This is a genomic window from Enterococcus gallinarum NBRC 100675, from assembly GCF_001544275.1.
GTDB lineage: Bacteria > Bacillota > Bacilli > Lactobacillales > Enterococcaceae > Enterococcus_D > Enterococcus_D gallinarum.
Map to the genome: position 1 here is coordinate 1 of NZ_BCQE01000011.1, position 57,671 is coordinate 57,671.

Genomic DNA, 57,671 nt, shown 5'->3' on the forward strand with positions numbered 1-57,671 from the left:
CCTTTTTTTGCTATACTATCTCTTAGAATACAAGAAAGGAATTTTACTCTATGTTATTTACTAATAAAAGCTTTCACGTCTTCCGAGCTTCGAGCTTGGAAGAACGAATGCAGGAAATTCGTAAAGAGATCCAACCGATTTTTCAGCAAATTGGTGAAAAAGTCTGCCCTTTTTTCACAGAAAAGCTAGACACTCCTTTTTATCTGCATATCGCACAGCACCGACGGCGAAGTGTCTATCCTCCAGAAGAAACTTGGGCAGCTTTTGGACCAAACAAGCGAGGTTATAAGATGGATGCCCACTTCCAGATCGGTATTACTCGTGAGTATGCTTTTGTCTGGTTAAGTGTGATTGATCAGCCGAAAAACCAACAGCAAATCGCTCGCTGCTGGTCAGAGAAACCGGCACTGTTTGAAACTCTACCTCAAGATTTTGTCCTCTCTCTGGATCATACGCAATATGGCTATCAGCCGATCCGAGAATGGCCCGCTGCTCTAGAGCGGCTGACTACTGTAAAAAAAAGCGAATTACAGATTGGCAAAGTCTATCTCAAAGATCAGATTTCTACGCTCACTATGGAGCAACTGTTAGCAGATTATTGCTTGCTGCTGCCGCTTTATCGGAATCGCGAAGAGTTACCGATACTTAACCAAGAAGGGAATTAAGAAAAATGGAACGACAAAATCGCCGCTCTCAAAATCAACCACCAAAAAAACGGAAGACTTTACTGATTGTTCTTCCTCTGCTCTTATTGCTTGTAGTAGGTGGCTTTTTCGGCTATCGCTATTATGACAAACAGCAACGACAAAATCAGGCAGAGAAAGTCGTCCACTCATTCATTGAGAACCTTTCAAAAAACAAATTCGACAAATTACCATCCTTGATTCTTTCTGATAGCGCAGAAAGAAATGGTTATACCAATGATCAAGTAGCAGAAAAATATCAAACAATTTTCAGCGGAATTGATGCTGCCAACATCAAGGGTTCCAAAATCACTTTAAGCGATGATGTCAAAGATGCAGATTATCAGTTTACGTATCAGTTATCTCTCACTACTAGCTTGGGGGAAATCAAAGATCTGAATTATTCCGGAACCATCAAATTTGAAAAAGATCAGCCAAAAATCGATTGGGCTCCAAACCTGATTTTCCCTGACATGGCTGGACAAGATAAAGTAAGTATTTCTGTTGATGAGGCTGTTCGAGGTGAAATAGTGGATCGCAACAAAACACCACTGGCTGCTAATGGCACCTTGTACCAGCTTGGGGTGATTCCCGGACAATTAGGAGATGGAGAGGATAAAGAGTCAAGAATCAAAGCGATCGCTAAGCAGTTTGACCTGACTGAGAAAGCGATCCAGCAAGCATTGGATCAATCTTGGGTGCAAGACGATTACTTTGTTCCTTTGAAAATCGTGGAACCCACAGCTGATCTCCCAACCGGTGCAAGCATTCAAGAAACCGCGGGCAGAACCTATCCATTAGGTGAAGCCGCTGCACAATTGATTGGTTATGTAGGAGACATTACGGCTGAAGATGTTGAAAAAGATGATACATTAGCCAGCAATGGAAAAATTGGCCGCTCTGGTCTCGAGGCAGCTTTTGACAAAGAACTTCGAGGAAAAAACGGTGGTAAGATAGCGATCACCGATGAAAAAGGCACAGAGCGAAAAGCATTGATCGAAACGAAAAAAACTGACGGCAAAACGATTCAACTCACGATCGATGCCAAAGCACAGAAAATCGCTTTTGATTCCCTTAAGAATCAGGCTGGTTCTACCGTGGTCACTGAACCAACCACAGGGGATCTGCTCGTTCTAGCTAGTTCTCCAAGTTTTGATCCCAATAAAATGACCAACGGAATTTCACAAGAGGACTATGATGCTTACCAAAACAATAAAGATCTACCATTTATCAGCCGCTTTGCAACTGGTTATGCTCCCGGTTCAACCTTTAAAACAATCACAGCAGCCATCGGTTTAGACAATGGAACGATCAATCCAGAAACCGTCCTTTCAATCAACGGATTGAAATGGCAAAAAGATAGCTCTTGGGGAGATTACTTCGTGACTCGGGTCAGCGATGTCGCATCCGTTAACTTGCGTAACGCTCTCGTCTATTCGGATAATATCTATATGGCTCAACAAACATTGGCGATGGGTGAAGACAAATTCCGTGCTGGTTTGGAGAAATTTATTTTCGGTGAAGAATTGGACTTGCCGATTGCCATGACCCCTGCACAAATCAGCAATGACAAATCCTTCAATTCTGAGATTTTGCTGGCAGACACTGGCTATGGCCAGGGAGAATTGTTGATCAATCCAATTCAACAAGCAGCGATGTACTCTGTTTTCGCCAATCAAGGATCTCTGGTTTATCCACGATTAGTGATGGGTGCAGAAACAAAGACGAAAAAAGAGTTGATTTCACCAGAGACGATTTCACTGATCAATGAGGATTTGAAAGCTGTCGTTACCGATGAGAATGGGACAGCCCATTCCCTAGCAGCTCTCGGTTTGCCTCTTGCTGCCAAAACTGGAACAGCTGAGATCAAGGAGAAACAAGATGAGAAAGGACAGGAAAATAGCTTCTTATTTGCTTTCGATGCCCAGAATCAAAAGTATTTGATGGTGTCCATGCTAGAAGATCGGCAAGAAAACTCTTCTGCTACAGCATTAGCCCCAGATCTTTTGTCTTATCTTTCCGAAAACTATAACTAAATAATAAAACTACCTCAAAAGGCAGGCTGCTTACTGAAGCAGCCTGCCTTTTGTTTTTTTCGGGGTTTATTCCCTATTCACCTAAACCTACGCGCGCAAAAATCGTATCCACTTGCTTTAAATGATGATGATAATCAAATGCATCATCCAAGTCTTTTTCACTTAACGTAGACATAATGGTTTGGTCAGCTTCTAACAATGGTCGAAAATCCCGCTGTTCGTCCCAAGCTTGTGCCGTCTTCGGCTGAACAAGATCATATGCCTGTTCTCGAGTCATGCCATGATCGATCAATTTCAACATAACACGTTGACTATAGATCAAGCCAAAAGTCGCATTCATATTACGTTTCATATTTTCTGGGAAAACAGTCAGATTTTTGACGATCGTTCCAAAACGATTGAGCATATAATCAATCAAAATCGTTGTATCCGGGATAATAATCCGTTCAGCAGAAGAGTGAGAGATATCTCGTTCATGCCAAAGAGAAACATTTTCATACGCCGTCACCATATGGCCGCGGATCACTCGTGCTAATCCCGCCATATTTTCTGAACCAATAGGATTGCGTTTGTGCGGCATTGCGGAAGACCCTTTTTGCCCTTTAGCAAAAAACTCTTCAACTTCTCTTGTTTCTGATTTTTGCAATCCACGGATTTCTGTCGCAAATTTTTCAATGCTTGTTGCAATCAGTGCCATGGAAGCAAAATATTCTGCATGGAGATCTCGCGGCAACACTTGCGTAGAGATTTCTTGAGGACGAATCCCCAACTTGTTACATACATATTCTTCAACAAATGGCGGAATGTTGGCAAATGTTCCTACTGCACCGCTGATTTTCCCAGCTTCAACTCCAGCCGCCGCTCGTTCGAAACGTTCAATATTGCGTTTCATTTCAGAATACCACAAGGCAAGCTTCAACCCAAATGTCGTCGGTTCGGCATGCACCCCATGGGTCCGGCCCATCATGACAGTATATTTGTGTTCTTTTGCTTTTTCACCAATGATAGCTGTGAATGTTTCTAGATCTTTACGGATTAAGTCATTCGCTTGCTTCATCAAGTAACCATAAGCCGTATCTACCACATCAGTAGAAGTCAGCCCATAGTGGACCCACTTACTTTCGTCACCAAGCGATTCAGAGACAGCCCGGGTGAATGCGACCACATCATGACGCGTCTGTGCTTCGATCTCTAAGATACGGTCGATATCGAAAGTTGCCTTCTCTCTAATTTTTTCCACATCTTCTTTGGGAATCTCACCAAGCTCGGCCCACGCCTCATCAGCTAAGATTTCGACTTCTAGCCATGCTTGGTATCGATTTTGATCTGTCCAAATTTTGCCCATCTCAGGTCTTGTATAACGTTCTAACATGCGTTACTCTCCTTTAATCCCAAATATTCGTTTGATAGATTTCTTCCAATGAAGCAGTAATGTCTTCGGTCAACAACGTAATGTGTCCCATTTTCCGACCGCTCTTTGCTTCTTCTTTGCCATAATAATGGAATTGCCAATCTGGCTTATGAGCAATCAGGTCATATGTTTCAATGAGTTCATCACCTAAGATGTTCACCATGACCGCATCACTCAACAGTTTAACCTCTGCAAGCGGCCAACCGCAGATCCCACGTACATGGGCATCAAACTGGCTCATAGAACAAGCTTCAATCGAGTAATGACCTGAATTATGTGGGCGTGGTGCCAACTCATTCACATATAGTCCGCCGCTTTTCGTTAAGAACAGCTCGATCGCTAAAACACCGCGTAAATCAAGGGCTTGCGCAATCACACGCGCGATCCGTTCTGCTTCCTCCGCTACCTCAGCATCGATTCGAGCAGGTGCAATCGTTTGATGCAAGATATTGTTGCGGTGGATATTTTCAACCACTGGGAAAGTGGTGATTTCACGACCATTCCCTGCCACCATGATCGAGAGTTCTTTTTCGTAAGGGATCCATGCTTCTAATTCACAAGTTCCTTCTCGCAAAAGATTCATCGAAGGCGCTAAATCAGCTGTGCTGTATAAAACATATTGCCCTTTGCCATCATAGCCTCCTCGAGTCGTTTTCAATACACAAGGATAGCCGATACTCTCGATGGCATCTTGAATATCGGTAGGACTGATGATTGTCGCATAAGGTGCAATAACAATATTATTGGCTTCTAAGAAAGATTTTTCTAACAAGCGATCTTGGGTGATTGCCAATAGATCAGTTCCCTGAGGAATATTTGCATAGGGCAAAATCGAATTCAAAGCCTCTACGCTGACATTCTCAAATTCATAAGTAATCACATCAGAACGCCGCGCCATTTCTTCCAGTGCAAAGACATCGTCATAAGCAGCAACAATATGCCAGTCAGCTACTTGTGCTGTCGGACAATTGGCTGTTGGATCCAGCACGCCGACACGGAAACCCATTTTTTTGGCACTCATTGCCATCATACGCCCCAATTGTCCGCCGCCAACGATTCCGATCGTCGCATTGGGCATCAAAGGTTTAATCAAGTTGATCACTACTTTCCACTACTTTTTCTTTCAACGTCTTTCTTCGTTGATCCAACTTTTCCGCTATTCCTAAATCATACATGGAAAGCATCTGAGCTGCAAGTAGTCCCGCGTTGATTGCACCAGCTTTTCCAATCGCTGTCGTTGCCACAGGAACGCCTCCCGGCATCTGTACAATGGAAAGTAACGAATCCAATCCATTTAATGTTCGTGATTGGACGGGTACGCCAATCACGGGTAACGTTGTTTTTGCAGCGACCATACCTGGCAGATGAGCGGCACCGCCAGCACCAGCAATGATTACTTTCAGCCCTTTTTCTCTTGCATTTTCGGCAAAGGAAAACATCAAGTCCGGTGTCCGATGAGCCGAAACAACCTTTTTGATATAGGGAATCCCAAGCTCCTCTAAAATCTCACAACTGTGTTTCATCGTCTCCCAATCCGACGTACTGCCCATAATGACTGCTACTTGTTCCATAAGACAACTCCCTTCGATTATTCACTTAAATACTAGCAAGTGACATCCATAAAGTCAAAAGAAAATCGAACTATAGAAAAAATACGAGATATATTGTTCGTCTTTTAACAAAAGATTATTTCTTCTCTCTAAAACAAAAAAGCATCCTGTTGACCAGAATGCTTTCGTAAATCAAACTTCGTTAAATTCTCCTGATTCGACCGCTTCTTTTTTTGGTAAGCCATTGAATAAAAGATTCAAGATAATCGCAGTCATGCTGCTCATAACAATTCCGTTACCAGTAAACATTTGCAAGGTTTCAGGTAAGCGGCTAAATAAAGTTGGCATAATGTTGAACCCTAAGCCGAATCCCAGTGAAACAGCGATAATCAGCAAATTTTTGTCATTTGAATAGTCGACTTTCGACAACATTCTCATCCCTTGGACAGCCACCATGCCGAACATGACTAACATCCCGCCACCCAATACAGCTTCAGGAATGATTTGCGCCAAAGCACCAACTTTCGGAAACAAACCTAATATAATCAAAAAGACCGCAGAGAAATAAATCGGTTTACGGGTTTTGATACCAGATAACTGTACGAGCCCTACATTTTGTGAGAAGCCCGTATAAGGGAATGTGTTGAAGATTCCGCCCAGAATCACTGCTAACCCTTCAGCCCGATAACCTTTTTTCAATGATTCTGATGAAACAGGTTGTCCTGTAATATCTCCCAGTGCAAAATAGACCCCCGTAGACTCCACCATACTAACGATTGAAATAATGATCATCAATAAAATCGACCAAATATCAAAGGTTGGTAACCCAAAGTAAAACGGCTGCGGCAAATGAAAGACAGGCGCGTGAGAAATCGCGGATAAATCAACTAACCCTAAGACAGCTGCTAGCAAAGTTCCGCCGATCAAACCGATCAAAACAGCAATCGAACGAAGAAATCCTTTGGCAAAAATCTGAATACCAATAATTAATGCAATCGTGACAAAACCTAAGAGTAAATTGTCTGGTGCGCCAAAGGAAGCTGCGGCAGCATCCCCACCACCGATTTTGGTAATGGCAACGGGGATCAACGTCAAACCAATCACTGTAATGACAGTTCCCGTAACCAATGGCGGAAACAAGACTTTGATTTTTGAGAAGACACCGGAGATCAAAACAACAAAAATACCAGAAGCAATAATGGCTCCATAAATGGCACCGATCCCTGACTTAGTTCCGATCAAAATCAATGGTGAAACAGCTTGGATGGCACAGCCCAAGACAACCGGCAATCCGATCCCGAAGAAACGGGTGACGGTCAATTGCAGCAATGTTGCTACCCCGCACATAAAAATATCAATGGAAATCAAATAAGTCATTTGGGCTTCATTAAATCCTAACCCGGTTCCAATCAATAGTGGTACTGCGACAGCACCCGCATACATCGCGAGCAAGTGCTGCAACCCTAAGACAGCAGAGCGTCCATTTTGTTCGTTCATTAAGCGTCACCCTCCAAGAAAGTTGCTTTACCCTCGGATAAGGAAGCGATCCGCGCGAGAGAAACAACAGGAATCGACATTTCTTCAAGCAATGCTCGTCCAGATTGGAAGGATTTTTCAATGACGATTCCGATACCAGCAACCGTTGCACCGGCTTGCTGGCACAATTCGATCAATCCTTTTGCTGCTTGGCCATTTGCTAAAAAGTCATCGATGATCAATACATTGTCTTCCGCAGACAAAAATTTCCGAGAAATCGATACTTGACTCGTGACTTGCTTGGTAAAGGAATAAACCGAGGCTGTCAATAATTCTTCGTCCATTGTCAGACTTTTGGCTTTACGGGCAAAAATCATTGGCACACCTAATGTTTGTGCCGTAAATAAAGCTGGTGCAATCCCTGAAGCTTCGATAGTCACTACTTTAGTAATCTGCTCTGCTTGAAATCGTTTGGCAAATGTCGTGCCGATTTCCTGCATTAATTCCGGATCCACTTGGTGCGTTAAAAAACTATCAACTTTCAGAACGCCATCACCTAAAACATTTCCGTCTTTTTCGATCCGTTCGATCAACTTTTTCATCCTATACCTCTTTCCTTTCCATTTAGGCCTATCAACAAAAAAACACCTTTTTTGCTTTAGCAAAAAAGGTGCATCAATGGCACTTTTTTTACTTATAGTCCGATATTTACGGTATCGGGTAGAGACTGTCGACCTTATTACGACGATATACAAGTTAAATTTTATGAATGATAGGTTCGATTATGCCGAAGATTGATTAAAAAGGCAAGTTTAGAAAACTCTTCCAAAATAAGAATGTTCTCATTTTATTTCTCAACGCTCACTAATCAGGTTTTTCCATTTCCCGATAGTGCTGCATTTTTTTGCTGAATAACTCTCCATTGGAAGGTGGTGTATAGGTGATTGCATTGGCGCCTGCTTCGATCGTTTCTAAAATACTTTCATCTGTAGGGCCTCCAGTAGCGATGATTGGCAATTCAGGATACCGCTCGCGAAAATAACGAACAGTCTCAGCGGTTTTTTTCCCAGCACTGATATTGATCACTTTGACACCTAACTTCAATTTTTCATCAATTTTGGTATATTTACTAGTTACGGTACTGATCACAGGAATATCAATGACCTTACAGACCTGCTCCACAGTTTTCAGTGGTGTCGGACCATTTAGCACCACACCAATGGAACCTTGCGCTTCTGCAAACATGCTCATATAAGAAGAACGAAATCCTTGAGTCAAACCTCCTCCGACCCCCGAAAATACGGGAATATCAGCTGCCTCGATAATCGCTTTGGTAATCGCAGGGTGCGGGGTAAAGGGATAGACGGCAATCACCGCATCTGCATTGGTATTGCGGATGATTGCAATATCTGTAGTAAAAATGATCGAGCGGATCTGTTTGCCAAAAATTTGAATCCCGCTTGCTTGTCTGATAACTTTAGGAACTTTCACGATATCTTTTCGCAGTTCCGTTGTGATCTTTGGCATGTATTTTTCTTCCATGGGCACCCACTTCTTTCCGTCTATTGGTCGTATTGATTTAAATGATAGGTTTCAATTACACGAATGATTTTCTCTGCATAATCCGGATCTGTGGCATAACCAGCTTCTTGCAATGCTTTGGCAGCTGTTTTGTAGTCTGTTGCCGACAAAACATTTACATAGAGCGCTGGATTCCAGTCTACGCCATTGACAAAGAGCATCGTGTGGTCATCCATGGACTCTTCCCACGAATCATAGACTCGAAAATCGCCTTGGATCGTTACCCACTGCTCATTATAAAACTCTTGGGTATCTAATGTCACTTTTTTACTATGTCCAAATGCTTTGATTCCAAAAAGATTATTGTATTCACTAGCTAGTGTACTTTTGCCCCAATCAGACTCCAAGATGGCTTGCCCTAAAATAATGCTCGGTAAAATACCGTACCCCTTTTGCAATTCCTGTGCATGAGGTGCAATGCGATCAATAAATTCTTGCTGAGTCATTTCTTCACTATCCTCTTGTTTCGGCAAGGGATCGGCTAAACTGTTCATTGAAAAAATAAAAGCAAGCCCAATCAGGAGGATACCTAAAAAGACAAACGGCAGTCGAGTCTTCGTTGTTTTGCGTCGTTTACTCATTTTCTTCCTCCTGTTCTTTTACTTGCTCTAGAAATTCTTCCAGAGTCAGTTGATGTTTTTCAATATATGTAGCAGTTTCTACACCAACATAGCGTAAATGCCAAGGTTCATAATCGATCTGAGTAATGGCCTGCTTTCCTTCTGGGTAACGAATGATAAAGCCGTATTCCCGGGCATGCTCTTGCAGCCACTTGCCGCCATCTGTCTCACCAAATCGGTGGTCCAATACGGTTTCTGGATAAGAATCATACCATTGTCGATCAACTACGTCTACGGCTAAACCCGTATGGTGTTCACTGTAACCTGGTTCTGTCATCGTTCGTTTGGTTGTTTCGATTGCCTTCTCTTTGCTTTGTCCTTGACTCATCAGCATCGTGACATTCTGATCAAAAACAGCCTTTTGCGAGGCGATGGAGCGAAAGGCGGAGATCATCACTAAAGGATGACCAGCTTTTTCTGCGGCAGCTTTTAATTTTTCATAGTCAGAAACGATTCGTTTGTCCACGAGATAGCCATTGGTTAATTTTGCTAATCCCCCCGTATCGATTTCAGTTCCTTTATTCAGGGGGCCCACTAAAACAAGCGCCCAATCATCTAAAGATACTTTAGGAAAATCTTTACTCTTCTGAGAGACTCTTGTTTGTTCTTTTTCACTGCTAGACGCCACTGTCTGACTACTTGCGATTGTTTCGCTGCTCGCTGAATGTTCCTGCTGCAGACTAGCTACCAAACTAATTAATAGAAAGCCAGCAGCAGCTAAGATACCTAAATATTTTTTCAAAAAAACCCTACCTTTAATTATATGTCTCTTCTAAATTCTCTTTGACCCATGCCAACAACTCAATTTTCTCATTCTTGATTTGTTGTTGGACAAAAGCAGGCAGACGGAAGTTCAAAATGTCGTCATAGCCCCATTCATCATACGTAATACTGACTCTTAAATCAAGGTATTGGGTACTTTCTTCAGATTGTGTTAATAATTCCACTTTTGCCAAATCATTTGAAAGCCACGTGCGTGCAATCTGTGTCTTCATTTTCTTGAATTCAGCTACCGCACTTGTTCTCTTTTCGGGATAGATCACCGTTTGACGAACAATTTTTTGAATCAGCATCCATTCATAATCAGAGAACAGCAATTTGATTTTCTGATTTTCAGCAGGTGTCAAACTCGCTGTCCCATTTTTCCAAGCCTCCCATTGTTCTCGATCGATTCCAAGCTGCGTTTCATAGAAACGAGCTTCCGTAGAATATTGTTCAATAACTGTACTTAAAATAATTGCAATAGACACGTTATGCATCATACATCCCTCCTGTATCTATTTTACTGAAAGCTGGACATAAATGGAACTTTTAACTTTGGCTTTGCAATATTTTTAAGATTCACTAAGTTTTGTTATACTAAAAACGAAGGAGCTGATAGAAAATGAAAAAATATCGTTGGGGCATAATTGGCCTTGGAGACATCGCCACACAATTTGCCGCTGGATTTGCAAGCGATGCTAGCGAATTGTACGGTGTCTGTGCCCGCCGTTACTCAAAAGTCCAAGCATTTGCGGAACGTTTCTCGATTCCTCAGGCTTATGAATCTGCTGAAGCAATGTTGGCTGATCCATCGATCGATATCGTCTATATTGCGGTACCAAATGATATCCACCATCACTACATCATGGCAGCACTGGCAGCAGGGAAACACGTTCTTTGCGAAAAAGCGATCACTACAAGTGGCGATGAACTTGCTGAAGAACTGGCCTTAGCCAAAGAAAAAGGATTGGTTTTAGAAGAGGCGATGACCATCTACAACATGCCGCTTTATCATCGTCTAAAAGAAATCGTAGCCTCTGGCAAACTAGGAAAATTAAAAATGATTCAATCACCTTTTGGCAGTTACAAGGATCCTGATCCTCAAAATCGTTTTTTCAATCCTGATTTAGGCGGCGGTGCACTGCTTGACATTGGTACTTATGCCGTCTCTTTTGCCCGCTTTTTCATGAGTGAGTCACCAAAGGTAGAATTCAGCAGCATGAAGCCTTTTGAAACCGGCGTTGACGAACAATCCGTGACGATTTTGCGTAACCCAGCTGATGAAATGGCCAGTGTGACCCTAACTTTCCAAGCTAAAATGCCAAAAACAGGAATCGTTGCTTTTGAAGAAGGCTATATCACAGTCGAAGAATATCCGCGGGCTGATAAAGCAACCATCCACTATCGTGATGGCTCCAATGAGTTTATTGAAACAGGCGATACGACCCAAGCACTAAATTACGAAATCGCCAATATGATTAAAACTATTGAAGGGACTTCTAAAGGATCGATCCATCTAACAAGTGACGTCATTGCCGTCTTAGACCAGATGCAACAATTTTGGAAGCAAACAAAATAAAACAATTGACTGCCCAGCGATTTGATTCGCTGGGCAGTCGTATTCTTTCCTTTTCTTAATGATCCCGTTCAGCAAATTCGGCTTTGATTTCAATAAAACGTTTAAACGACTGCAAAAATTGAAACAATTGCGCGCGATTTTCAAACTCCTCGCGATTTCTAGGCAGCGGTTTTTGTCGATAATCTTGATACAACTCTTCGATCCTTAGCAAAAGGTCTTCGCCGTCGTTAGCTTCATCAAATGTTTCTGCGGTATACAGCAGCAAGGCACGAAATTTCTCTGTATAAACTTCTTCTACCCAAATGGATCGCAAGAGACCAATCATTTCTGTCAACAAACGAACTTGCGCACGCCGCATCGCAAAATACGCTTCATAGTAACTATTCTTTTGGCTCCATTGGTTTTCTTGATGGACCTGTGCTTTTTCTTGTCCTTGTCGAATCTTTGCCAATAATGATTGACATTGCCCTTGCAAGGTCAATCGAGAAGGTTGATTTAAGTGTTCAGACATATCTTTTAAAAGTCTTTTAAACGTCTTTTCTGTTTCTTGCTGCAATTCTTTCAGTTCTTTTTCTCCATCTGGCATATAAAGATTAAATACTAATGCAAAGCCAACTCCGAGAATCATGAGCAAGAATTCATTGACGATCAAGCGCCAAGCAAAGGATTCTTCCAGTAAATAGTGCGTTACTAAGACTGAATTGACCACGATGCCATCTGTCAATGAAAAACGGACAGCCATTGGGATGAACAAAAACAAAAAGAGCACAAACCCTAAAGGATTATATCCCAGAAGCGAAAAACTGCAAAATGCCAGAATTGTCGCCAGTGCCAGTGAGATCAAGCGTCCAATGCCCGTATAAAGCGATGTTTTCTTTGTGTTGCCTACGCTCAAAATCGCAATGATCCCTGCGGCTGGCGCATATAATAACCCAATCGCTTGAGCCACTGCCATCGATAAACCCGAAGCAATCGCTGTCTTGACTGTTCTCATTCCAATTTTCATTCTGCACCTCCTTTCAAAGTATACTAAACAAAAAAGGATTTCACTAGAATTTATCGGTTATTTTGGTTATGATTAAAGAAAAGGAGGAAATCGATCATGCAATTTGGCCGCTTTCGTTTAGGGATGCGAACGATAAAAACCGCAATTGCTGTCATGTTGTGTATCTTGCTGTTTCGATTTTTGAATCGCGGACAGCCTTTGATCGCTGCCCTTTCCGCTGTCTTCTCACTACGTCAAGATTTAACAACGACCCTTTCTTTTGGGAAATCACGAGTTTTAGGAAATTCGATCGGTGGGGCTACTGCCATCATCTACTTCTTCATGAAACAGTATTTCCACAATGATTTTTTGATCGAGTTATTGGTACTCCCCGCTTTAGTGGCCTTCATTATCGTTCTTTCGGATGGGATCAATAATAATTCCGGTATTATTTCTGGGATTGCTACGATGTTATTGATCACTCTTAGTGTTCCACAAGGAGAGTCTTTTATTTTTGCATTAGATCGCGTGTTAGACACTTTTATTGGTACGCTGATTGCGATCTTCATCAATTTTGTCTTGAGGCCTCCCGAAAAAGAAAAACAAGCAGAAATCAAAGAAGACTTGGTTGTATTGAAGGAAAGAGAAACGGAATTGAAAACTATGCTGGAAGATGTTCAAGAAGAAATCTCCAAGCAGCAAGAACAAAAATAAACGCCCTCTCACTACTTAGCTTTTTACGTATCAAGACAGCTTGTGAGGAAGGCGTTTTTGCTGTTTTCTTTTGTTGGGCAAGAAAAATTTGATCTACCTTCCAGCTATTGATGAAAATCGATAAAACAATTAAACGTTTTTACAAAAAAAGCACAGATCACCAATTGGCGATCTGTGTCTTTTTTCTGCTTAAGCTTCGTACCGGCAAACACCATCTAAAAATGTCGCTTGCAGATTCATTTGAGGGTCCAACACGATAAAGTCAGCTGCCCGACCTTTCTTGATCATGCCGCATTTGTCGTCGATTTTACAACTGATTGCTGGCACTAGACTTGCCATCATGATTGCTTCTTGCGGGGTAGCAATCTCCCACTCAACAACATTTTTGATGGCTTCTTTTAATTTCAAAATACTTCCGGCCAAGTTTCCTTCTTTTAGACGAGCTGTTCCATCTTTTACGACAACAGGGAATTCTCCAAGAATATAATCTCCATCCGGCATACCTCCTGCCATCATACAGTCGGTGATCAAAGCAACATGGTCATGCCCGGCTTTTTCCATCAAGATCTCAGCCGCTTGCGGATGAACATGATGTCCATCACAGATCAATTCAGAGAATACTTCTTTTAATGATAGCAATGCTCCTACCATCCCTGGTTCACGGTGATTTAGTCCTCTCATTCCGTTATAGGCATGAACAAAAACACTGGCTCCTGCTTCAACAGCAGCTTCAGCTTCCTGTAAAGTCCCATTACTATGACCTAAGGCAACCACAACACCTTCTTCTGTCACTTGAGACACAAAATCGGTAACGCCTTTACGTTCAGGAGCTAAGGCAATTTTTTTGATAATCCCACCAGAAGCTTCCTGCCATTCGTGGAATGTATCGATGTCTGGATCACCAAAATAGATTGGATTTTGAGCGCCTTTGTGTTCTTCAGTAAAGAAAGGTCCTTCAAAATAAATCCCTTGGATTTTCGCACCGGTAACAGAATCTTTCACTTGTCCGACAGTTTCTGCTACATCTCTTAGACGTTCTTTGCTGGAAGTCAATGTCGTCGGCAAGAAAGAAGTTACACCACAAGACAATAAGCCTTCTGACATAGCTTTGATCCCTTCTGCATCGTTGTCCATGACATCGTGGTTCATGAACCCATGGATATGGGTATCTACGAGTCCTGGAGCTATCCATTGCCCAGAATAATCTTTTACTTCCGCATCTTCCGGTACTTCATTGACGATATCGCCAAATTTGCCGTCAATGATCTCCAGATAACCTGCCCCATGAACAGCTGACTTCAAAAAGAATTTGTCCGCATAAATATATGTTTTCATCTTGATCGCTCCTTATTTCTTTTCTTCCTTAAAATTACTCTTATTTGAGTAAGAAGTCAAGAAAGGTCTACACCATTTCTCGATGAATTTCGAATATCGACGACCGCTTGATAAAGAGCAAAACTTTCATCGGCTGCTTGCTGATTGTCAAGAGCGACAAAGACATGGCCTTTCAGTTCAAACAATTCTTCTAAAAAATAGAAACTGTTCTTTTCTCTGGCAAGATCGATACCTTCTTCTAGAATTTGTAAAGCAGTGGTGAATTCTTCTTGTTTCGCTAAAAAAACTGCATAGTTGTAGAATACTTTGGTCAAGGTTGTGGTCATCCGTTCTGCCGGCAGCACTTGCACCCCATGGTAACTTTTTTCTAGATGAAAACGTGCTTCTTCTAATTGCTGCATATCATTATACACTCGCCCCATACAACTTAAGAGTCGAATCTCCATCACAGAGATATTGATTTTATCTTGCTGATAAGAGTAGGATAAGCCTTTTTTAAGGCTTTCAATCGCTGCTTCATAATCTTGGAACAAGAAATATTCGCAACTCCCTAAAAAGTAATAGTACATTTGCATGTCTGCGTCCAAATATAGATAGTCCATGATCGTTTTATCCTGCAGTTTGGTCAATAACTCTTGGTACTCTTTATGAACAAAATGGCTTTCCATTTGAGCGAACACTTGATTCGTTCGATTGATCTCTTCAGCATGGAGCATCATTACTTGATCTAAGGTAACGCCTAATCGTTGACAGATTTGATGCATGACCAATACATTCGGTAATTCTTCATTATTTTCGATCCGGCTCAAAACACTTTGTGAACAGATATCTTCTGCCAACATCTTTTGTGTCATCTTGCGCTTTTTGCGGAACGTGCGAATGATTTGGCCAAAGGATTCTTGTGAATTTGCCATGACTCTCCTCCAACTTTTTCAACATTAAAAAAAATGCGAATTCGCATTTTTAATTTTCTTCATTTTAGCACATAATAGCAAAAAGGAAAGCAATTCCAACAATATCTTGGTATTTTTTAACAATTTAAAACGAGGTGTTTCTATGACGATTAACAGCACCATTACCTTCACTTGGGAAGGCAAGGTCTATGCAGGAAAAGTCGAAAGAGAATATGAAAATTCGGTTCTTGTGCAAGTGACAGACCCTAGCGAAGAAATGCTGGAAAAATTCAATGATCGAATGATCATCAGTAAAAAAAAATGTCAGCAGACTGCTGACTAAGCATATGCAATAAGCGCTATGATTTTAAGATATTCGATCAATCAAAAAAACGAGCAGTTGGATCTGGTCCGATGCCTTGCTACAAGGTACAGGATAAGGAGCCAACTGTTCGTTATTTTTACTATTGTTTATTCCTACTATTGCTTACTTATTTTTGCTGATAAGTGGCTAAAAACTCCCGCATCTTTTCGGTCGTTGCTTTCAAATCATCCATATTCGGTAAATAAACGATTCGGAAATGATCTGGTTCTTGCCAATTAAATCCGCCCCCGTGCACTAATAGCACATGGTGCTCATGCAGAAAATCCAACACAAACTGTTCATCATTCTTAATATTGAAGCGTTTGACATCGATCTTAGGGAAAATATAAAATGCCGCTTTAGGTTTAACAGCTGATAAACCAGGAATGTCATTCAATGCTTGATAAATATACTCTCTTTGCTCATAGATCCTTCCTCCTGGAAGCAGCAGTTCATCCGAACTTTGATAGCCACCTAACGCCGTCTGAATGATCTGCTGAGAAAGAACATTTGAACAAAGCCTCATAGAGGAAAGCATATTCAAGCCCTCAATATAATCTTTAACGTTTCTCTTATCCCCGCTAAGGACCATCCAGCCAACCCGGAATCCGGCTACGCGATGTGATTTAGACAATCCACCAAGAGTCACAACAAAGCGATCCGGAGCTAATGTAGCGATTGGGACGTGAACATAATCATCCATTACTAACCGATCATAGATTTCGTCAGAAAAAATAATCAAGTCATGGTCGCGAGCCACATCAACAATTTGCTGCAATACTTCTTTTGGATAGACAGCACCTGTAGGATTATTAGGATTGATGATCACGATGGCTTTCGTTTTACTTGTGATTTTTGAACGAATATCTTCAATATCTGGGTTCCAGTCAGATTGTTCATCGCAAATGTAGTGTACAGGTTTTCCACCAGCTAAAGAGATCGATGCCGTCCATAAAGGATAATCAGGCATCGGCACCAACACTTCATCGCCATTATTGCATAGCCCTTGCATACACATGGTGATCAGTTCTGATACACCATTTCCGGTATAAATATCATTGATCGTCACATTTGGAAACTTTTGTAATTGATAATATTGCTCGATGGCTTTGCGGGCTGAAAAAATCCCTTTAGAATCAGAGTAGCCTTCAGACTCCCGCACATTCATAATCAAGTCACGGACGATCTCATTTGGCGCTTCAAAACCAAATGGGGCCGGATTACCTGTATTCAATTTCAAGATGCTGATGCCTTCTTCTTGCATCCGTTCTGCTTCTTCTAGGACTGGTCCCCGGACATCATAACTTACGCCTTCTAGTTTTGATGACTTTTCAAATTTTCTCATTCGAATTCTCCTTTGACAGTAGAATCAATGCAAATTACCTTGGTTCTAGTGATATTCTTTTTTAAAAGATTGCATTTATTATAGCAAAAAGTTTAGAAAAAAAACGGTCAAATTGACAGAACTTTACGACTTTTAAATAAATTCTTTTCTAAAAGAAACGAATGAACGCTCTTTTATTGCCTAGCCGTTCATTCGTTTTTGTTCAGTCATTCTCTGGAAAGAATTTTAAATAGCGTTCAGCTAATGCGAGATGGCCAATTGAAAATTCTGTAAAACCAGCTTCAATAAAGCGTTGCGGCAGCTGAGGATCACTGATTTCGATTAAATAGACCTGTTCTTGAAGATCGATTGTCAATGTTGTTAATTCGGGAAATGAAACCAAAAACTCTGGATCTTTTGCTTTTAAATAAATTGGTTCATCTATTAAAGAATTCTTTCCCAGGTATTCATGGATAATCTTGCCATCTTTCAAAAACAAAACGCGATCTGCATAACTATCCAAATTGGTCAAAATATGGGAAGCAATCAGGATCGATTTCTTTTTCTCCCGCAACCCTTTTAAAACGTTAGAAATCAATTCCACATTGGTCGGATCCAACCCATTCATGACTTCGTCCATCAACATATAGGGCGTGTCTGTCACGATCTGCATCGCAAAACACAGTCTTTGACGCATCCCCAACGAATAGGTTCCAACCGGCCGCTTGATATAGTCAGTCATTCTTAATTGATTCACGGTTTGATCAATCAGCGCTTCCTCTGATCGCCACATTCGTTGATAAAGTTTTAAATGTTCTAATCCGCTGAGATCATTATATAGATCGTTCTGATCAGGGAAAAAAGAGATTTTCTGGTGAGCTGCCATTTCTGACTTCTTGGACGTGTAAAGCTGTGTTTGATCGAGAAAGATCTCCCCACTAGTCGGCTGAACAAAATTCATCAATACATTGAGTAGTGTTGATTTTCCAGTACCGTTCGGCGCCACTAAGCCGACGATTTCTCCAGGATGAAAGGCCAACGTTAAATCATCCAAAACATTTCGTTTAAATGTCACAGTTACGTTTTTCATTGCTAACATTTCCAAACCTCCTAAACAAGCTTAAATTGCTTCTGCTGTACACGAACAAAAAGACCGATCTCGATCAGCAGCCACACTACACCAAAAAGCAGCACTCCTTTCGCAAGGACAAACTCAGAGGACCCAAAATAAAAACGGCTGAATCCTGAAAGGATCTGACCATAATTTTGATACAAATAGGCATCATTTGATTTATCCAAGAATGCACTAAACCAGCGTCTCTGAAAAATAAGTGGACTAATCAAGCCAAAACCAGCAAGAAAGAGATTGGCTAATTCTGAGCGCCAAAGTGTGCTCAGCAAAAGAATGCCTCGGATATAGATCAATTGCAGCACGATTCCTACCCCCATACACTGAAGTAAGAAAACTCCAACAGGGCGTGTATAAAAAACATCGGCAGAAGAAATAGGATAACGGGCATCAAAGGATGAAGACAAGATACTGACGGGTAGGTCCAATGAGCCAAAGCCGAATTGGCAGCCGACACCGATCCAAATCAAAACGAGTGTACTGATCATCATCAGTGTTGACACAATAAACAGTGCCGCTGTCTTCGCCCAAAGAATCTCATCTACCGTCACCGGCAAAGATAAGAATAAGCTTTTGTGTCGACGATCCTTGGTCAGACTATCGATTGCCAAAAAGATCGTCACGCCAAGAAAGAGAAACGGCAAGTAATTCGTAAATGCCCGCTGAACAGATTGGATACCCGTTTTTTGTTCCAACACATACTTGGAAAGCTTTTTGTTTGGTAATTGGCTGGCACTTTCCATCCATTTTGCAGTGGAGGCATAGCCGTATTTCCCATCATAAGCCGCATAATAGTTCTGATAAGTATAATAGTCAGGCGTGAAGAAAATTGTTTCATCATCGGTATATTGGAGACTCAGCTGATACCATTGGCTCGTTGCTTTGGCATACTTTTGCCAATCATTGGCAGCTAGGGAAGTTAATCGTAAGCTATCTGCTTGATTCCATGGCTCGAACATCGCTACTGCCATGGCGGCGGACCAATGATCTGAGGGATTTTCTGCTTGTTCATCCAAAAAGGATTGTCTAGTCAAATACCGCTGTTCAATTTCATTTTTGTCTATTCGCTCAATTGGCCGATAGGTGCGATCACGAAAACTGTATACGCCAGCAACGATTACTAACAAGCACCATAGCCCGATCGTTTTTTTACTTTTGATTAATTGCTGTAGTTCAAAGAGAAAATAATTTTTCATTATATGACTCCTTTCGCTAGCCAGTTTTTCTTATCTGCGATCAACAAGAAGGCGACCGCTCCCACCCCCCATAAGAAAAGAAGGATGAAAGCTGTCCCTAACCCGACTGTCGATTGCGATCTGACTGCAAACTCACCTGTGAGGATCTTTTGCAAATCAAAAACAGCAAAAGGGGAATATTTACTGAATGGTGTACTAGCTATTGTACCGAGACCATAGCAAAGACAAAGGAGAAAAAAAGAAACATAGCGATTTGGAATCAAAACATTGGCCACAAAGCCCAGTAATTCTGTCACAATAATCAAACTTGTCAAAAGCACGAGTACCAATAGAAAGTATTGCCAGAAAGGTACGGCATGCCAAGTATGATGATAATAGACAGCCGTTGGATAGTGCCAATCCCCCCATCGTCCGATCACCGACATGGCCGCAGTGATTCCTAGAAGCAACAGGCTGATCGTTGCCAGATGACCAATCATCTTTACCCCGACTTTACTGATCATCCTTATAGGGAAGACTTGTGGATAGGAATGGATCAGAGAAAAATGGCGCTTTTCTTCCAGCAAATTATCGCTAGCAAAAAATGCCAGGAATAAAAAGCCAAATCCCAATAACACTTGAATAGTCAACGCAACAGCAGTCTGCGCATTGTCAACAGTAAGAAAAGGAGCTTTTTCCTGTTCTTCTAATTGCGCTGCTACCACTTTATTTTGCTGCAATTGCCAGATCGATGGTAAAAAGGCTTTATCTGGTAAAGCGGTTTCCCATAATTGCAGCTGAATTGTTGCAATCTCTTCACTGGTCCGATTGAAACGAGGAAATTCTTCCATGATTAGATTCGAGGCTTGCCGATTAGATAATGTGTTGTTTGCCAGCAGCAGTTGATAGGTTTCTTGCTTGTCCTGAGATTCATTTGGATAATTCTGATAATTGTCTACAAGCCGTAATGCTTGCGCTTTTTGCATAGTGATTTCTGCCTGTACATTCACTGGTTCCATGAATGTAAGATAAAAAGCGAGCCCCACACCAATCAAGAACGCTGCCATCATCGTAAACAAAAAACGGCGCTGCCGAATCGATTTAGCCAGCAGATTTTTAAAGTAGTTCATTTATCAATCTCCTTAAAGCTCCAAAGTTATTTTCTCATTATACCAGATTCTGCCATTTAAATATTTTTTTTCAATAAAAAGCGAGAAAAATGCCCTTTTATAAATCCCTAAAATAGCATTGACAAACGTGAAGATAATCGGTAACATGTTTTTTAGACGTGATGGCTGCAATCAGCTGTCAGTCTACAAAAACAATAAGCAGACGTGGTGGAACGGCAGACACGCACGCTTGAGGGGCGTGTGAGCTTAGCTCGTGTGGGTTCAAATCCCATCGTCTGCATCGTACCGGCAAATTACTTCGGTAATTTGCTTTTTTTGTATTTCCAGTTCAATTAGTTGTATGCAATTGTTATTTATAAATCTATGACAAAAACACAACTAGGACGAAATTGCCGTCCTAGTTATGTGGTTTTGTCATTTTCGGTTATACTGTTTCTAAGTATTTCTTCTATTTGTCTATACGTTGAGTCAAACACATAGAAGATTGCATGGAAATTCTATCTTGATCAAAGGAGCGAGAACATGTCTGATGAACGATGGCTGCAATTGAGGAGACGCCGAAAAATCGAATTGTATCTTTGCTTGATCGTGGTTATGCCGATGGTCTACGGATTATGGTTCAATCTAATTTTTCTTATCAGATATACGACTTTACTTTTTTGCATTGCAGTACTCACGGCTCTCTATGAGTTGCTCAAACTTCTCTATGATAAAAGAAACCAAAAAAAGAAACTAGAGTCAGCAAATAATTGCTTTTCATTTAGACCGTCGTTAGTCAGGTCTCACTAATTAACAGCACTCGATTGACCAGTAAAAAAGAATGAACTTGTCTATAAAAAGACACAGACAACCGAGCTGTTTTGGTTTAAACATTGTTTGGTAAATACGTGCAGGACACTTTCTTGATCCTTTAGTATTTTTACACCATTCTCATCGATCTCCCCCTTAACATATACGTACGAATAAAATCATAAAAAAGGAGAAATAAGATGAAAAAAATCTGTTTCGTTTTGACTGCAAGTAATGGGCTCAGTTATACCACATTGTCACCAGCGTTCTTTTTTGCAGATTATTCTGAGCTTAAGAATTATTTCGCCAATGATTATGATGTCTCAATCAATTATTTCCGCGATAAAGACCAAGTGGATTATTTGGTTGTACCTGATCCATTTGTCCCGTTTGACAACGAAAATGATCTGCCGATCATCAATGTCCCAGCCAACTATTTTGTTACAAAAGACTATGAACAAATAAAAAACACACTAGCTGCGTTTTTTATTAACAATCCCTAACTATCCCAGTACAATAGCTACGGCTTTGAGCCAATCAATCGATTACAGGAGTTCATATTGAAAAATCAAATAAAGCTACATTATTACCCAAAAGTTTGGGCATCTTTACTCTATTTACTACTGATTTTTTTGGCACTATTTGCCTATTTATCAAAATATCTAGATATAACCTTTTTTACAGCGATTTACCCCGACTTTTATTTACACATTTCCAATTTCTCTATTAGCTTGATCATTGGTCTGCTAGGGTATTTTTGGTTATTGATGGGCGTCAAATTCACCTATACTCTCGGATTGACTATTTTCTTGCTGATTGCCAATTTATTAAGCGAAACGGTATTAGGCGTTATGAATACCCCCGATCCCCTAGACATGTTTTTTGGATTTGTTGGTACCCTGATTGCTGCTGTTCTACTGTGGGTGATCTCTAAATTTGGTCTCAAACTTGCAGCCGAAGAATCTCAGTAACTTTCTGCTTATGAATCTTTGGAAAAATAATTTGGTAACGAGACGCTTACTTGCTCTTTATCAAGCAAAAGGGGTTATTTTGACAACTAATGGCAGAATCAGCCTGTAAAAAGCAGCTTCTGCTCACTGACAGACGCTCGATCCATGCGCATGACGAAAGCTCTTTGCTCCTCAATTCTTTATGAGAAATTTTTTCAGATCTGTTTTCAGATTTCGATCACTAAAGTTAACGACCTAACGACCTACACTAGCAGCTACGCTGCTTTTTTGTTACTCTCTCTATCTTTCATGCGATTGAATAGGCATTTTAAAACTTATACTTATGATATAGTAATAAAAAAGAGACTAGGAGTTGATCGTATTGGATCCTTTTGAATCTGTTGCTGCAAGACTGACCGACTTGAACATTTCCTTTGAAGTGATCGAACACCCGCCTGCAAGTACAACTGCGGAAGCAGACAGCTTTATTGCTGGAATTGATGGGGTTCGAACAAAATCGATGTTTTTAACCAATAAAAAAAAGACCGCCTATTATCTCCTAATAATGGACGATCAAAAACGGCTTGATCTAAATCTGCTCAAAGAAATCACTGGTGAATCACGAGTCAAATTAGCTTCTCCTGATCTTTTGTGGAAAAAAATGCACTTACCACCTGGCGTTGTCTCCATATTTGGGCTCTTAAACAATCCAGAGCGAGATATTCAGATTTTCTTTGAGCGCGAAATCACTAAAAAACCACGAATGAGTTTCCATCCTAATACAAATACCAAGACGATCTTCCTTGCTACCAAGGATGTATTCAACTTTTTAACGGTCAATGGCTTTTCTTATCAGATCATAGATATCTCCTGATTTTCATGGGGTTGTGCTGGAATCAGTCCGCACAGCCCTGATACTTTTTACTGGCATCTATTTTGTCAAACCCGCCAGTCACCCCTCATCAATGTGCACAAAACTTGCTGCCCGGCAAACTATCATCTAAAAGGTATTTTTTGCTTCACATCCGCAACTGACTTTCAAAAACAAAAAAGGACCCGCTGACGGGTCCCCGCTTATTTTTTTGTCATTGATACTTTCATTAATTGATGTTTCCAGACGGATTGGACGCCATATAATCCAATCGCAAGAATACCAATCAATGCCAAGTAAGCAAATTTCGCCATTGGATCGATGCCATAATTAGTCATAAATGGGTCTTGAACAAATAGTACCAGCAAACTAGTTAAAATCAATGAAACCCATAGCGTATTCATCAGATGCCACCATTTCATGTTCCTGCACTCCTTTTTTGATATGCCAAGTATCTCATAAAGCCGATCTTTCCCCATCCGTCTTTAGATTGAAACTGCTATCAAGGATTCAAAAACATCAAAAGCTATCATTTTTACCTAGTATTCCATTTTGACTTGGATGCCATTTGGATCCAATAAAGCCAAACGCCTACTTGATTCAAGAGTAAGGGATACATTTTCCTTCTCAAGATGCGTGAGCAATGACTCAAAGGCTTCTTTGTCTGGGAGCACAAAGGTATAATAAGCCAATCCTAGATCATTGTCTGCCATAGGAGTCACACCTTTGCCCATCCAAGTATTCGAGCCAATATGGTGATGATAATCTCCTGCCGCAAAAAATTTTGCTTGGTTCCCAAAATTATTTTTTAAGCTCAGTCCTACGACTTGGGTATAAAAAGTTTCTGTCTGGGCTAAATCAGCAACTTTTAAATGAACATGTCCCACAATAGTGCCTGTGGGGAAACTTGATTGTTGGCTGTCTGCTGCTGCGACAACCCCCTCTGCATCCATTTCTTTTGTGATTCCAACAATTTCGCCATCTTCTCGAATATCCCATTCAGATTTTGGTTTATCACGATACACTTCAATCCCATTCCCCTCGGGATCTGTTAAGTACAATGCTTCGCTGTAGCCATGATCACTGGCGCCATCGATCGGTGCATTGCTTTGCAAATAATGGATCAATGTATTGCCTAAATCCTTGCGAGTTGGCAAAAGAAAAGCGACATGAAACAGTCCTGTCTTCCTTGTGAGAGGTAATGGATTTTCGACTTTGATCAATTCAAGCAGTATTTTCTCTGTCGTACCTAAGCGAGCTGTCTGCTGATTTTTTTCGATCAATGATAGTCCGATCACTTGAGTATAAAAAGCAATCATTTTTTCTAAGTTGGCTACTTTTAAGACAACTTTCCCAATTTGAGTCTGTTCATGAAGTTGAAATTCTGGAATAATCACCGTCATAGTTTCTGCTCCTTTTCTCATCTCGAATGGATGACTTGTTACTTTAATAATAACACTAACTTAAAGTAAGTAAAGAGATTTGCTTGACTAGCAGAATTCTTCATTTTTTTCCAAAATACGCATCCTTCTCCCAAAGCGATCGGTGGCTGTCTCAATTTGTTGATAGCCCAATTTTTCATACAAACCTGTCAGCTGAGTGACAATATAGTACGTATCAAAACCGATCTGATGCAAGCGTCGTTCTGCAGCAGATACCAATTGCTGACCAAGATGATTGCCGCGATAGCTGGGAGCAACATACACGGTCGCAATAAAAGGAGCGACTTGAAGAGGGACAATATCCTCTTTGACGATTGTACAAAATCCAGCTAATTGATTGTGGGCAACAGCCACAAAAACGCCTTCCCAGTCGTTATAGCTTCTCTGACGCATCTTATTTGCTACAAATGCAGCAGCTTTCCAATCAACGCTGGCAATTTGATCCGCATAAGTCAACCAGTTTGGTTGATCTTTTTGCAAAAATTTAATTTCCATTTCAAAACTCCTTCCTTATTAAAAACTAAGCAGCATTCGCATTATTTTACCACTTTCGGCTTGATAATTGTTTTTTCGGAAACCCTTTTTGGCGTAGTTGGCTTCTCTAATATAATAAGTTCTTATAAAGCACAGACGAGATAAAAACTGCTGGCAAGTCCCCTCCAGGCTGCCAGCAGTTTTTATCTCTTATTTACTTTCTGATCCATCAATACGCATCATTGTAGATTCAGAACTGTTGATTGTTATTGAGTATGTTGGTCCAGAGTGGTTTGTCCAATGAACTAAAATGTTTAAACACCGTACTTTCGCCATGTTTTCTCTCACCAAAGCCCCACATATCGATTGCTCCAACTGCATAGTCCTTAGCGATCAATGTTTCTAGAAAACTTTCTGGCTGCAACTAATGACTGCTACTGCGTAATTCTTCTATGCCAATAGAAAAACCGCCGCCATGAGAGTGGTTGAAAAGAATAAACGGCACTGGCTTTTTCTCATAAGGATAGGCAAAATAAGCCGACACTGGTTCTTGTTAATTGAGATCTAACAAAAACTTTTCGAGACAATCGTTTTCTCATAAAAGAACTTTCTTTCAAGAACTATTGCTTCCTTTCTCTCAAATGATCCAAACCTTTGCAACGTTTGCCGCTGTTTCACGAAAAACCACCATGAAGCACGAGAGGCTTACCATTTTCTTTAGAACGGTCAACTTCAATCCCTTGGCTATTCTCGATATGGAAGGCATTTTCAACATCGACTAATTCTAAACGGTCAAAATGGATATTTTTAGCACAGCCAATGTAGAATCCTTGACTAGTCATCTCTTCCATTCCAGTCATCATAGCTGGTTTTCCGGGTATGGGCTCTTTTGCCATGGAAATTGCTACTTCATGAAACGAGATATCTGAAATGAATTGTTCAGATAAACCATAAATAAAACCAGCAGCAGCATGAACATTTCGCGCGCTGATATTGGCAAAATGAATTCTCCTAAACTGAGGAGTCTCTTCAGAGATTGGGTAAGGATTTTTATCCCAAACATACTTTTCTTTTCCTTTAGGACCACAAAAATAATACAAATTCAGCGTAAATGGGCAAATCACATTGTCCATAATTAGGTTATTCACCCGAATATCCTCAATAATCCCGCCGCGTCCTCTACGAGATTTCAAACGAATGCCCCGATCGGTGTCTTGGAAAATACAATTCGAGATTGTCACATTACGAATGTCTCCGCTCATTTCACTTCCTAGAACGACCCCGCCATGACCATGGAGCATTTGACAGTTGCTGATCGTGATATTTTCACAGGAAACTCGTTCTTTTGTCTCTTCTGTTCCAGATTTAATGGCAATACAATCATCCCCTACATCGATCAAACAATTGCTGATACGAACATTCTTACAAGACTCCGGATCAATGCCATCAGTATTTGGCGAATCTGCAGGATTTTTGATCTTAATATTATCCACAGTGATGTCTTGGCATAAGATTGGATTGACTGTCCAGCTGGGAGAATTGACCAAACAAACATCTCGCAATGTGATTTGCTGACAGGAATCAAAACTAATCAGTTTTGGTCGCGGATATTCTAACTGCTATGGATGATTGCGAAAGATATCCCACCATTTCTGACCTTGACCATCTAACGTGCCAAAACCTGTGATTGCAATATTTTCGGCACCGTCGGCATAGATGCAAGAAGCATAGACATCCCGTTTCACCCCTTCCCAACGAGAAACCACCACTGGATACTCTTTGGGATCATCCGAGAATCGAAGAACAGCTCCCGGTTGTAGATGGAGTTCAACATTACTTTTTAACATCAGTGAACCTGTTGGATACATACCCGAGGCAAACGTCAACCTCCCTCCTCCTGCCTGATGAAGCTGATCGATATACTTTTGGATTGTTGCCGTCACTGACTTTTCATTTAAATAATCGTTGATGTCAATACTAATTTCCATTCTTTTCCCCTTCCTTCTTTAAAGATTCTATTAAAAGGCTAGTTTGCACAGCTGTGCAAATCCTTTAAAGCGATCTGAATTTTTTGATCGAGATTTCCTTTGACTTGCTGAACGAAATTTTGCTGATTTTGGACCAATGTTTTCTGAATATCCTTATACGTGCGATGATAAATGAAACTGCCAAACTCTATTATTAAAACGCTTCCAATTATAGAAACTGGAAGGAAAATGTTATAAAAAAAGGTTGAATGTTTCCGAATAGCCCTACCCTTTTCATGAGATTCCTCCTGTAATTACTGAAAGAATCATTTCTTAAGATATGTCCATTCTAGCATAAAAAATTTCGTGTGAATACAGGTTCAAAGAAAAAAAGTTAACGTGTGCATTATTGATATATTGACATTCCTCTCTTTAGGATATATGCTAAAACCAATGAGAAAGTCGAGGGATAAGTATGGTCACTATCAAAGATATTGCAAAAATCGCAGGCGTCTCCCATACCACGGTTTCAAGAGCGTTAAATGACAGCCCACTAATCAAGCCAGCCACAAAAAAGAAAATTGGTGACATTGCGCGTTCTTTAAATTATACGCCGAATGTCAATGCCAAAAGTCTGGTCAATCAGAGGTCGTATATTATTGGCCTTTACTTTTCTAATTTGTCGGCAGGTACATCGGATCGCTTTTTGGTTGAAGTGATCAAGGGAATCAATACCACCCTACCGCCAGAGTATCGCTTAGCGGTCCACGATATGACGACCCTCACCAGTCCAGTTGAGGACTTGCCAAGGATGGATGGCATCATCGTTATGAGTCAAAGCGATCAAGATGACACTTTCATCGAAGAAATCAGCCACTTAGATTTGCCGGTGGTCGTTCTCAATCGACAAATTGATAGACCATCATTTTTAAATGTCACAAGCAATGATGCGCAAGGCGTTTATCAAGCCATTGACTACGCGATTCAGTTAGGCTATAAGAAAGTTGCGATCATTGAAGGTAAGCCAACTTTTCGTTCCAGTATAGAGCGTAAGAAAGGCTTCATGCGGGCTCTTGCTGAGCACGGGCTAGCGTTTCCAACAGAATACGCTGTCACTGGAGACTATTCTATCGAGAGCGGTCGAAAATGTGCCCAACAATTACTTGAACTTGCAGAGCCGCCAGAAGTGATTTTCTGTTCCAACGACGACATGGCCATTGGCGCAATCAACACTTGTCTTGAATATGGTCTTGCAATCCCTGCCGATATCGCCATTATTGGATTTGACAATGTCCCGTTTTCAAAATATACGAATCCCCCGTTGACGACCATTAGCAAGCCCGTTTTTGAAATGAGTCAGCTTGGGGCACAACTGCTGCTAGATTCAATCAACGGCTCTGTTTCACAAAAACAATACCTTTTAGATACAGAACTAACAATCAGACACTCCCTCTAGCATTCGCTTCTTGAATGCTTTTGGCTGTTGCTTAAAAATGTTAACGTGTGCAAAAAATGGCAGACGTTCATTATAAATCAATGAATATTGGAGGTTACAATGAAAAAAATAACTGAAATGACTCATCCTACTCGCAAGTCGGAAAAAGTGATTCAATTCGGCGAAGGAAACTTTATGCGAGGCTTTTTTAACTGGCAGCTACAGCAGATGAATAATCAAGGTCTCTTCAATGGCAACGCTGTTGTGGTGCAACCAATTCAACAAGGTCTAGGTTCACTATTGGCAGAGCAGAATCATTTATATACCGTAATTTTAGAAGGATTAGTAGATGGCCGGCCTGTCCAAACTTCTGAGATCATCACGACGATTAGCCGCGTATTGAATCCTTATGAACAATGGCAAGATTATTTAGCTCTAGCTGAAATTAATGACTTGGACATCATTGTTTCCAATACGACTGAAGCAGGAATTGCCTTTGATCCTCAAGATAAACGGACAGATATGCCGCCAAAAAGTTTTCCGGCTAAATTAACTGCGCTGCTCTATCAACGATACCAAGCCGAAAAATCAGGTTACACGATCATTCCTTGTGAGTTGATCGATCGAAATGGAGAAAAATTAAAAGCGTGTATCCAACAATATTGCTCACTGTGGCAACTGGAGGACAGCTTTCATACCTGGTTAGAAAATGAAAACACTTTCTGCTGTAGTTTAGTCGACCGAATCGTTCCTGGCTACCCCCATTCAAAAGCTGAGGAGTTGAATCAATTACACGGGTATGAGGACCGTCTGATGGTCACTGCTGAACCATTCATGCTGTGGGTGATCGAAGATCCTTCACATACCGTGTCTCAGAAGCTGCCATTACCAGCCGCGGGGTTAAATGTTATCTTCACTGAAGACCTAACGCCCTACCGTGAACGAAAGGTGCATCTTTTAAATGGCCCTCATACAACAATGGTCCCTCTGGCCCTTCTAGCTGGTTTGGCAACGGTTGAAGAGGTGATGCTTGGAAATTTGTCAAGTATATTGCAGAAAATTTTTTTGAATTTTTTTCGACACTAAAAAAAGCCTAAAATCAAGGCTTTCCCTTGTTTTTAGACAGCACAAACTAGAGGTACCCCTTTTTCTTTTTAAAAAATTTGTACCTCTTTTTTTTAATTATGAAACAGATATTCATGCACTGGATTGATACTGATCTAATGCTGTACAAAAACCAAAAATCCGACGTGGACGAGTATTGATCAAATACACATAATGATCTAATTCTTCTTGTGTCACTTGCGCAATATCTTTTCCCTTTGGAACATATTCACGCAATAAACCATTCGTATTCTCATTTGTCCCACGCTGCCAAGAACAGTAGGGATCCGCAAAATAAACGGGTACCTGTAACTTTTCTTCTAACTCTTCATAATTTGAAAATTCTTTCCCATTATCTGCTGTTAATGAACAAACAACCTCATTTTTTAACATATCAAGTAATTGTTTTGTAACAGTCGCGGCTTTTCGATCAGGTGCGACTTGTGCCAGTAATTTACGAGAACAACGATCAACCACCGTCACAATTACTGAATTGGTTCCTTTCGGACCAACCATGGTATCAATCTCCCAATCGCCCAAGCGTTTTCTTTCTTCAATCTCTTTTGGTCGATCATGAATACTTCTGCCGCCTTTCATTCGATTCACTTCAGAAGATCGTTTAATCGGTTTACCTTTTCTTCGTAGCTGTAAAACAGAGCCGACTTTTCCATCACGAATATACCGATAGATGGAACAAAAACTAGGAAAACTCCGTTCCTGTTTCCGATAAACACCACTAATACTCATCGGCGACCAATTCAAAGACAACGACTGATTGATTTGTTCTTTTACTTCAGGTGTTAATTTCTCACACGTTTTTCTTGAAGAGAGTCGTTCCTCTGAAGCTGCTTGTGCATAGGCGGGTTCATATTGTCCATCTTCTTTTGAATTTCGTTTTACCTCTCGACCAATAGTAGAATCACTTCGACCTAACAAACGACCAATCTTTGAATAACTGAATCCTTGACTCAAATAATAAGCAATCGAATTACGCTCAAAATCGGTCAAATGTGTATATTTTTTCAAGAAAGCCTCCCCTTCTTTCTTTTTTTTAGAAAAGCATACCATAATGTGTCGTTTGATGGTATACTTGCACTAAAAAATGCTAGTAAAAGGAATGAAAATTTATGGAAAAAATCGAAAAAGGCATTGCAGATATTGAAAAAATACGTCGAATTTTAGCTGCACAAACAAGCAACCGAATTGCCCGAGAAACAGGAATCACAAAGTCAACCATAGAAAAATTAAAAAGTGGTGATCGAGCAGTTGAAAAGCTAAATCTTGCCTATGCAATTCGACTAACAGAATACGCTATCCAACAAAGTGCCCCTATTATTGAAATATGGGGGAGAAAACCCCGTAAAAAATAAGAAAGGTGAACGCTATTTATGAAACAAACACTTGAATATGTCGAAGAATTTTATCCAGTTTGTCAAAATCCAGATAATAAGCTGTCTAAATTCCATGTCCTAATAGCCTTTATTGCGAATAAAACGAAGTGCAGTTATACGCTACAACAGGATGTCGCACAATTACGCAGAAAAGAAAGACGAAAATTAGATCAACTTATCCAACATTGGCAAAACGAAATAGATAAAAAACCAAATGATCTATGTAATCTATCTATTCAACTCAAAAAATTAGAAAAAATATTAGCTGAAACTTATCCACCATCCGGTGAAATCATCCTTTACACAATTGGAATAGAAGGAACGTACCTATCTTATTTTAATGAAAAAATTTCTGAAACCTATTGGCCTGTAATATATAATGCTATACAATAACAAAAAAAGATCTATTCCCAAGTAACTTTGTGAGGAATAGATCCTTTTTTTTTGCAATTCCATAGTATTTCAACAATTAGTGTAAAGAAGAAATTCCACCTGCAATAAATGAACTATTGGAAAGATCTCTTCTTCTATCTATATCAATTTCTACTAACTTTTTCCAATAAGTCTCTGCTTCCGTAGTTAATTTTAATCCCTCAAACGCAAACATTAGATTTAAATCATTCACTACTTTTCCAATAATATTATTTAGCGCCAGACCCTCAGTTTCTTTTTTTGAACTTTCATTAATAGCTTCACTCAAAAGTGAAGTTACTTTATTCCTCAAATTTACTGTCATTAATTGATCCTGATTGATCCTGTCTTTTAAACCAATCAATAACGCTATTTTCTCTTTCTTATTCATTCTATTTCTCCATAAATCCAAATGATTAATAAAATCTGCCTGGATATTTGCAACGACCACCATTAAATCCTTGGACTGCACAATTTGTAATCTGATTGACTAAACCATTAGAAATATCCCCCCATTTTGCACGACAATTACCTACTGCTAAATGCCCATTTTTACACTCAATATTCGCAAGCCCTGGTGGTGTAGACCAAGAATCGGCCGAAACAGATTCACTAGTCACAAATAGTCCAACAACAATAACCCCTATACATGTAGCACCGTAAATTAGTAATCGGTTCATTTTTTCTACCTCCAAATTTCATATCTGTTTCTAATCAACTCAGGTAAATGGCTGTTCACAAAGCAAATTTTTCCCGATTGATCCATTGACTCCTTTCTGCCTTGTAACACCCTTCACAATTAGGATTGTGACACAAAAAATCCTAAAAAAACAGTCTATTCTTTTCACAATAGTTGGTGTAAAATATTAGTAATTGGTTATTTTTTATAATCTAACTTCCTTTAAAACACTATGTTTGTTTTAAATTATCATTTTTAATACGCACTTCTTACATAATACACTTTGATTGCATCGATCTTTTGTTCGACTACTTTTACTTGTAAAACTACAAAACGTGTAACATCATTCGCATGTTCTTCCCCAAAGAGTAAATACTGCGTTGGATCGTCTACATCTTGTGTCACCTGGTGAAGCTTCCCTGTTGTTTTCATTTCTACATGCGGGTCTACATCGATACTATTGTCTTTGATACAACGATCCGTCATATATTCCCGCACTGCTTGATTCCGTTTATACACATCGGTGAAATTGCTCCATTTTCTGGCAAAGTCTTTTAAAAAACTTTTTGTCGTCTCATCCATTTGTTCTGGCAATTCTTCTAATACACTATTTTGAGCACTTCTTTCTGTACTTTGAAACGTCTCTTTTGTTTCCTCTACTGCTCCAATCGTTTCTTCTGTCGTAGTTTTTTGTGTCGCTTGTTCTTCAGAAGAAAACCAGCCACAACCAGAAAGCCCAATCAAACACAAATAACTAACTACTAGCAACATTCCTTTTCTCACAACTTTATTCACCTACCTTTTTTATTTCACTTTGCGAACTAGACTTCGAATTTTGGTTTGATTGTACGTACGTTGGTACCGTGCCATAATCCGACCTTGCTCGGCATTTTGTTCTACTGTTGAGAAACTTTGTCCACCATTTGATACATCGGTGATAATGCCTGTATGTCCCCAAATACCAGGAGATAATGCTCCACCTGCTTGCCAGTTGATCACATCCCCTGCTTGGAGATCACTTGGTTTTGGATTCATAATGACTTGCCAACCATACGCCGCCCAATCGTAATCTTCACCAATATACATAGCGTAAGAATGTCCAGACCCCATTAATTGTGGGCCACCTAATTGTGATACATACCACGCTGTACCGCCATAACATTCCCCATTATTCATGGTTTGACCAATGACTCGATCTAAAATTTTTGCATTGCCCTTACTTTTGCCCGCAATCGCTGTGCTTTTTGTAGGTAACGTATTCCAATGCTTGATCGCAAAGTCGTCGTACTCGGTCAAATGATAGGATTTTATAATACTCATTGCGCCTTGATAGTAGGCACTGCCTTCAGTAATTCCTGCCGCCGCATAGCCTCCACGACCTAGAATCAATAAACAACTCCCAGGATCTTTATTGCCCACGCATTGATTAAAGTTGCTTTGACTCGCCACCATAAAGCCGTAATAGTCATAACAAGCTTTCAGGTTCGGAAACTTCATATAGAAGCCACCTTCAGAACCACCAATCCCCCGTGCAGAACCTTGTGGATAGGGACAACCAGGAAACCAGGTAATCCCAAAGAAGTTTGTATCGTTTCTTCCAGATTGTGATTGTCCATAAGCCGATTCATAACCTAATTGAGAAAGAATCACACTTGGTAATAACTGATACTTTACCGCTGCACCGACTGCTGCTTGCGCATGTTCATCTGTGATTGGACCACGTCCTTTAATCTCTGGAAAAATCGGCAATCCTTCGGTATATTCCCCATTAAAAGCGACAGCTAGACCTGTAGAACTTCCCATAGAAGAAACGTTCCCGCCAGCCATCACCACCACTAAAAAAACAAAACCGACCATCATTGCCCCACAAAAACCAATGATTTTTTTCATCAACGAATCGCCTCAATCGCATATTTTTCTTTCTCCATCTTGCGTAACGTCAATTCATAATTCATTGTCAACCGTAAATTTGTTTCCTGATCTTGATAAACCACTGCACATTGTACCTGCACTTGATCCTCTTTTAATGCAAATTGTGTATTTCTCAATTCCACAAAATGCATCGGTTGACGAATCGGCACAATATTTTTTCCATAATATTTCAACTCTTCTTGATCCGCTTGTGGATAGATCGTAAAAAAAGTTTGTAAAAATTTTTCTAATGCTTCTTGCTCCTCTGGTTTCACACTGGTTGTCTGAAAATCATCCTCTACCTCAACCATTGCTTTTTTGATATTACTTGCTAAAACAGGTAATTTTACAACCGAATACTGGTTTTCTTTTCGATACACTTCAATCATATAGGAACGTTCTTTCATTTGATTTTTTACCCCTAATACCACATGAAACGTCACACGATACGTATTTTTCTTTTCTTCTTGTTCCTCAATTTCCCAAATGGTTACATCTTTCACTTGAATGTCTTGTTTGAGTTCTTTGTCAAATTCATTATCCAAACGTACTCCTTCCGCAATATACCCTTTTAACACCTCCTCACGAGACAAATCCGATTGTTCTTGTACTGTAAAATAGACTGTCACAAAATTTTTGACATAATTTTCCAGACCAGATACATCTTTCAATTGTTTATCAATCACTTTTGTTTCATGAATCGTATGCACATCACGTGCAGTGAAATTGTTGTAAATACCAAAACCAACACTAAAGACTAAAAAACCCCAACCTAAAAGAAAAAAGAAACGCCGTTTACGCGCTCCTTTATAGCTTTCCTGTTTCCAACGTTTCTTTTCTTTTTTATCCCCCGATCGTTTTTCTTTTGTCTTTGCCTGTTTTCTTTTACCTAAATGCATCGTCCTCCTCCTTGTCTATCTCTTTCTAAACCTTTTTTCCTTTCTCTCCGAAGAATTTTTCGCATCATTCAAACGATCTTTCCCCTTCATTAACTGTCGATCAAAAACAAACGTCTTCGGACGAGAAACAGTCGCTGATTGTTTCATCGGTTTTTCTTCATATAACTCAGAACTTCTTGGTGTTTCCGATACGATCCGTTTTTCTTTTCCGCCTAAATGCGAAACCAATGGCTTATCCGATTGTTTCCTTTCCGTCGAACAAATCGCAGAAGCCCGTATTACTTGTGGCTTTCTTGCTTCTTTTTGTTCATTGATCGTTCCTTGTTTCAAACCGTTTCTCCTCAACGGTTGTTTCATCGAGTGCATTGCCGTTGCTTTCTTCTTCAATGCATCATTCAACACACGATCTTGTCTTGCATTTTGTGCCATTTGGCGTACAGTTTGCCGTTGCTTTTCTTTTTGATCATCCGATAACACTCCCTCACGAGCTTCATATAAATTTTGTTGCCGCTGTTGCGCCAATTGCCGACGTTGTCCTTGACGATTTTGTTCTTGTATTCGACCGGCTAAATAATCTTGACGCATTTCTCGACCTTTATATTTCGCATTTGTAGGCACATATTGAAGCGAACGTTTGACTTGATCCCATTTACCTGTGACATTTTTCGGCATTTCACTAATGGCAGAAACTTTCTTCCCTACACGTTCCATTAACGGTATCGTAGAAGAAGTTCCTGGACGTTTTATTCGTTTCGTTCCAAGTAATGCGGTACTTGCTATTGCCGCACCACCTAGCCCACCAGCCATTCCGCCTGCAATACGACGTGTAAATCCCCGGCTCAAACTACCTAAAAACATCCCACGAAGAAATCGGCCTGTTCGATCCGCTGCCCGGGTTTCAGTACCACCAATCCGCATAAATCCTAACAATTCATTGACACGCGTTGCCGCTGAGAACCATAAAGAAATCTGCAAAAAACTCGACCAAATATAGCCTTTCTCTTTGGTTAAAGCATTCAACTCATGACTGATTGAGAAAATAATCGTCAAAATTAATGTAATCCCCATTTTAGTAAACAACAACTGAAAGACTTTTTGTAAAGCTGTTCCTAATATACGACTTGAACCTGGAAACAAGGAGAAAATCATCGCCACTGGTAAAAAGCCTGCATATAACAAAAACAACACTTGTGAAGCAATTAATACAATCGTTAGAATGGCGACACTTAAACTAATGACAATGTTCGCAACCAAAACAAGAAAGACCATGCCAAAACGTAAATAGACTTTTTGAACAGACAAATTGCCATTGTTCTTATCCTCTACTTCTTTTTCAATCAATTCATTTCGTTTTTCATCTTCTGAATAAGGCGACTCTTTTAATAAAGCACCAATCCGGTCTTCTCCCACTTTTTCTGTGTCATTATCCCCAAATTGTAGAATTTTCCACGGTTCCTCAATTTGAAGGGAAAATAAATTTTCCCGAATCGCTTTCGTCGAAGACCCTCCTTTTGAATCCCCTAACGAAACATTTTTTGCAATGTCCAACATTTCTGTATTTATTTCTTGTTGCACCGTATTCACTTTATCTAAATACGATCTCGCATTCATGAAAAAAACTCCGCAACAAATAAATGTAAACAAGAACACCAAGGCTTGTTGGATTGCTTGTGTTGGGTGTTGCTTAACAACCGCTTGATAAACTACGGAACATCCTGCTAATGCAATCAATAAGCCCCCAAAAATAGGGACAAGACCGGTCGAAAGCATTCCACCTTTATCTATACCGGCAATCGTTTGAATCGTTTTTGCTAGAGAATCCACCATATCCGAAATAAAATCTAATTCAAACGCTTCTTGTACCACAAAACCTAAGAAATAACAAAGATACACATTTAACATCCAAAAAATATTTGTAATCGCAAATACCGCATAAATCACCGTTTCAGAAATGCCCTCGCCCCACTTCCACGGGAGCCAATTCCAAGACGTATCCACGTAAAAATCTAGGTTATAGTTGTCTAATGGGTATTTTTCGAAATTGTATAGCGCATCTTTCCCGCCTAAACTTTCTTTTACCCAACCAGCCGCTTCTGTTGGAGAAGGAAAACAAAGAAACAAAACCATTATTACAAGCAAAGAAAGCCAAATCATTTTTCGGCGCGTCAACCAAAACCATAATTTTTGTTTCATCTTTCCTCACTCCTTATTTTCTTCTGTTAATAATCCCACAACGTTCTCTTCTAGTTCCTCCTCGTCTTCCATCGGCGGACGTGTATCAAATGCTTGGAAAACATCTTCAAACCAATAATACACATAAAGAATTCCGGCATTTCCTTTAATATCCACAAACAAACACTGTCCATTTTCTAATGACATGATTTTCTGAATATTTTCTTCTGTCTCACTTACCCCACAAAAACGCAGTGCCTTTAATACTTCTTCACGATCATTCGAACGAAAAATAAATTTCAATCCAATATTGTTCTTTGTTTTTTCATCCCCTAAATCTGCGGTACTTTGTGTAGAGAAATCAATTCCGGCATTCATCGAACGTCCTGCACGAACCAGTTTATTTCCTAAAATTTTTCCTTGTGATACATTCAACCAAGCCCAGCTTTCATCTAGCCCAATCGCTTTATAAATTTTGCAATCTAGCTTAATAAAGTCTAATGCATACGTCGCTAAACACATCATAATGGCAATACTTAGAATTTCTGAAGAATTATAATCTTCCGCCGCAGTTTCACTATCCGGTAATGTTAAGTCTTGAACCAATGCCACGTTACACTTTGCATCAAAACTCAGTCCTTTGTCATTTGTCCCATCGCCAAATAGTAACCCCGCAATCGATAATTCCTTAAAACTTTCTAAGTGTTTTGCGAGTTTTTGTGCCATTGGATCTGCTTGTATCTTTAATGCTTCAATCACAAGCAATAATCCTTTTGGCCCCTCACTTTCTGACACCTCTTTTACTGCTTGGTGCAACAATGGAAACCGCTCTTCATCACGAATACTTACACCGGTTATATACGTCAAAATATCCAGCGCTAAACTTTCTTGATCTTTTTGTTTTTCCATGATTGAAAAAGGATCCAATAACCCAATGTTCTCTGCATCATTCGTAATATTGACAATTTTTAGATATGGTGCAAAAAACGGCAAATCTCTTCCCCAATACAAACGCTCCGATTTTGGATCGATACAAAATGCCAATGCGCCAAATAATACCGACCAAAACAATAATAAATTCTCTGTTAAGGACTTCCCACCACCAAGAGAACCGATCAGGGCTTTTGCCAATGCATTTGTCACCGAACCTTTGATCCCTTGTGCCGCTAACCATGGCTGAATAAAAACCGGTTTTTCCGTCTCGGCATTAAATCCAATCGGAATCCCGCAGCCATCACCTAATTGTTGTGTTGCACCAAAACCTAGGCTTGCCAGAAAATCAACACCAACAAATTGCCGATAATCTTCAATCGTTCGCTGCCCTGCTGGGAAACATTCATAATGCAAAAACAACTGAATATTGCAAGGAACCTCTAAATACATGCCATAATCTTCATAAAATGCGCGAACATCACTGACGCGCTTAATCATTTCATCTTTGGTTTGTCCCGCAACACGCGTCACAAACGAAACCTGGTACATATCTTCACGCGTTATTTCTAGATCTTCTTCTAAATCATTCGCCATCTCATAAGCTTCACGAACCATATTCCCAGCATCTCGACCAACAGAAGCGCCACTTTCATAAATATCATCCAAATCATTTTTCTTGTTTCGAACTTTTGATAAAGCCGAGCGATTATCCAATCGTTCAATATCAATCGAAACATCCGTAGGAAAATCCACATCTGATTGAATGTAGTACAACACTTCTGATTGAAACGGAAACACTAAATCCCGTGTCATGCGAGAAAGCGCTAAATATGACACATACTCCGTATCCATTCCTTGCATCAATACCAAATGATTTTTTTCTTCTTGTTTTCCCGCACTCGATAGATTCAAAGTATCATAATGATACAAATAGGTTTTCCCATCTTCTTGAAACGCATGAGAGACTGCCTCTACTTCTTCTAGTGATTGTTCTTTTTTTCCTTCTAAATGTTCGACTAAATACACTACATCTTGTGGTGTTGTTTTTCGCAAACGAAAATATTTTCCAATTCGATTAAACAACAACTTTTCTAAGCGTAAATAGCGTTCGATTTTCTCATTTGCAATTGTTTCAAACCCGCCAAATAAACCAACATTCGAACGGTGAAAAAAGTCTTTCCAACCTAGACGAACTTCTTGTAAAAAGCTCTTGTCTTCTTTTTCTTCCCCTTCTAATACCAATTCAAAACCAACATAAAAACGAACATTGCGAACATATTGCCCATGCATTTCTTCTAAAATTTCTTGAACCCCATCTAAATGTTGGTATGCCAATTCTTTTAGCGCCCCTTTGGACCGGACTAACTTCTTAGATGCTTCAATCGATTTTTCGATCCGTTCTTCATCTGTACAAAAATAAGCCCGCATATGTGGCACACGACTTTGACGATACAAACGCATCAAATTTTGTTGAATTTGAAACGCTTGATCTTCTCCGACAAAACTATAAGAATAAGCAGGAAATTCGTAATAGGCATAGACGCGATCGTCGATCGTAAAAATCAAGTTTTCTTCCAAATACTTAAACGGTACCTTCGGCACTACTTTCGGTAATTTCATTCTTCATCCCTCCATAACGAACCACACACGTGATTTTTTCATTGATCGCCTTTTTCTCAGGTGCTTTGGCAAATTGTCCATGAAATGAATGTTTTGGACGGAAACAAAATAATAAGAAAGAAGCCAAATAATTATATGGCTTCCTTCCTTGAAATTGTTTCCGCGTCATCAAAAAAGCAAATAACCATGGACAAAACACTTGACGAGTAATCGTATGTTCCATCATAAAAGGCGGAATACGAAAAAGACCTAACCCAAAACCAATCACAAACCAAATCCCGAACGTTTGTGTTACCGGTCGGGGAAGTGCCACGCCTTCCCAAAGCTTATAGAACACACGTTCCACGTTCCAAATCTTCGTCCAGTTGCGTATTCTTTCCATTTCTTACCGCCCCCAGGATTTCATTCGTTCCAAAATCCAGTTGAATACGCCAGACGTATCTCCAACTAACCAAACCGCTACTGCCAGCACAAGAATTAATGGAATGGCTTTGCTTGCTTTCCTTTCAAAAGCAATATAAGCCGCACCACCAAGCATTGCTAACATGATCAAATACTTAAAATCCCCGACAAAATCTGTAAATACATTCTGAAAAAAGTTCATTATTTTTCCCTCCTATGAAAGTACTCGTTCTACTGGTTGACAAAACACTACTTGCGTCGGACGAGACATTGAGAATTTGATCCGATATTCCTCGTCATGCAAGCTAACAATACAATCCCCAGAATCATTTTCTAAAAAATACATAAATGCATTCGCTTAACAACCAAACTTCTTACAAATTGCTCGTTTTTGCGCTTGTTGAGTAAAAAAACTTCCGCCTTCATAACGAAACCCTAAATAAAACCCAATCATCATACCTAGTAACAAATGAAACAATGCCATACCTCCTTTTCATTTCCCTTTCTTTTCTTGTAACTGCCTCACTTGTTTTTCTACTTTGCGATACATGACTTGAACTGGAACATGAACCATCATCATTCGATAATTGAAGGTTTCTCCCGTCTTTTTGTCATAACGCATCGAATACACATCATAGAAAAACTTTCCTCTTTTCGGTTCATAATTGCCTTCAATGACCCATGAAACGTTAGGGAGGCAGTTCCAATACATACAACTGATAATGTCCCGTTGACAACGGATAAAAGCCTAACGCTTTTAGTCGATCCGCTACCGTTATAAACATGTTCGAAATCCTCCTTATACAAATAAAAGAAGCCTATAATCCTTAGATTACAGACTTCTTATTTCTCGCTTCTTCAACCGGAACATGTATTTTTCGAATATAATAATCAATCACTTCTTTGTCTGGTAAACGATAATACCAACAATCCTCATCTGAACAATCACAAATATACCCACGTTCAAATAGCTCATTTTCGAATGTGCTACGATAACGAGAGATCACATTCAGATTATACTCAATTCTTCCGTAACAATTTCGTTCACCTAATACATAATAGTCTATCATCCCTCACCCCTTTCCTTTTGTTCTTTTTTCCATTTCTCAAAAACCTCTCTATTCAAAGTTTTTGCCAAAGAATAGGTTTCAAATCTTTTGAACAATCTTTTCTCAAATTCATTTTTCGGTTTAGGGTTATATCTCAGCTGCTTTTTATTCATTAAACCAACCGCCTTTACTTTTTGATAAGTTATCTATAATTTATCAAAATAACATTCGTCATAAAAGCTGTTTACTATTCAATCTCTAACTTACAAATAAAAATATCATTTTATTAGACATTTTTAGCCGATATTTCCAACAAATTCCATCCACATACTCGCAAAGATAGCTAGCTAACATAAATAACTCTCTAATAATTGTCGATTACAAGCGACACTATCTACTATCCATTCAATCATGCCATGCTCGTAGCACTATTCTAGAATATAACATTCAAGTTGTGGCTCCTTTTTCTACATTTTTATTTTCCCTCTTTTCTTCCACTCGCTCAAAATTAAATGTGCCTTTTATTTGTCGATAGCATGCCCCGCAATGGTTGCATTCCCAAACAAACGTCTCTTGAAAATGCGGAGCTCCGCAAGGCAATCGTTTAAAATGCACGATATGTTTTGCCAACTCACCACAATCACATGCCACATACGTCGGCGGCCAACTCGCATAATAAAGTGTTTCAAACGGCACATGATAGCTATTATAACAGCGACGATTAGTTACTATAGACATATTTTTTTCACTCCTCTTTTTCCCCTTATCGTTTCGCATGTTCATTCACCTTATGACTCCTCAATTTTCTCTAACAACGCTTGTTTTATGATTCAGTCGCCTAAGCGCCTGAATTTGAGTGACTTCCCCACCATGAACTGAATCAAGAGATTCTGTTGTCAAAGAAACGAAACCTCAGAAGTCTTTCTAATTCATGCATCAGTCATTTGGCTAGGATAACCTAAACCACAACCTGCCTGCTTCCAAGGGTAAATAGTATCAGCGTCAAAATTTTTCTTAAAATTTTGAACCAAAAATGTAAAAAATAGAAACCCACGATTTTTTTCATTTTCTCGCTGCCCCTTTCCAGCAGTCAGAACATGGTTTCAAGCCGGTTATGCCAAACGACCGACGCACGAAAAGAAAAACTATTCTGAATTTTCACTTTTGTTCTTTGACAACAGAATCCTTTTTTCTTGATCTCTCAGCTAACTATGAAAGTCACTCAAATCATGGCCTTAGGGGCTTTGCCCCTAACACCCCAGCCAACTCACTCCACCGAAAAGGTTGGAGGGGGAGGCGCAACTCTCAAAGAAAACAAAAAATTTTTAATTTTAGGAGGAATAATCATGACCACACAAACAAAAAACACCCCTTATCAAGTTGGAGACATCTTTTATAGCTCATGGGGCTATGAACAGACGAATGTTACCTTTTGGCAGATCGTGAAATTAACGGAAAAAACGGCTTGGTTCAGACCTGTTAAGAAACAAACGATAGACATTCATACCTCAATGAGTGGGACTACTGCTCCGATACAAAATGAATTTATTGATTACCCGCTCGCAAAAACAAAAGACAGTATCGTTAGAAAACGAATCAACCCGAATCATCCAAATGAACTCTATGGCAATCGTAGTTGGGATACCTTTTACCGTTATGATGGGAAACCTGTTTATGAAAGTAGTTACTACTAAGAGGGATTTTTCCCTCTTAGTTCAAAACAAAAATAAAAAAACAAAGGAGTAATTGCAATGACAAACACAAATTCCATTCCTATTGTGGATTGTTACGACCGGAATACCAATGACTATTTAGGCTCGTTTGAACAAACAGATGAAAACATCATCAATTATATTGCTGGACAAAGTCCTTTTCAATCGATTTATTTAGTAGAACAGCGAACAGATACACTCATTTTAACCACCATCGGGAACTTTTTAGATCAAGTCCCTAATCAACAATGGCTACAACAAATCTTACCGCTACTTATTGCAAAACAAACAGGAGAAATTCCAATTGAATCAGTTCCCATATTTTCTTAAATCATTCACTATTACGTACTCAAGGGAAAACTTCTTCCCTTGAGAGAAAGGAGAACACTTTATGTTTACAGATCTTACCCCGTTTGGGGAACCTATTCAAAAAGACGAATTTGTGCAACACTACATGGAATTATTCGAAGGAGCAATTAAAAAAATGTATGCCATTGATACTTTCTATACAAAAGAGCGTCAATACCTAAAAGCAGAACAACAAAAAATCACTTTGCTTTATGAACAATTTGAAGCAACTTACCAAAGAGAACCAGACTATCGCTATCTTTCCCAATGTTTAACACAAAACATTCTTAAAAAAGAACATCTTTTTGCGACACATGAAAAAAACCTTATGTCTGCCGAACACTTTGCGACTATCTACACCGATCAACTAAAACAGCAACAAATTTGTACATTCGAACAATTCAGGCATGATACTTTTTATATTCTAGAACGGGAACACTATCGCGCGATCACACGTTACAACGAACAAAATCAAGCCATTGAAGGTTATCCCGAATTACAAATTCAAAATAATCGTTTCATGCAACAACAATTACTCAAACAGCTGACTAATGAATTCCATGAACAATATCAAGCCTATCAAAGATAAACCACTTTTTTTCAACGATAGGCTTGATCATCCTAGACAATCTTTCCCATACAATAAACTTTCTAAAGATATCCCCATCATTCCTGATAAAATCATAGATATCTCAATTGACGGAATTTCTTTTCATCCGAAATCAAACCTTACTTGAAACCAATGGATAATTACTTGTAATTGATCTACTACAAAATCCAATACATTCACAATCAATTCACTTGGTTTTGACATTCCACTACCTGATAAAACAACCGTAGATAACACAAACACAATGCCTAAAATCACTAATATTCGCAAAACACTCCAGCCTACTTCTAATAAAAAACGAATCATTCTCTCACTCTCCTTCCCTACAGCGTCAACAACCACAAAATAAAAAGAATACATACAAGCATTCCTAAAAAAAATTCAATGATATACCAAAGAACACGAAAAAAGAGCATTTTTTTCACTCCCTTTTATCTTCCCTCTTTTACTTCCACTTTGAATGCATTGTCTTTTCCTTGTTCAACAGTAAATACACGATTATCGTTCGTTAATCCTTTCGCTGTTGTTTGTTTTACTTCCAATCGATAAAACGATACTTTATTTTCCTTTAACGCTTGAATCATCTGACTGTAAACAATTCCCGTTATTTTTTGATACTGTAGCTGTTTGACTTGGCCATCTACAAATGTTCCTCTCAAATAGGCTTGATCCTGACCGTCAATACTGGTATGCACATCAAATTGAATCTCACCCGATGCATTTACTCGTTGAATTATTACATCAGCCAACAAATCTCCTGACACATTTTCTTTCAATACAAAATTTTTATCAATTAATGCTTGTTCAATTTGATCTTGATAGGCACATACTTGGTTGTAAGCCACAAAACAAGTACGTCCTACAAAAACAATGTAACCTATCGTAATGAATCCACTTACTACTAACCAACGTACAATTTTCTCTTCTCCTGCCATCCAACCACTAAAACATCCAAAAAAACAAGAAAGAGGAATCAAAAATACAATCAAATAAAGAAAAAACATCCAAAAACCAGTATTTATCAATCCTCTTACGACAATATCAAACAACCTTCCCCCTCCTCCTTTAATTTCTTTTCTAATATTCTTTGTAAATCAGGTATATCTTGATGGATAAATCGCCAAACATCCAATTTTCGATAACCACGTCTGTTTACTCGGTGAACCAAATAATGCCTCATTTTTACAAATTTTAACCAATCGCATTCCGTAAACGAATAACGAAAAAAATCACTTAAACGCAATCCTAAAATCTCACCAATTTCTATACAAGACATTTGAATCGATCGCCGATAATCGCTATCCTCTTGAAAAACAAGCGGATTATCACCAAAACGTTGGATTGTTTGTTGGATCTCTTGACAACACCGAATCACTTCTTCTACATAATGTTTATCTTGTCCTCCAATTGTTTTCCTCCCTTTTTTCTTATAACAAATAATCGATCGCTTGTGGATTTTCTTGAATGTATTCACAAACCGACCGCACCTCATCTTCTATAATTTTTTCATCCTGTTCACGCAATTCTGTCACACCTAAAATCTCATCTAATCGATTAAGACCTAATGTCTCATCTACAATTTTTACAATTTTTATCGAGCGTGCCGCCTGTGTTTTCAAATAAGCCAATTTACGATTATAATTCGGTTTTTCCGGTTTCAACGTTAACGGTACTTTTTCTACTCCTTGAATCAATTTTGCCCAAGATGCCCATATTCGATTATCTTTTCCGTTTTCTCTTGATTTTTCCAAAACCATTAATTGATTCGCTAAAACACCAACAACTAACGAGGAAAAATCATTCGTCCGTAAATATTGATCCAAAAACCGCTCTGCTTTTTTGTTTTTCATACGAATTTCGTAACGATTTTTTATCTCTACCTCTTCTAGTGGAATCCCTTGTTTTTTCGCAATTTCATAATTCTTTTGATAAAAACAAAAATGCATAAGGCTCTGTGGACTACCTAGATAAATCGATAAACCACCGCTTGCATCTTCTAACATACTTTTTTCTTCTTGTGATCGCCAGGTTTGAAACCCCGAAATAAATTCATTTCGACTCAACTTTCTGGCCAATTCATGAAGCGAAAAGATCTCTTCGAGATCATCAACCGCTATATCTAATCGACGAGGCGTGCCTTCAAATTCTTGACAGCGAAAAAAGAATTCTTTCCACGAATCACTTCGTTCATCTAAGACACTTTCATAATGACGACAGCCTTGACCAGACAATTCGATCAAACAACCTCGTTCATCGCCTTTCTTGGAATTCAACACACGAATCATCCCTTTTTGATACATTTCAACATAGCCAAACAACTTTGTATCAGCATAATAAAATGAAGTAAACTCCATCCCTAATATATCTTCTATCACTTTTTTAGGATCATTCGTCGGAATTCGAATTCGAATATAATCAAATTTCACTTCTAACCACCCGTTTCCAACAGAAAATTTCGAATAGAAATCTAATAATTGTTGTTCCAGTTCTTCTGAACAACTTCGTTGTCCATTTTCTATCTTAGACAAAAACGTCCGATCAATCCCTAAGGTATTCGCCACAATCTTTTGGCTCAAATTCCGACTTAAACGCACACTTTTTAGATGTTCCGGTGACATAAAATCCCTTCTTTCTTGTTTGTCACATCAAACATTTCAATAACAAACGTTATGTGACAAGTTAAATTTTTCAGAAATGTTATGATACCAACGTTCAACCGACCTCAGACAGCAAGTTGAAAAGTTTTTCAACCCCCCTGTTAGAATATGGGGGTTTTAGGCGTGCGCTCCGCGCACGCCACCATCTTTGCACACTGCTCCTCAGAGCTTCCGCTAACGCTACGACGCCTTCGCGCCGTTTCCGCTCTGAGGCTGGTGTGCAACTCTGGTGATATGCGCGGAGCATAGCCCCCATATTCTAACGGGGAATCATTCGCTCTGGAGGTAGAGTTGAACACATAATCATATCATCGGCTTTTAAATATAACTCTTGTTTTGAATAGTATTTGACAAAAGAATAAGAGAGATTGATAAACCAACCATAAAAAAATGGGCATTCTATCGTCTTTTCCGGCAATTCGGGTACTACGGGATCTTGTACCTTTATCTGCACTAAAAAGCCCTCGTAAGCTCCTTCAAGAACCGTTACCAGACAGGCATAGCCAATTATTTCACTCGTTGGGACTTTCCTGGATCTACCAAACGCATCATTTAATCGCTTATAACGATAAACTGGTTTAATTTCTTCCAAGATAAAACAATCCCCAAACAAAGCCGTCAATTTTAAATCATTCATCGTAACATGTCTTCGATACTTTGCAGGTATTTCCTCCATTACTTCTCACCCCCTTCAAATCGTAAAATCATTAATTGATCAGACAATTGTCGAAATTCAGCAAAAAAATTAAATTCTGTTACATCTACATAAGGTGCATAAAATTCACGAACCTGTTCAGTCCCTGGATCAATATACCCACGTCCTCTAACGGGTTTATTAAACAATGACTTTAATGTATTCTCGTACATCATCTTATAACCGGCTTTCGATACTTTCCCTAGAGTGACGCGCAATCCAAAATTATCTCGAATTGCCCCCTCTAAATATTTCGTATCCGGACGTTGTGTACCCACCAACAAAAATACACCACATTGTCGTCCCATTAATGCAATACGATTCAAACAATTCATCGCTTTTTTCTTTTCATTTATTCCTAACGAAGCATAATACGCCGCCCATTCATCCACCACTAAAAAATGTGGCTTTAACCCAAAATGCGTATAATCATACCCCAATTCAAATTCAGAAGATTCTCTTAATTTCTTATAACGTTTTTCTGTTATGTCCGATACATTCAATAAACATTCTAAGATACCACCACCATAGAACACATGCCCCTTAAAAATCGGTAATGCCTCTAATCTTGCTAAATCTGAACGTTTTGGATCACAAATATCTATCGTCGCAAATGGTAATAACGCATAAATTAAAGTCATCAAAAAATACGTCTTACCTCCACCAGTTCCTCCAATTACTAACCCATGAGGGGATTTATTATATGCCCAACGTACATTTTTCATTAAAGTGATTACACCATCTTTAACGGTGACATCTCGAACATTGATCCGATTTTTTTCCACATCATACATAAACGTATAACACACATAATTCTTTTCCCGTTGTTCTTCCACAAGATCACAGAAAAACGCTTCTTCTAATTCCCCCGCTAAATTGTTAAACCGTTCGTGAAAAGGTCCTAAATCTAACGGCAAACGCACATAAATTAATCCATCTTTATAGTGATAAAAAATTTTGGGGTAATACACAACCTTTCGGCGGCCATTCTTTTGTACTTTTTCAATAATTAATCGACGGCTTTGGATCATCTCTGCTAGTTTTCCTTTATGTACCAAACGTTGGTATACGTTGTAACAAAAGAAATACAAACAAGCATAGGCAAACGCTCCCGCTAATAAGAAGCTAACCACCACATAACCACCAATTGCCCACCAAGACCATTGCCATAGAATTGATGAAAATAAAATAACTATTCCTACCATCAATAAAAGAACTGGTAGCATCAAATAAAAAATAAATCGTTGAGAAGCATATATATGCCTACTATGAATTCGTACTCCTTTGTATTGAAACAACTAATTACCACCTTTATTTTCTTTGTATCCATTCTTTGTTTTTCTCAATAAGTGCTAGATTTTCTACCAGCTTTTGTATCGGTTCTTGAATTTTTTTCAGTACTTTTTCTGCTTTGAATACTGTCCGTAGAATTTCTTTTGATTTATCTATCTCTTCTAAAATCGTTGGAACGTCAGCGGTCATGATTTCTTTTTCCGTTCCAAATAATTCAATAGGTGAAACTTCTAATACAGAAGCAATTTTGTCTAATGTTTCAAAAGTAGGATACCTATTTCCTCGCTCAATATTTGAAATAGATTGTTTTTTCAAACCTACTTTTTCAGCTAGTTGCTCTTGTGATAAATTTTTATTTTTTCGTAGTTTTACAATGTTTTTTCCAAAGTTTTCTATCATAAGAAAACACCTCCTCAGTAAAAAAGAGCAGTCATCTGACTACTCTTTTTTCGGTCCTTCCTTTCCAAATGATCCATTTCCTTTATCTTGTACCGGTGGTGTTCCTGGCATTGATTGAAATACATTTTTCCCAGTTTTCTTATATCCTGTCGCCGTTACTTTTATGTCACTATTGACATAGGCGCTCGTTGCTTGACGGTCAATCGATGACCAAAAACGAAACTCAACGCCTTCCAATTCAATAATATCCCCATTTTTTAAATCCTCAATCCTTACTTCCGGAGGGAAATTCACAATAAAAATTGTTTCTTGTGCAGCACTTGAACATTCCACCGGCCGCTCTTTGATTTCACCCGTACTTTCATTTCCATCATAGTCCATACGGACTCGTTTTGTTTTTACAAAAAAGACTTCTCCTAATGTTTCTTTTGGTAATCCTGGTACCAAACCTTGATCAAATTCTAATGCCATTATTGTTGTCCTCCTTTTACTTCTACACGATCCGCTAACAAATAAAAATTATCGTTAATGATTCGATTAACTTCTCCATTTCGTCCTAAATTTTGTGAATTTGGCGCAAAAGACACACGTGGATTTGCCAATAATACCTCCGCATTATAACGCATGGCTTTTGGTGCACCACCCGAAGGAACACGTACCTCAATCATGCCCATTTTCTCAGAATTCATTTGAAAAATTTCTGTTTCCACTCGTGAAACTGCTCCTCGATTATTTCTAGGACCATCTGAACGTATATGACTTTGATTCCATACTTTTCCTAAGACTTCTTTTTGATCAATTACTACATAACTTAATCCCATAATTATTTTTCTCCTTCCATCTCTTCTAAATTCTTTTTCTTTTATAGCCAAAAAATCCAGCAATACTTGTTAAAATCATACCTAAAACAGAAAATACCGCATGGATTTCTTCACCGGTTTTTGGTAAAACCTTCGTTTTTCCATCTGCTGTTTTGACTTCAATATTTCCACTAGGGAGTTTTTTCACAGGAATGGATGGATCCTCTACTAAATTCCCTTGCGCATCTTGTATCAATGGTACCCCATCTTTTACCCCAACAATCGTTTGCCCAGTTGCGGTTCTTAATGGCGTGGTTGGTGTTGGCACGTGACTAATTTCTTTGATATTACTTGTCACAATCGGTACACTGGCTCCTTGAGCAGCATCCGTTATAATTTTTCCAGACGAATCTATCGACACATTCACTTCTTTTGCCGGACCTGTTGGTTTATCTTTATTTGGTTTTGTTTCTTTGTCTTCATTTGGCTTTTCTATTGGTCGCTCTTCTGTCGGTTGTTCTGACTTTTCACTGATAGAAGGCGTTGTTGGTTGTTCAACCGTAGAAGAATTCATTGAACTATCCGACGTTTCTGTTGTCCCTGTTGTTTCCGTCGATGCTGCCCCAGAATCTATCGAGGGAATAGGAACTTTTTCCCCGTCTCCAGACAACTCAATCGGAGGTGTCACAGGAACCTCTGACGTATCCGGTATTTTTGTTTCACTTGTCCCAGGATCTACTGGAACCGTTGGTCGTTCCTCACCAGTATCAGGTACCTCCGGTACTGGTATCGGTACTTCTGTCTCTTCCGAAATTAAAGGCGCCATCGGTGTTTCTTCATCTGCAAAAGCAATCATACCATTGGTAAAAAACAACGTACTAAATAAAGGAATCATCAAATATTTCTTCAATTTCTTTTCTTCTCCTTTCATTTACTCTTTTTCTATTCATATTCTTCCCCTTCTTTCTAAAAACCAAACAAGCGGCTAGTTGCCTAACCGCTTGTTCGTTCTTTTTAGTCTTTGACCTTGTATAATTCATAACCAATCAATCCTGCCGCAAGGACAAAGATCATACCAATCATGATCCATAACCCATTGTCTTCAGAGCCTGTTTTTGGCAACATAGGTGCCATTGCAGCTTGTTTCACTTCTTTTACAGGTTGTGGTTCGTTTGGTTTTACTGGTTGCGGTGGTTTTGGTGCCTCCACAAATTGAACCGTTTGATCTTTGTTTGTTAGATCGACGTTATGTTTTGCGACTTCTTCAAACGTTTCTTTTTCATCTTCTGTTTTCGCTTGCAGCCATTCCGCAAAACTCAATCCTTTTCCTGCAAGATTGCGACCGTCAACGATGAATTCAAATAAGAATTCCATCATTTCTTTATCAGCCATAAAGACTTTTTCCGCATGTGTGCCTTCAAATGGCGTACCGTCTGGTGTTAAGTAGCCTTGAACGATCAACTTGTAGATTTGACCAATTGCTAGACCGTCTACTTTAACCCATTCCAACACGGTTTGATTTGGTAAAGCTAAGATCTCTTTTCCACCATTTGCATTGGTAGCTTTTGTCGTAATGGTTGGATTGGCCACTTTAATGGTTTGGTCTTTATCGGTAATGTCCGCATGCGTTGCTAATAATACACCGTCTCTGAAGAGATCTTCAAAGACTACGACTTCTTTGCCTCGTAACGCACGGGCGTCTAAGATAAAGTCTAAGTTGACTGTACCGTCGGTACGTTCTGCCACAAACGTTAACGTACTTGTGATTTCTTTGCCATCCACTAAGACTGGTTTTTCGCTTTCTTTATCCATTAGCACACCACTGACGGTGTAGGTCTTTCCAACGATCAAATCGTGATACTTCACAGCGTCGGTAATCGTGACTTTCGTTAATGGATTGACTGCTTTTAATCCCGTTGGTTTATGCGTAGCGGTGGTACGAACACTTGGGTTCGTTACCCGTACCGTTTGGCCTTTGTCATTGATATCTTTGTGGTTTGCCAGTTCTTCGTCATTTCTAAAAAGACTTTCAAACACAACAATTTCACGACCATTCAAGCCCGTTAGATCAAAAGTAAATGGCACGATCACCGTTTCATTTTTTGCTTTGGCAATAAAGCCAACCGCACTTTCTACCGGTTGACCATGAACAAGTAAGACTTCACCGGTTGCTTTGTCCATTAAGATCCCTTTGACCAAGTAAGCTTTTCCTGGAAGGATTTCTTTGATTTCAACGGTATCGTTTAAGGTAAACAGCCCCGTTGGGTCTGCGACCGTTAAGCCATCTTCAAAAACAGCTGTCGTATGAACGCTTGGATTGTTTACTTTCACACTTTGGGCTTCATCAGTAATGTCTTCATGTGCCGCAACTTCAATGCCATCACGGAAAAGTTTTTCAAAAACAACGATCGTTTGACCTTTCAGAACACTAGCATTAACCACAAATTCAAGATCTTTTGTACCATTGGCTTTGTCTGCAATAAAGGTCAAGGTACTTGTGATTTCTTTGCCATCTTGTAAGATTGGCGCATTCGTTGCCTTGTTCATCAATACTCCTGAAATGGTGTATTCTTTGCCGACAAACAGGTTGGTATAAGAAACACTATCTTTAATGACGATCGTTTCTAATGGATCAACCATTTTTTCACCATCGGCTTTATTTGACGCTTGTGTTTCTAGTTTTGGTGGAATCAAGTAATTACGTACAGAAACCACTAACGTTTCCCCATCATCTGGCGCATTTTGTTTGAATGCAACAGTGAATGCTTGTTTATCTGTATTTGATTGGAAGCTTTCTAATGGTGCATTTTCCAAGAAGTAATAGTCATCGGCAACTAGACCTTTCACTAAAATTTCCCCGTTTTGATCAGTGGTATATTCACCAATTGCTTGATCTTTACCGTTATACAAGGTAAAGTTCACACCTGCAAGTGGCGTTTTCTTCTTATTCCATTCTTCATACTTGAATAATTTTACGTTTTTCCGTGCTTGACGGTTCGCAAAATGGATCACTTTAATCGGTTCTGTATCATTGGTAATCGAGAACACCAATGGGTTTTGATTCAAAACGTAATTTACGGGCGCTTTGATTTCTTCCAAACGATAACGATCTTTTCCATAAGTAAGTGTACCGTTAGTTAAGAAAAAGCCTTTTTCATTGGTTTTAAAGATATCCGTTGTTTCTGTATCATTTGGAATTTCCATTGTGACATAACGATTGGCTAAAGTATCAAAAATCTTGAATTCTGTATTGGCAAGTGGAATCACTTTCCCTGTTTCTTGATCTACTTTCACCACTTTAAGACGTTGTTCGATTACTTTATCTTCTAAAACATAATGGAAAGTTTGCCCATTTTCAGAAATTGTGACTTCGAATGGTTCAAATAGTTTATACCCTTCTTTTCCTTTGGTTTCAGAAAGAATGTACGTATCAAAGACAACAGTATTTTTACCAAAGCTAGCGTAACCATCTTTGTCTGTGACAACTGTTTTCACCACTTGACCAGTTGTTTTTGATGTCAAAGAGATTTCAATACCAGCTAATTTTGGTTTGTTATCTGGATTGGTTGAATCGACTAAATCTTTATTAGCAACTTTCACTAAATCAATGGTTCCTTTGATCACTTGATCTTTAGCAGTGACTTCTTTTGTGACGGTTTCTTTATCTTGTCCACCATAGACTAACTCAAAATGAATCTTATTTGTATTGAGGTTATAACCTTTTGGCGCTTTTTCCTCAATCCAATAATAAGAACCAAGTTTCAAATCTTTCACTTCTGCTTGGACTTTTCCATTAACATTTTTTAATGTAACAGATTTGATTTTTGTACCGTCCGCTTGATAAAGTCCATAGACTACGCCTTCTAAGGTCGCAGCACCTTGTGCTATATTTCCTGTTTCAACATCTTCTTTGAAAATGCGCGCAATCCCTTTTTGTTCTTTGTTTTCAAGAATCACTTTGATTGTTTTATTCGCTTCGATCGTGAAATCTTTGCTTGTTTTGTTCAACACGTAACCAGTTGGGGCTTTGATTTCAACGACCGTGCCTTTTGTGCCATGGGTGATATTCTTGATCGTGGCTTTTCCGTTTTTATCGGTTTTCACGGTTTGGTTTTTGCCATTGATCGTCACTTTGATTTCTGCATTGGCCAAAGGTTTCTTGGTGTCTGCGTCGATCTTTAGAATTTCCAAGTTGCCTTGTTTGAGGACGTTTAAACGTAACAAAGAAGAATTTGGTTCATTTGGATTTAAAACACCAATCGTTTGAGAACCTGATTTCTTATAAACCATCGGAGAACTCATAGCTTTTAATTTGAATAATTTGACCGTTGCATCCTTCGACGCGTTTTGGGTTGCGGTAATCACTAATTGATTGCCTTGAATTTTTGCAGTAATACCTTTGGAAGGTTCAATCCTTACAATATCTTTCAATACATTATTTGTATCTGATACTTTTATTGTTTCTCCCACTTTGATTGTTTTTGTTTGATTATTAAAGGAAACTCTTTTATCAAAGTCATTAACTAATTTTTGAATTTTAACTTTACGAGCATTGTAATTCAGAGGAGCATACGTCCAAGTGACTTTACGTCCTAAAACTTCGCCGATCATTAATTGTGTTGTAAAGTATTGTTCTTTCGATTTATCTGGATTATTCACATAACCAAAATAAGAAATCAAAGTAATCTTATGACGCTTAGAAGCATCTTTCAAATACGCATCCAATGCCTCAGTCGAATGGACTTGTCCATTTCCCTTAAAATCTACCCCTGGTTGAATACAAAATGCGGCTTGTCCATTAACCGTAAACATAGGAATACCATTAAACGTAAATCCTGGTCGTCCTGGATCATCTACAATTGCCCAGTTAATCCCTCGACCAACTAAATTTTCACGAACAATATTGTCATTTACGGCACGACGAACACGAGCAGATCGTGGTTGAGTAACCACAAACGTTTCTTCTACGTCTTTCTCCGACAACGTCGTTTCTTTCGTGTCAGAAGCGACTACAGAGTCTTCTGTCTTTTCTTCCGTATCCTTAATGTCTACAAGTGGTTCCTCTGGTTTTTCTGTATTAGTAGCGAATGTATCCATTGCTTTGTCTACAGAAGGTTCTGTCGAATCAGAAGACTCAGATGTCAGGTTCCCTTCTGACGGTTTTGTCTCTAGTGTATCTGTTGTTTCGGCTGGTTCAGAAGATGGTGTCATATTCGACGTACTTTCTTCTGAAGGCTCCACTGAACGCTCTGTTTCAGGTGTTTCTACTTCTACTGGTTGAGCAACAGTTGGACTGTCACCCGGATTTTGTGTTTCCCCGATCGTTTGATCGAGAGTTGCTTTTGAATTGGTTGTCGGCGCACTGGTCTCTGGCACAGACTCAGATGGTGTTTCTACAGCTGGTACAGCTTCTTCTACCGGTTGAACTTCGACTGCTTCAGTAAGAGCTGGTGCGGTCGTTTCTACCGTTGGTTGCCCAACAGCTGTTTCTTCCGCTTGTGCTTGAAAGGCACCTGTCAAAAAGCAAAACTGTGAAAAAGCGACGAGAGCTGCGGCTTTCAACCAATTCTTTCTTGTTCTTTGTTGCACAAGAATCATTTCCTTTCCTAAAAATTTTGTATAATAAAACGCCGTTATCAAAATGGATAACGACGTGAATTTTTTCTATTTGATTTGATCTGGGGAACGTGCCCGTGGGTATTTTCTCATCATAGTTTCCTCCAAACAAAAAAGATACCAGCGTTTACTGATATCTTATCTTTTTTATTCTGTCAACTCTCCACTTGCATACCCTTCTTCTAAGAAAGAAACAGTCCATTTTCCAGTCAATTCATAATCTTTATTGACTAATTGTTCCGATCCAAAGCTATATCCAAACCATGGACTCTTTTCATTCGCAATTTCCGCATACCCATATTCAGATGCCGCTTCTTCTGAATCAAACACTTTTCCACTATTTCCCATATTAATAGGCGTCATATCTTTTTCTGATTTTGGTGTTTCAGAAGGTTTCGTTGTTCCGCCTTGGTTTTCACCTGTACTTGATTGTGTCGGTGTCGTTGGTTTTTCCGCGGGGTGACTTGGTTGTGTTGGTTGATCCCCTGCTGGCTTACTTGGTTGAGCAGGTGTTTCTGCTTGGTTAGAAGGGGCTGTTGTCCCAGTTGTCGAGTCAACTGTCCCGTTTTGATTGTTATTCGATCCGGAAACAGAATCGTTTGTCCCAGCTGTTGCACCTGGTGTATTCGTTGCCTGATTAGTTTGTGATTGACCAGGAGCTGGTGTTTCTTGCGCTTTTTCTTCTGCTTGTTTTACAGGTGCTTGTTTGCCTACTGGTTTATTCGCATCATTCTTATCTTGTGGGGTTACCACTGATTGCGCAACCGTTTCTCCCTTATCATTTTTAGCTGTTACAACATTCCCGTCAAAAACTAGCGTATTGCCTGCGTAGATCAAATCGACATTCGCAATCTTATTCATCTCTGCTAATTTTTGAACGGTAAGATTGGTTGCTTGGCTAATACCACTTAAGGTATCTCCCCAAACAATGGTATATTTGTTTCCTTGAGATTTTGCAATATCTGCTTTGATTTGATCCACCGTCCGCGGCGTCCAAATACCATCTGTTTCGGAAGCGTGTGCTTCTGAACCACCAGTCACAAATACCACACCGGCTGCAGCCCCAACAATCATACTCAATAACATTTTTTTCATCGATTTTTTCCTCCTTATGTTATAATAAATTTGTTCGATGAATAACGAACATTCATTTTATTTTCAAAGTAAAAAAATGTTCGCCTCTTTGATTATTTTAATTTATACTTTTTTGCTTTTCAAGCCTTTATTTCTCTCATATTTCCATATGATTTTATCTTTTAAGTGATAGATCTTTCGTAATCTGCAAAAAATCACTCCTGTTCATTTTCTTCACAATTAGTTTTTAACTTATAGATTTTATTTTCTTTTTTCTAATCGTTTCTTTTTTTCGTATGGCCGATCCAATTCGATATAAAAAATATTTTCACTATCTTGTTTTAGTTCAAAAGTATAACGATACACATCGAAATTCACACAATCAGTTTGTTTCTCCAGTAAAGAAAGCACCCCCCTCAATCCAGCGCTGATTGTTTGTTTTTTCGAATTCACTGTCCATGAATAACTATAGTCTGTTGGCTCTTTTATAAACCGAATTGCCAGTATATTTCCTTGTAACATATACTCTGCATAACGACCACAAGTCATTACATGTGGAAACATTGCTTTTGACAACGAACAACCTGTCCGATTAAAATGAATCAATTTTTTTGTTTCGTTTGACAATTTTATCGTACGTTTAGTTCGTAAAGGAATAAACGTCTTAATTCGTGGTTTTTGTTTTTGTAATTTCTTTTCTTCTAATTCTGCTTGATACGCATCAAAATTAAATCTTCCCATCTTTTTTCACCCCCTATTCTTTCATTTTTTCTTTTTATATCGTTGCCTTATTGTACATAGATAAAAGCTATCCCTTGTTTTTGACTCAATGTTCGAATCACCTCTGCAAGTGTTGTCTATCCTGAAAATTCTGTTTCTACTAAAAAATTGATCCATTCGGCTAACAATACATAACTCACTGCTTAACTTACTGGTTGCTTCTTCTTTCCTCACCTCTTCTTTTTGCGACACCTTCGGTGGATCGATTTAAAGGAATTGCTCCTTTTTTCTGAATGGCTTCGATTTCTGCTTTCGATACCTCCATTTGACTCGTCCTATCAAAAACCGAAACAAATACCCAATACTCCAAATAATCATACAACTAACAAATAATGCTACACCATATACCACTTGACTCATACTCATTCCCTCGGGAGTTCTTCTACTGGTACAGGAATTTTGGCTATTCGCACTTGTTTTCGTTCTTTACGATACAATAAAC

Annotated in this window: 63 protein-coding genes, 1 tRNA gene, 2 pseudogenes and 1 riboswitch (1 of these 67 running past the window's edge); of the genes and pseudogenes, 16 read left to right on the forward strand and 50 right to left on the reverse strand. The window is 39.2% G+C overall.

The annotated features are described in order from the left end of the window. Positions 1-50: 50 nt before the first annotated feature. Positions 51-665 carry a DUF1054 family protein gene (locus tag EG2_RS07190; RefSeq protein ID WP_060814163.1) on the forward strand — a complete coding sequence of 205 codons (615 nt, stop codon included), beginning with the start codon at positions 51-53 and terminating at the stop codon, positions 663-665. 5 nt (positions 666-670) lie between these two features. Continuing rightward, positions 671-2,719: a penicillin-binding protein PBP4(5) gene (gene pbp4 / locus EG2_RS07195; RefSeq protein WP_060814164.1), complete on the forward strand. Its 2,049-nt coding sequence runs from the start codon at positions 671-673 to the stop codon at positions 2,717-2,719. Positions 2,720-2,792: 73 nt separating this feature from the next. Here the strand turns inward: pbp4 and purB are convergent, their stop codons facing one another. The 9 genes from purB to EG2_RS07240 form a co-directional block, all read right to left on the reverse strand. Next, the gene (gene purB, locus EG2_RS07200) at positions 2,793-4,091 is read right to left on the reverse strand and encodes an adenylosuccinate lyase (protein WP_041119285.1); all 1,299 of its coding nucleotides are present in this window, start codon (positions 4,089-4,091) and stop codon (positions 2,793-2,795) included. A 13-nt stretch (positions 4,092-4,104) separates the two neighbouring features. After that, positions 4,105-5,223 (reverse strand): 5-(carboxyamino)imidazole ribonucleotide synthase, encoded by a 1,119-nt coding sequence (gene purK, locus EG2_RS07205; protein ID WP_029486900.1) that lies wholly within the window; start codon positions 5,221-5,223, stop codon positions 4,105-4,107. After that, entirely contained in the window at positions 5,216-5,701 is a 486-nt protein-coding gene (gene purE / locus EG2_RS07210) for a 5-(carboxyamino)imidazole ribonucleotide mutase (RefSeq protein WP_003127192.1), read from the reverse strand. Before purE ends, purK begins: the two co-directional genes overlap by 8 nt. 171 nt (positions 5,702-5,872) lie before the next feature. Then, positions 5,873-7,177: a nucleobase:cation symporter-2 family protein gene (locus tag EG2_RS07215; RefSeq protein ID WP_060814165.1), complete on the reverse strand. Its 1,305-nt coding sequence runs from the start codon at positions 7,175-7,177 to the stop codon at positions 5,873-5,875. Next, positions 7,177-7,758 carry a xanthine phosphoribosyltransferase gene (locus EG2_RS07220; RefSeq protein ID WP_003127190.1) on the reverse strand — a complete coding sequence of 194 codons (582 nt, stop codon included), beginning with the start codon at positions 7,756-7,758 and terminating at the stop codon, positions 7,177-7,179. Before EG2_RS07220 ends, EG2_RS07215 begins: the two co-directional genes overlap by 1 nt. Positions 7,759-7,833: 75 nt before the next feature. Continuing rightward, a riboswitch (purine riboswitch) is annotated at positions 7,834-7,931 on the reverse strand. 89 nt (positions 7,932-8,020) lie between these two features. After that, positions 8,021-8,698, reverse strand: coding sequence for a beta/alpha barrel domain-containing protein (locus EG2_RS07225; protein WP_029486902.1), 678 nt, complete (start codon positions 8,696-8,698; stop codon positions 8,021-8,023). A 20-nt stretch (positions 8,699-8,718) separates the two neighbouring features. Then, positions 8,719-9,318 carry a glycoside hydrolase family 73 protein gene (locus EG2_RS07230; protein WP_003127188.1) on the reverse strand — a complete coding sequence of 200 codons (600 nt, stop codon included), beginning with the start codon at positions 9,316-9,318 and terminating at the stop codon, positions 8,719-8,721. Beyond that, positions 9,311-10,099, reverse strand: coding sequence for a M15 family metallopeptidase (locus EG2_RS07235; RefSeq protein ID WP_060814166.1), 789 nt, complete (start codon positions 10,097-10,099; stop codon positions 9,311-9,313). The genes EG2_RS07230 and EG2_RS07235 overlap by 8 nt, the downstream gene beginning before the upstream one ends. 13 nt (positions 10,100-10,112) lie before the next feature. After that, on the reverse strand, positions 10,113-10,616 hold the full coding sequence (locus EG2_RS07240; protein ID WP_034704725.1) for a hypothetical protein: 504 nt from the start codon (positions 10,614-10,616) through the stop codon (positions 10,113-10,115). 125 nt (positions 10,617-10,741) lie between these two features. Here EG2_RS07240 and EG2_RS07245 point away from each other — a divergent pair, with 125 nt between their 5' ends. Beyond that, complete coding sequence (locus EG2_RS07245) at positions 10,742-11,698, forward strand: Gfo/Idh/MocA family protein (protein WP_060814167.1); 957 nt, start codon at positions 10,742-10,744, stop codon at positions 11,696-11,698. Between the two features lie 55 nt (positions 11,699-11,753). Here EG2_RS07245 and EG2_RS07250 read toward each other — a convergent pair whose 3' ends face one another. Next, complete coding sequence (locus tag EG2_RS07250; protein WP_005472481.1) at positions 11,754-12,704, reverse strand: aromatic acid exporter family protein; 951 nt, start codon at positions 12,702-12,704, stop codon at positions 11,754-11,756. Between the two features lie 96 nt (positions 12,705-12,800). Between EG2_RS07250 and EG2_RS07255 the strand changes: the two genes are divergently transcribed. Beyond that, complete coding sequence (locus EG2_RS07255) at positions 12,801-13,397, forward strand: FUSC family protein (protein WP_003127183.1); 597 nt, start codon at positions 12,801-12,803, stop codon at positions 13,395-13,397. Positions 13,398-13,586: 189 nt separating this feature from the next. Here EG2_RS07255 and nagA read toward each other — a convergent pair whose 3' ends face one another. Next, the gene (gene nagA, locus EG2_RS07260; protein WP_060814168.1) at positions 13,587-14,732 is read right to left on the reverse strand and encodes an N-acetylglucosamine-6-phosphate deacetylase; all 1,146 of its coding nucleotides are present in this window, start codon (positions 14,730-14,732) and stop codon (positions 13,587-13,589) included. A gap of 56 nt (positions 14,733-14,788) precedes the next feature. Beyond that, on the reverse strand, positions 14,789-15,646 hold the full coding sequence (locus EG2_RS07265) for a helix-turn-helix domain-containing protein (protein ID WP_003127180.1): 858 nt from the start codon (positions 15,644-15,646) through the stop codon (positions 14,789-14,791). 142 nt (positions 15,647-15,788) lie between these two features. Here EG2_RS07265 and EG2_RS07270 point away from each other — a divergent pair, with 142 nt between their 5' ends. Further along, on the forward strand, positions 15,789-15,968 hold the full coding sequence (locus tag EG2_RS07270; protein WP_003127178.1) for a DUF2187 domain-containing protein: 180 nt from the start codon (positions 15,789-15,791) through the stop codon (positions 15,966-15,968). A gap of 148 nt (positions 15,969-16,116) precedes the next feature. Here EG2_RS07270 and EG2_RS07275 read toward each other — a convergent pair whose 3' ends face one another. The 4 genes from EG2_RS07275 to EG2_RS07290 all read right to left on the reverse strand — a co-directional run bounded on the left by EG2_RS07275 (position 16,117) and on the right by EG2_RS07290 (position 20,747). Next, positions 16,117-17,334: a pyridoxal phosphate-dependent aminotransferase gene (locus tag EG2_RS07275; protein ID WP_003127177.1), complete on the reverse strand. Its 1,218-nt coding sequence runs from the start codon at positions 17,332-17,334 to the stop codon at positions 16,117-16,119. Between the two features lie 202 nt (positions 17,335-17,536). Continuing rightward, positions 17,537-18,412: an ABC transporter ATP-binding protein gene (locus tag EG2_RS07280; RefSeq protein ID WP_060814169.1), complete on the reverse strand. Its 876-nt coding sequence runs from the start codon at positions 18,410-18,412 to the stop codon at positions 17,537-17,539. 11 nt (positions 18,413-18,423) lie between these two features. Then, positions 18,424-19,638: an ABC transporter permease gene (locus EG2_RS07285; RefSeq protein ID WP_060814170.1), complete on the reverse strand. Its 1,215-nt coding sequence runs from the start codon at positions 19,636-19,638 to the stop codon at positions 18,424-18,426. Then, entirely contained in the window at positions 19,638-20,747 is a 1,110-nt protein-coding gene (locus EG2_RS07290; protein ID WP_060814171.1) for a hypothetical protein, read from the reverse strand. Before EG2_RS07290 ends, EG2_RS07285 begins: the two co-directional genes overlap by 1 nt. 198 nt (positions 20,748-20,945) lie before the next feature. Here EG2_RS07290 and EG2_RS07295 point away from each other — a divergent pair. From EG2_RS07295 to EG2_RS07315, 4 genes are all read left to right on the forward strand, one after another. After that, positions 20,946-21,027, forward strand: a tRNA-Leu gene (locus EG2_RS07295). A gap of 709 nt (positions 21,028-21,736) precedes the next feature. Further along, positions 21,737-22,039: a hypothetical protein gene (locus EG2_RS07305; RefSeq protein WP_060814173.1), complete on the forward strand. Its 303-nt coding sequence runs from the start codon at positions 21,737-21,739 to the stop codon at positions 22,037-22,039. Positions 22,040-22,096: 57 nt separating this feature from the next. Beyond that, entirely contained in the window at positions 22,097-22,507 is a 411-nt protein-coding gene (locus tag EG2_RS07310) for a hypothetical protein (protein ID WP_003127172.1), read from the forward strand. Positions 22,508-22,868: 361 nt separating this feature from the next. Then, positions 22,869-23,360 carry a prolyl-tRNA synthetase associated domain-containing protein gene (locus tag EG2_RS07315; RefSeq protein ID WP_060814174.1) on the forward strand — a complete coding sequence of 164 codons (492 nt, stop codon included), beginning with the start codon at positions 22,869-22,871 and terminating at the stop codon, positions 23,358-23,360. 200 nt (positions 23,361-23,560) lie between these two features. Here EG2_RS07315 and EG2_RS07320 read toward each other — a convergent pair whose 3' ends face one another. The 5 genes and pseudogenes from EG2_RS07320 to EG2_RS07335 all read right to left on the reverse strand — a co-directional run bounded on the left by EG2_RS07320 (position 23,561) and on the right by EG2_RS07335 (position 27,261). Next, complete coding sequence (locus tag EG2_RS07320; RefSeq protein ID WP_005472469.1) at positions 23,561-23,779, reverse strand: hypothetical protein; 219 nt, start codon at positions 23,777-23,779, stop codon at positions 23,561-23,563. Positions 23,780-23,896: 117 nt separating this feature from the next. Further along, a complete protein-coding gene (locus EG2_RS07325) occupies positions 23,897-24,760 on the reverse strand; it encodes a VOC family protein (protein WP_060814175.1) in 864 nt (287 codons plus the stop codon). 87 nt (positions 24,761-24,847) lie between these two features. After that, positions 24,848-25,294 carry a GNAT family N-acetyltransferase gene (locus EG2_RS07330; protein WP_060814176.1) on the reverse strand — a complete coding sequence of 149 codons (447 nt, stop codon included), beginning with the start codon at positions 25,292-25,294 and terminating at the stop codon, positions 24,848-24,850. 229 nt (positions 25,295-25,523) lie between these two features. Then, positions 25,524-25,697, reverse strand: a complete 174-nt coding sequence (locus EG2_RS18795; RefSeq protein ID WP_156424233.1) for a hypothetical protein — start codon at positions 25,695-25,697, stop codon at positions 25,524-25,526. A gap of 250 nt (positions 25,698-25,947) precedes the next feature. Next, positions 25,948-27,261 (reverse strand): annotated as a pseudogene (locus tag EG2_RS07335) (glycoside hydrolase family 28 protein). A gap of 454 nt (positions 27,262-27,715) precedes the next feature. Between EG2_RS07335 and EG2_RS07340 the strand changes: the two are divergent. Further along, positions 27,716-28,696, forward strand: coding sequence for a LacI family DNA-binding transcriptional regulator (locus EG2_RS07340; protein WP_060814177.1), 981 nt, complete (start codon positions 27,716-27,718; stop codon positions 28,694-28,696). A gap of 99 nt (positions 28,697-28,795) precedes the next feature. Beyond that, positions 28,796-29,722, forward strand: a pseudogene (locus EG2_RS07345) (tagaturonate reductase); the annotation flags it as partial. Between the two features lie 150 nt (positions 29,723-29,872). On the opposite strand, the gene EG2_RS18345 reads toward EG2_RS07345, so the two are convergent. Next, positions 29,873-30,805, reverse strand: coding sequence for an IS30 family transposase (locus EG2_RS18345; protein WP_123853240.1), 933 nt, complete (start codon positions 30,803-30,805; stop codon positions 29,873-29,875). Positions 30,806-30,906: 101 nt separating this feature from the next. Between EG2_RS18345 and EG2_RS07355 the strand changes: the two genes are divergently transcribed. Both EG2_RS07355 and EG2_RS07360 read left to right on the forward strand, forming a co-directional pair. Continuing rightward, on the forward strand, positions 30,907-31,149 hold the full coding sequence (locus EG2_RS07355) for a hypothetical protein (RefSeq protein ID WP_219924625.1): 243 nt from the start codon (positions 30,907-30,909) through the stop codon (positions 31,147-31,149). Between the two features lie 18 nt (positions 31,150-31,167). After that, entirely contained in the window at positions 31,168-31,563 is a 396-nt protein-coding gene (locus tag EG2_RS07360; RefSeq protein WP_060814178.1) for a hypothetical protein, read from the forward strand. A gap of 76 nt (positions 31,564-31,639) precedes the next feature. Here the strand turns inward: EG2_RS07360 and EG2_RS07365 are convergent, their stop codons facing one another. The 14 genes from EG2_RS07365 to EG2_RS07415 form a co-directional block, all read right to left on the reverse strand. Beyond that, positions 31,640-31,972, reverse strand: a complete 333-nt coding sequence (locus EG2_RS07365; protein ID WP_060814179.1) for a hypothetical protein — start codon at positions 31,970-31,972, stop codon at positions 31,640-31,642. 25 nt (positions 31,973-31,997) lie between these two features. Continuing rightward, positions 31,998-32,261, reverse strand: a complete 264-nt coding sequence (locus tag EG2_RS07370) for a hypothetical protein (protein ID WP_060814180.1) — start codon at positions 32,259-32,261, stop codon at positions 31,998-32,000. Between the two features lie 254 nt (positions 32,262-32,515). Further along, complete coding sequence (locus EG2_RS18350) at positions 32,516-33,043, reverse strand: EF0163 family protein (protein WP_082709535.1); 528 nt, start codon at positions 33,041-33,043, stop codon at positions 32,516-32,518. A 21-nt stretch (positions 33,044-33,064) separates the two neighbouring features. Then, entirely contained in the window at positions 33,065-34,087 is a 1,023-nt protein-coding gene (locus EG2_RS07380) for a glucosaminidase domain-containing protein (protein ID WP_374188596.1), read from the reverse strand. A 62-nt stretch (positions 34,088-34,149) separates the two neighbouring features. Then, positions 34,150-35,070 carry a conjugal transfer protein gene (locus EG2_RS07385; RefSeq protein ID WP_060814181.1) on the reverse strand — a complete coding sequence of 307 codons (921 nt, stop codon included), beginning with the start codon at positions 35,068-35,070 and terminating at the stop codon, positions 34,150-34,152. A gap of 15 nt (positions 35,071-35,085) precedes the next feature. Then, entirely contained in the window at positions 35,086-37,263 is a 2,178-nt protein-coding gene (locus tag EG2_RS07390) for a CD3337/EF1877 family mobilome membrane protein (protein WP_060814182.1), read from the reverse strand. Between the two features lie 6 nt (positions 37,264-37,269). Continuing rightward, positions 37,270-39,795: an ATP-binding protein gene (locus tag EG2_RS07395; RefSeq protein WP_060814183.1), complete on the reverse strand. Its 2,526-nt coding sequence runs from the start codon at positions 39,793-39,795 to the stop codon at positions 37,270-37,272. Further along, positions 39,758-40,177, reverse strand: coding sequence for a TcpE family conjugal transfer membrane protein (locus EG2_RS18355; protein ID WP_082709536.1), 420 nt, complete (start codon positions 40,175-40,177; stop codon positions 39,758-39,760). Before EG2_RS18355 ends, EG2_RS07395 begins: the two co-directional genes overlap by 38 nt. A 3-nt stretch (positions 40,178-40,180) precedes the next feature. Beyond that, positions 40,181-40,399 carry a hypothetical protein gene (locus EG2_RS07405; protein ID WP_060814184.1) on the reverse strand — a complete coding sequence of 73 codons (219 nt, stop codon included), beginning with the start codon at positions 40,397-40,399 and terminating at the stop codon, positions 40,181-40,183. Positions 40,400-40,555: 156 nt separating this feature from the next. After that, positions 40,556-40,681 carry a hypothetical protein gene (locus EG2_RS19525; RefSeq protein ID WP_255210071.1) on the reverse strand — a complete coding sequence of 42 codons (126 nt, stop codon included), beginning with the start codon at positions 40,679-40,681 and terminating at the stop codon, positions 40,556-40,558. A gap of 9 nt (positions 40,682-40,690) precedes the next feature. Beyond that, entirely contained in the window at positions 40,691-40,819 is a 129-nt protein-coding gene (locus tag EG2_RS19530; protein WP_255210072.1) for a hypothetical protein, read from the reverse strand. Between the two features lie 205 nt (positions 40,820-41,024). Further along, entirely contained in the window at positions 41,025-41,267 is a 243-nt protein-coding gene (locus EG2_RS07410; protein ID WP_060814185.1) for a hypothetical protein, read from the reverse strand. Then, a complete protein-coding gene (locus tag EG2_RS18800) occupies positions 41,264-41,419 on the reverse strand; it encodes a hypothetical protein (protein WP_156424234.1) in 156 nt (51 codons plus the stop codon). The genes EG2_RS07410 and EG2_RS18800 overlap by 4 nt, the downstream gene beginning before the upstream one ends. Before the next feature lie 274 nt (positions 41,420-41,693). Continuing rightward, complete coding sequence (locus tag EG2_RS07415) at positions 41,694-41,984, reverse strand: hypothetical protein (RefSeq protein WP_139243328.1); 291 nt, start codon at positions 41,982-41,984, stop codon at positions 41,694-41,696. Between the two features lie 608 nt (positions 41,985-42,592). Here EG2_RS07415 and EG2_RS19535 point away from each other — a divergent pair. From EG2_RS19535 to EG2_RS07430, 3 genes are all read left to right on the forward strand, one after another. After that, entirely contained in the window at positions 42,593-42,940 is a 348-nt protein-coding gene (locus tag EG2_RS19535) for a hypothetical protein (RefSeq protein WP_060814187.1), read from the forward strand. A 57-nt stretch (positions 42,941-42,997) separates the two neighbouring features. After that, a complete protein-coding gene (locus tag EG2_RS07425; RefSeq protein ID WP_115241620.1) occupies positions 42,998-43,288 on the forward strand; it encodes a hypothetical protein in 291 nt (96 codons plus the stop codon). A 61-nt stretch (positions 43,289-43,349) separates the two neighbouring features. Beyond that, positions 43,350-43,895: a hypothetical protein gene (locus EG2_RS07430; protein WP_060814188.1), complete on the forward strand. Its 546-nt coding sequence runs from the start codon at positions 43,350-43,352 to the stop codon at positions 43,893-43,895. Positions 43,896-44,018: 123 nt separating this feature from the next. Here the strand turns inward: EG2_RS07430 and EG2_RS07435 are convergent, their stop codons facing one another. The 14 genes from EG2_RS07435 to EG2_RS07500 form a co-directional block, all read right to left on the reverse strand. Further along, on the reverse strand, positions 44,019-44,222 hold the full coding sequence (locus EG2_RS07435) for a hypothetical protein (protein WP_060814189.1): 204 nt from the start codon (positions 44,220-44,222) through the stop codon (positions 44,019-44,021). 125 nt (positions 44,223-44,347) lie between these two features. Continuing rightward, entirely contained in the window at positions 44,348-44,965 is a 618-nt protein-coding gene (locus EG2_RS07440) for a hypothetical protein (protein ID WP_060814190.1), read from the reverse strand. Continuing rightward, positions 44,947-45,390 carry a HepT-like ribonuclease domain-containing protein gene (locus EG2_RS07445; protein WP_060814191.1) on the reverse strand — a complete coding sequence of 148 codons (444 nt, stop codon included), beginning with the start codon at positions 45,388-45,390 and terminating at the stop codon, positions 44,947-44,949. Before EG2_RS07445 ends, EG2_RS07440 begins: the two co-directional genes overlap by 19 nt. Then, positions 45,344-46,534 carry a replication initiation factor domain-containing protein gene (locus EG2_RS07450; RefSeq protein WP_060814192.1) on the reverse strand — a complete coding sequence of 397 codons (1,191 nt, stop codon included), beginning with the start codon at positions 46,532-46,534 and terminating at the stop codon, positions 45,344-45,346. The genes EG2_RS07445 and EG2_RS07450 overlap by 47 nt, the downstream gene beginning before the upstream one ends. 298 nt (positions 46,535-46,832) lie before the next feature. Next, the gene (locus EG2_RS07455; RefSeq protein WP_060814193.1) at positions 46,833-47,249 is read right to left on the reverse strand and encodes a hypothetical protein; all 417 of its coding nucleotides are present in this window, start codon (positions 47,247-47,249) and stop codon (positions 46,833-46,835) included. Continuing rightward, positions 47,249-48,565, reverse strand: coding sequence for an FtsK/SpoIIIE domain-containing protein (locus tag EG2_RS07460; protein WP_060814194.1), 1,317 nt, complete (start codon positions 48,563-48,565; stop codon positions 47,249-47,251). The genes EG2_RS07455 and EG2_RS07460 overlap by 1 nt, the downstream gene beginning before the upstream one ends. Positions 48,566-48,578: 13 nt before the next feature. Further along, complete coding sequence (locus EG2_RS07465; protein WP_060814195.1) at positions 48,579-48,959, reverse strand: helix-turn-helix domain-containing protein; 381 nt, start codon at positions 48,957-48,959, stop codon at positions 48,579-48,581. Positions 48,960-48,998: 39 nt separating this feature from the next. Continuing rightward, positions 48,999-49,430 (reverse strand): DUF961 family protein, encoded by a 432-nt coding sequence (locus EG2_RS07470; RefSeq protein ID WP_060814196.1) that lies wholly within the window; start codon positions 49,428-49,430, stop codon positions 48,999-49,001. Continuing rightward, a complete protein-coding gene (locus EG2_RS07475; RefSeq protein ID WP_060814197.1) occupies positions 49,430-49,780 on the reverse strand; it encodes a DUF961 family protein in 351 nt (116 codons plus the stop codon). The genes EG2_RS07470 and EG2_RS07475 overlap by 1 nt, the downstream gene beginning before the upstream one ends. A 25-nt stretch (positions 49,781-49,805) precedes the next feature. Further along, on the reverse strand, positions 49,806-50,669 hold the full coding sequence (locus tag EG2_RS07480) for an LPXTG cell wall anchor domain-containing protein (protein ID WP_139243330.1): 864 nt from the start codon (positions 50,667-50,669) through the stop codon (positions 49,806-49,808). 104 nt (positions 50,670-50,773) lie between these two features. Next, complete coding sequence (locus EG2_RS07485; RefSeq protein WP_169793128.1) at positions 50,774-55,348, reverse strand: VaFE repeat-containing surface-anchored protein; 4,575 nt, start codon at positions 55,346-55,348, stop codon at positions 50,774-50,776. Between the two features lie 174 nt (positions 55,349-55,522). Continuing rightward, complete coding sequence (locus EG2_RS07490; RefSeq protein WP_060814200.1) at positions 55,523-56,470, reverse strand: LysM peptidoglycan-binding domain-containing protein; 948 nt, start codon at positions 56,468-56,470, stop codon at positions 55,523-55,525. A 240-nt stretch (positions 56,471-56,710) separates the two neighbouring features. Then, the gene (locus tag EG2_RS07495) at positions 56,711-57,190 is read right to left on the reverse strand and encodes a hypothetical protein (protein WP_060814201.1); all 480 of its coding nucleotides are present in this window, start codon (positions 57,188-57,190) and stop codon (positions 56,711-56,713) included. A gap of 401 nt (positions 57,191-57,591) precedes the next feature. Then, positions 57,592-57,671, reverse strand: the end of a protein-coding gene (locus EG2_RS07500; protein ID WP_060814202.1) for a hypothetical protein. Its footprint extends 115 nt past the window's final position; 80 of the gene's 195 nt are visible here — the last part of the coding sequence; the start codon falls outside the window, past its right edge — the gene reads right to left on this strand; it ends in the stop codon at positions 57,592-57,594.

Bases quoted from the DNA above. Each gene is read 5' to 3' on its own strand.
- EG2_RS07190 (WP_060814163.1), top strand. From the start codon at position 51: ATGTTATTTACTAATAAAAGCTTTCACGTCTTCCGAGCTTCGAGCTTG.
- pbp4 (WP_060814164.1), top strand. From the start codon at position 671: ATGGAACGACAAAATCGCCGCTCTCAAAATCAACCACCAAAAAAACGG.
- purB (WP_041119285.1), bottom strand. From the start codon at position 4,091: ATGTTAGAACGTTATACAAGACCTGAGATGGGCAAAATTTGGACAGAT.
- purE (WP_003127192.1), bottom strand. From the start codon at position 5,701: ATGGAACAAGTAGCAGTCATTATGGGCAGTACGTCGGATTGGGAGACG.
- EG2_RS07215 (WP_060814165.1), bottom strand. From the start codon at position 7,177: ATGAACGAACAAAATGGACGCTCTGCTGTCTTAGGGTTGCAGCACTTG.
- EG2_RS07220 (WP_003127190.1), bottom strand. From the start codon at position 7,758: ATGAAAAAGTTGATCGAACGGATCGAAAAAGACGGAAATGTTTTAGGT.
- EG2_RS07225 (WP_029486902.1), bottom strand. From the start codon at position 8,698: ATGGAAGAAAAATACATGCCAAAGATCACAACGGAACTGCGAAAAGAT.
- EG2_RS07230 (WP_003127188.1), bottom strand. From the start codon at position 9,318: ATGAGTAAACGACGCAAAACAACGAAGACTCGACTGCCGTTTGTCTTT.
- EG2_RS07240 (WP_034704725.1), bottom strand. From the start codon at position 10,616: ATGCATAACGTGTCTATTGCAATTATTTTAAGTACAGTTATTGAACAA.
- EG2_RS07245 (WP_060814167.1), top strand. From the start codon at position 10,742: ATGAAAAAATATCGTTGGGGCATAATTGGCCTTGGAGACATCGCCACA.
- EG2_RS07250 (WP_005472481.1), bottom strand. From the start codon at position 12,704: ATGAAAATTGGAATGAGAACAGTCAAGACAGCGATTGCTTCGGGTTTA.
- EG2_RS07255 (WP_003127183.1), top strand. From the start codon at position 12,801: ATGCAATTTGGCCGCTTTCGTTTAGGGATGCGAACGATAAAAACCGCA.
- nagA (WP_060814168.1), bottom strand. From the start codon at position 14,732: ATGAAAACATATATTTATGCGGACAAATTCTTTTTGAAGTCAGCTGTT.
- EG2_RS07265 (WP_003127180.1), bottom strand. From the start codon at position 15,646: ATGGCAAATTCACAAGAATCCTTTGGCCAAATCATTCGCACGTTCCGC.
- EG2_RS07270 (WP_003127178.1), top strand. From the start codon at position 15,789: ATGACGATTAACAGCACCATTACCTTCACTTGGGAAGGCAAGGTCTAT.
- EG2_RS07275 (WP_003127177.1), bottom strand. From the start codon at position 17,334: ATGAGAAAATTTGAAAAGTCATCAAAACTAGAAGGCGTAAGTTATGAT.
- EG2_RS07280 (WP_060814169.1), bottom strand. From the start codon at position 18,412: ATGTTAGCAATGAAAAACGTAACTGTGACATTTAAACGAAATGTTTTG.
- EG2_RS07285 (WP_060814170.1), bottom strand. From the start codon at position 19,638: ATGAAAAATTATTTTCTCTTTGAACTACAGCAATTAATCAAAAGTAAA.
- EG2_RS07290 (WP_060814171.1), bottom strand. From the start codon at position 20,747: ATGAACTACTTTAAAAATCTGCTGGCTAAATCGATTCGGCAGCGCCGT.
- EG2_RS07305 (WP_060814173.1), top strand. From the start codon at position 21,737: ATGAAAAAAATCTGTTTCGTTTTGACTGCAAGTAATGGGCTCAGTTAT.
- EG2_RS07320 (WP_005472469.1), bottom strand. From the start codon at position 23,779: ATGAAATGGTGGCATCTGATGAATACGCTATGGGTTTCATTGATTTTA.
- EG2_RS07325 (WP_060814175.1), bottom strand. From the start codon at position 24,760: ATGACGGTGATTATTCCAGAATTTCAACTTCATGAACAGACTCAAATT.
- EG2_RS07330 (WP_060814176.1), bottom strand. From the start codon at position 25,294: ATGGAAATTAAATTTTTGCAAAAAGATCAACCAAACTGGTTGACTTAT.
- EG2_RS07340 (WP_060814177.1), top strand. From the start codon at position 27,716: ATGGTCACTATCAAAGATATTGCAAAAATCGCAGGCGTCTCCCATACC.
- EG2_RS07355 (WP_219924625.1), top strand. From the start codon at position 30,907: ATGGAAAAAATCGAAAAAGGCATTGCAGATATTGAAAAAATACGTCGA.
- EG2_RS07360 (WP_060814178.1), top strand. From the start codon at position 31,168: ATGAAACAAACACTTGAATATGTCGAAGAATTTTATCCAGTTTGTCAA.
- EG2_RS07365 (WP_060814179.1), bottom strand. From the start codon at position 31,972: ATGAATAAGAAAGAGAAAATAGCGTTATTGATTGGTTTAAAAGACAGG.
- EG2_RS07370 (WP_060814180.1), bottom strand. From the start codon at position 32,261: ATGAACCGATTACTAATTTACGGTGCTACATGTATAGGGGTTATTGTT.
- EG2_RS07380 (WP_374188596.1), bottom strand. From the start codon at position 34,087: ATGGCTGGCGGGAACGTTTCTTCTATGGGAAGTTCTACAGGTCTAGCT.
- EG2_RS07385 (WP_060814181.1), bottom strand. From the start codon at position 35,070: ATGCATTTAGGTAAAAGAAAACAGGCAAAGACAAAAGAAAAACGATCG.
- EG2_RS07390 (WP_060814182.1), bottom strand. From the start codon at position 37,263: ATGAAACAAAAATTATGGTTTTGGTTGACGCGCCGAAAAATGATTTGG.
- EG2_RS07395 (WP_060814183.1), bottom strand. From the start codon at position 39,795: ATGAAATTACCGAAAGTAGTGCCGAAGGTACCGTTTAAGTATTTGGAA.
- EG2_RS18355 (WP_082709536.1), bottom strand. From the start codon at position 40,177: ATGGAAAGAATACGCAACTGGACGAAGATTTGGAACGTGGAACGTGTG.
- EG2_RS07405 (WP_060814184.1), bottom strand. From the start codon at position 40,399: ATGAACTTTTTTCAGAATGTATTTACAGATTTTGTCGGGGATTTTAAG.
- EG2_RS19525 (WP_255210071.1), bottom strand. From the start codon at position 40,681: ATGGCATTGTTTCATTTGTTACTAGGTATGATGATTGGGTTTTATTTA.
- EG2_RS19530 (WP_255210072.1), bottom strand. From the start codon at position 40,819: ATGCGTTATGACAAAAAGACGGGAGAAACCTTCAATTATCGAATGATG.
- EG2_RS07410 (WP_060814185.1), bottom strand. From the start codon at position 41,267: ATGATAGACTATTATGTATTAGGTGAACGAAATTGTTACGGAAGAATT.
- EG2_RS18800 (WP_156424234.1), bottom strand. From the start codon at position 41,419: ATGAATAAAAAGCAGCTGAGATATAACCCTAAACCGAAAAATGAATTT.
- EG2_RS07415 (WP_139243328.1), bottom strand. From the start codon at position 41,984: ATGTCTATAGTAACTAATCGTCGCTGTTATAATAGCTATCATGTGCCG.
- EG2_RS19535 (WP_060814187.1), top strand. From the start codon at position 42,593: ATGACCACACAAACAAAAAACACCCCTTATCAAGTTGGAGACATCTTT.
- EG2_RS07425 (WP_115241620.1), top strand. From the start codon at position 42,998: ATGACAAACACAAATTCCATTCCTATTGTGGATTGTTACGACCGGAAT.
- EG2_RS07430 (WP_060814188.1), top strand. From the start codon at position 43,350: ATGTTTACAGATCTTACCCCGTTTGGGGAACCTATTCAAAAAGACGAA.
- EG2_RS07435 (WP_060814189.1), bottom strand. From the start codon at position 44,222: ATGATTCGTTTTTTATTAGAAGTAGGCTGGAGTGTTTTGCGAATATTA.
- EG2_RS07450 (WP_060814192.1), bottom strand. From the start codon at position 46,534: ATGTCACCGGAACATCTAAAAAGTGTGCGTTTAAGTCGGAATTTGAGC.
- EG2_RS07455 (WP_060814193.1), bottom strand. From the start codon at position 47,249: ATGGAGGAAATACCTGCAAAGTATCGAAGACATGTTACGATGAATGAT.
- EG2_RS07465 (WP_060814195.1), bottom strand. From the start codon at position 48,959: ATGATAGAAAACTTTGGAAAAAACATTGTAAAACTACGAAAAAATAAA.
- EG2_RS07470 (WP_060814196.1), bottom strand. From the start codon at position 49,430: ATGGCATTAGAATTTGATCAAGGTTTGGTACCAGGATTACCAAAAGAA.
- EG2_RS07475 (WP_060814197.1), bottom strand. From the start codon at position 49,780: ATGGGATTAAGTTATGTAGTAATTGATCAAAAAGAAGTCTTAGGAAAA.
- EG2_RS07490 (WP_060814200.1), bottom strand. From the start codon at position 56,470: ATGAAAAAAATGTTATTGAGTATGATTGTTGGGGCTGCAGCCGGTGTG.
- EG2_RS07495 (WP_060814201.1), bottom strand. From the start codon at position 57,190: ATGGGAAGATTTAATTTTGATGCGTATCAAGCAGAATTAGAAGAAAAG.